Genomic DNA, 49,535 nt, shown 5'->3' on the forward strand with positions numbered 1-49,535 from the left:
GGTCGCGCAGTTCCCCGCGCCCCTGAAAAGCCGGGGCTGCGCCCCGTGCTTTCAGGCCCGCAGGGCCTGAATCTTTAGGGGCGCGGGGAACTGCGCGACCAGCCACGACGTGCCCGCACCCGCCGTGTGACCCAGCCCGCCGTCTCAGATAGTAGGAAGTCCGACTAACTGTAGAGACAGACGCGCCGCGCTCACTTAGCTTTGTAGGAGCCGAACGTCTCGCTCGATCCAGCGAATGGCGGTCGTGAGCCGGAGCCCGAGGCAGGCAACCCCTGCGGCCCCGCTCCCCGCCCCACCCGGCGTCTCGTACCCCTCCCGTTTCCGTACTCCCGGATTGCCTCGAAGGAGTCGATTCCCCATGGCCGAGACGACCGTCCGCCGCCGAGTCCGTCACGTTTCCCGGACGACCGAGTCCGACCGCAAGAACGCCGCCGCCGCCCTCCAGCGCGCCCTCGACCGCAGGGACAACGGCGGTTCCACCGGGCACTGAGCGCCCCCACCAGCCGGGAGCCGCACGTTCGAGGTTCGGCGCGGCCGTAGGTGGACGCCTACGGCCGCGCCGTACCCCGGAGTGGACTCACGCGCCGCGCCGCACCTCGAAGTGGTCGATGCGCTCGCCGTCCTGCGCCAGTGCCGACACCTTCAGGGCCGGTCGCGCGCCGCTCTCCGCCTCCACCGAGAGCAGCGAGAAGCCCCGGTAGCGCACCCGTGACCACTCCACCGTCTCCGTCTTCGACCTGCGCGACTTGGTCCACTCGAAGGTCTCCACGGCGTCGTGGCGGGTGACGTGCCCCTCGTAGCTCTCCTTCACGCCGGACGGGAAGCCGTACAGATCGCGCCCGCCGCCGCCCGCCGTGACGTACACGATCCCGTCCCGGGTCGGGTCGGTCGACGCGCCGATGGGGACCGCCCTGCCGACCTTGCCGTTCTTGACGGCGTCGGTCCGCTCGTAGACGTGGTTGTGGCCGTTGATCACCAGGTCCACCTCGTGCTTCGTGAACAGCGGCAGCCACGCGTCGCGGATACCGCCGTCGGAGGCGTGCGCGGACGTCGAGTAGGCGCAGTGGTGGAAGAAGACGACGATGAAGTCGACGCCCTTCGCCGCCCGCAGTTCACCCAGCTTCTTGTCCAGCCACTTGGTCTGCCGGCCCCCGGAGTAGCCGAAGTTGGCGGGGATCTCGTACGACACGTCGTTCGCGTCCAGCGCGACGAAGCCGACGTTGCCGTAGGTGAACGCGTACACGCCCGGGGACGAGCGAGGGTCGAAGCCGTTGTCCGGGAGGGACCAGCGGGCGACCTGGCCGCCGTAGCCGTCCGGCGAGTACCAGGCCTCCATGTCGTGGTTGCCGGTCGTCACCATCCACGGCACGGATCTGGCCACCGACTCGTTCTGCTTGAGGAACAGGTCCCAGAACGCGGGGTCGTAGCCGTCCGACTCCACCCCCTTGCCGTTGCCGTTGGCGTAGCAGATGTCGCCGGCGTGGAGATGGAAGGCGGGCTTCTGGCGGACGATCAGATTGTCGTTGGCGGCCGCAGCCTTGCCGACGCCCTGGTCGCCGAACGCGGTGAACACGAACTTCTCGGGGGCGGCGGGCGCCGTGCGGAACGTGCCGATCGTCGAGCGGTGGGCCGGGGAGGCGGGGTCGAAGCCCTCGTGGCCGACGCCGTAGTAGTACGTCGTGCCGGGGCGCAGCCCGTCCAGGGCCGCGTGCAGGTAGTACTGCTCCAGCTCCAGACGTACGCCCTCGACACCCGGGGTGTGCAGGTCGCGGACCTCGGCGTCGATCCTGCGGCTCAGCTCCTCGGGCTTCAGGCCCACGCGCAGATACGGCTTCTTCACCGCGAGCGGCACCTGCCAGGAGACCCGCATCTGCGTCTTCGGGTCGGCGCCGAAGGCGAGATGGCGGCCGAAGGGGGTGACGGAGGAACCGGGGAGCTTGGAGGTGGCGGGCGACGGGGACGAGGACGACGAGGCCGTCGAGCGCGGCGAGGCCGACGATCCGGAGCCGCCGCAGCCGGTCAGCAGCCCGCCCGCCGCGAGCGAGCCCGCCGTCACCAGCGTGCGGCGCCGCGTCAGCTTCGTACGCAGGTACTCGTGCTGCTCGGCCATGCTCATCCGGCGCGCGAGCTGCGGCGGGATGCCGAAGTCGGGTATATCCATGTCGACGAAGTTCCCAGCGAATCCCAACACCCGCCCCCCGTACGGGTGAACGCGTGGTGACGTGTGGGCACCGTCACCTCTCCGCCACCCCTTCGCCAGCCCTCCGCAGAGTCCTCCCCGCGTCCGTATCGCGGACACCCCATGTCATCCCCTGGGACAAGGAGTACGGTGCCGTCATGTCTCGCAGCCTCAATCTCGCAGTGATCCCCGGTGACGGCATCGGTCAGGAAGTCGTGGCCCAGGGGCTCAAGCTCCTCTCCGCCGTCCTTCCGCAGGATGTGAAGCTGGAGACCAAGGAGTACGACTTCGGCGCCAAGCGTTACCACGCCACCGGTGAGACCCTCACCGACGCCGACCTCGACGCGCTGAAGAAGCACGACGCGATCCTGCTGGGCGCGATCGGCGACCCCAGCGTCCCCTCCGGGGTCCTGGAGCGCGGCTTCCTGCTCAAGCTCCGCTTCGCCTTCGACCACCATGTGAACCTGCGTCCGTCGAAGCTGCTCCCGGGTGTCGCCACCCCGCTCGCCGGCCAGCCCGAGATCGACTTCGTCGTGGTCCGCGAGGGCACCGAGGGCCCCTACACGGGCAACGGCGGCACGATCCGCAAGGGCACCGAGCACGAGGTCGCCACCGAGGTCTCCGTGAACACGGCCTTCGGTGTCGAGCGCGTGGTCCGCGACGCGTTCGCCCGCGCCCAGGCCCGCCCGCGCAAGAAGCTCACCCTCGTCCACAAGAACAACGTGCTGACCTTCGCCGGTCACCTGTGGACGAACATCTTCAACAAGGTGGCCGAGGAGTTCCCCGAGGTCACCACCGACTACATCCACGTCGACGCGGCCACGATCTACCTGGTCACCGACCCGGCCCGGTTCGACGTGATCGTCACCGACAACCTCTTCGGCGACATCATCACCGACCTCGCCGCGGCCGTCTCCGGCGGCATCGGCGTCGCGGCCTCCGGCAACATCAACCCGTCCGGAGAGTTCCCGTCCATGTTCGAGCCCGTGCACGGCTCGGCCCCGGACATCGCCGGCCAGGGCAAGGCCGACCCCTCCGCCACGGTCCTGTCCGTCGCCCTGCTCCTGCGCCACCTCGGCTACGAGGCCGAGGCCGCGCGCATCGAGGACGCCGTCTCCGCCGACCTCGCGGAGCGCGTCGGCAAGCCCGCACGCTCGACGGACGAGATCGGCGACGCCCTCGCCGTACGAGTAGCCGGCTGACCCCGCCGCCACTCGAAACACTTCGAAGCCGCCGGGTCGCACCAGCACTCGGCGGCTTCCGCATGTTCCCGCCGGGTGTCACCATCATCCCTGGGCAGCGTTCACGCCGTTTTCTTCCGCCCGCCCCGCTTGCGATAATCGAACGCGGAGCCGCCGAATGAGGCAATGCTCGGACGTCCTAGCACTCGCCACTGGCAGTACGGATGTGAGCGCGGCCCGTCACACACAACCGGTGAAGGACAACCACTCATGACGCCCACGATCGAGCTCAAGCCCTCCGCCAGCCCGCTCTCCGACGCCGAGCGCGACGCGGTCCTGGCAAACCCCGGCTTCGGCCGCCACTTCACCGACCACATGGTCGTCATCAAGTGGACCGAGGGCCGTGGCTGGCACGACGGCCAGCTCGTTCCGTACGCGCCGCTCTCCCTCGACCCCGCCACCATGGTCCTGCACTACGCGCAGGAGATCTTCGAGGGCCTGAAGGCCTACCGGCAGCCCGACGGGTCCGTCGCCACCTTCCGCCCGGAGAAGAACGCGGCCCGCTTCCAGGCCTCCGCCCGCCGGCTCGGCATGCCGGAGCTGCCGGTCGAGACGTTCATCGAGGCCTGTGACGCGCTGGTCCGGCAGGACCAGGCCTGGGTCCCGGCCCACGGCGGCGAGGAATCCCTCTACCTGCGCCCCTTCATGATCGCCACCGAGGTCGGGCTGGGCGTCAAGCCGGCCAACGAGTACCTCTTCCTGGTGATCGCCTCCCCGGCCGGCGCCTACTTCCCCGGGGGAGTGAAGCCCGTCTCCATCTGGGTCTCCGAGGACCACGTCCGCGCCGTCCCCGGCGGCATGGGCGACGCCAAGACCGGCGGCAACTACGCGGCCTCCCTGCTCGCCCAGGCCGAGGCCGCCGCCGAGGGCTGCGCCCAGGTCTGCTACCTCGACGCGGTCGAGCGCAAGTGGGTCGAGGAGCTGGGCGGCATGAACCTGTACTTCGTGTACGGCGACCGCATCGTCACCCCCTCCCTCACCGGCTCCATCCTGGAGGGCGTCACCCGTGACTCCCTGCTGACGGTCGCCGCCGACCTCGGCTACACGGCCGAGGAGGGCCGGATCTCCATCGACCAGTGGCAGGCCGACTCCGAGAGCGGCGCCCTCACCGAGGTCTTCGCCTGCGGTACGGCCGCCGTCATCACCCCCGTCGGCACGGTCAAGCGCACCGGCGCCGCCTGGCAGCAGTCCGCCGGCGAGCCCGGCCCCGTCACCCTCAAGCTCCGCGAGGCGCTGCTGAACATCCAGCGCGGCACGGTCGAGGACAAGCACGGCTGGATGCACGAGCTGGGCTGACCCCGGCCGCTCACCCGTAGGAGCCGCGCGGCCGACCCGAGGCCCGGGTCGACCGCGCGGCCGTGTGCCCCGCTCGACGGTTTCTCGCTCCTCGCGCGATCAGCGCCGACGGCCGGCACGTCGCCTACACGATCGGCAACCGCCGCGGGGACCAGTTCGCCCGTGTGCTGTACGTCCGCGACCTGCCACGGGCCCGCTGGGCCGGGTCTACCTCAGGGACCGGCGGACGGGCACGACCCAGCGGGTGGACCCCGACCCGGCCGCAGGCTCCACCCTCGCCCAGCTCTCCGACGACGGCCGCCGGGTCCCCCTCACGACGACACCGGCCACCTCGTCCGGCCCGGGCACACCCCGGCCGTACGTCCACGACCGGCGCACCGGGCGCACCGAACCGGTGGGGCCCGAGGGCAGTACGGCGGTCGCCGGGGACGCCACCGGACGCCACGTCTGCTGAGCCGGGACGGCGCACTGACGCTCCTCGATCTGCGCACCGGCGCGCACCGGCCCGTGACCACGGCCGGTACCGCGCTCCCGGGCGCGGTCGCCCGTCACGGCCGCGCCGTCGTCTTCACCTCCACGGCTGACGACCTGGTCGCGGACGACACCAACGGGGTCGCGGACGTGTTCCTCCGGCGGGGCCGCTGAACGGGCCGACCACACACCACAGTTCATCGGATGCACAGGGGGAACAGATCTTGTACGCCGGCACACGCACCACGCTCGCCGCAGCGCTCGTCGCGGCCACGGTGGCTCTGACCGGGCTCTCGGCGAGCGCCGCACCCACCGCTCCACGCACCGAACCGATCAGCGTCACACCCGGCGGGAAGGCGGGCAACGGCGACTCCGGGCACGTGGTGCTCAGCCGCGACGGCCGCTTCGTGGCCTTCTCCTCGACCGCCACGGACCTCGTACCCGGCAAGCCCGGCGGTGTCTTCGTCCGTGACCTGCGCACCGGGAAGCTGGAACGCGTGGCGGCCGGCCTCGCCCCGTCGATCAGCGCCGACGGCCGCTACGTCGCCGTCGGCAGCACCTTCAAGCTCCACGACCGGCGCACCGGCCGCACCGAACGCCTCGACACCGGCCTGCCGAAGGGCTTCACGCCTTCCGGCGAGATCTCCCTGAGCGCCGACGCCCGCCACGCCGTCTTCGTCGCGTCCAGCGAGGAGGAGGGCTACGTCGTCTTCCTGCGCGACCGCGCCAAGGGCACCACCGAACGGATCAGCCACCCGAAGCCGACCTGGGAGACCCGCAACGCCTTCGCCCCGACCGTCAGCGACGACGGCAACCGGATCGTCTACCAGTACACGTACGCCAATGGGCCGCGCGGCGACGACTGGGGGGACATCTGGATGCTGGACCGCGCCAAGGGCAAGCGCACCCAGATCGACCGCTCCCACGACGGCTCCACCACGGAGCGGGAGTCCCTGGAACCGTCGATCAGCGGCGACGGACGCACGGTCGTCTTCGAGTCCCGGGACACCCGTCTGATCCCGGACGACAACGACGGCAGCTGGAACGTGTTCGTGCACACCGTCGCCACCGGCAAGAACCGGCGGCTGCACGCCACCCACGGAGGACCGCACACCGCCTACACCCGCAACCCGGCGGTCAGCGCCGACGGCCGCTTCGTCACCTTCACCTCACGGGTGGAGGAGGCGGGCAGCCAGGACGGCTCGGAGTACCCGGTACACCTGCGGGACCTGAAGACGGGCACCACGACCCTGCTCACCCCGGACACCACCGGCGGCACGGCCACGGCGTACGTCGAGCCGGGCATGATCGCGGACGGCGGCGTCCGGATCGCCTTCGAGTCCCCGGACCCGGCCCTGATCCCGGCCGGTGACACCAACGACGCCCGGGACGTCTTCGTACGCCACACCCGGTGACCGTGGGGTGATCGGCCCGCACGGCGACCGTGGGGTGATCAGCGCGCTGTTCGCATCCTGAGACGGACGGTGAGCACGGGGACGGTCTGTGCCAGACTGCCCCCGTGCTCTCGTTCGCCATGATTATTGGCAGCAGGCGCGCCGGTCCGCAGTGACCGCCACGTACGACCAGGTACGGGCGGCCATCGTCGTCTTCGACCCGCGCGCAGACCTCTCGCACCCGCGAGGGGTTTTTCGCTTTTCTGGCCCACCCGCAGCCGGAGAAGGAGCGCGAGGGATCATTGGAGGACGGTGGAGCCGGTCATTCCGGTACAGACCGAGATCGACATCCTCAGGAGCCTTGAGATCATGACGGAAACCAGCGAACTCGACGACTCGTTCCACGTCTTCGACACCACCCTGCGCGACGGCGCCCAGCGCGAGGGCATCAACCTCACGGTCGCGGACAAGCTGGCCATCGCTCGGCACCTGGACGACTTCGGCGTCGGCTTCATCGAGGGCGGCTGGCCCGGCGCGAACCCGAGGGACACCGAGTTCTTCGCCCGCGCGCACAAGGAGATCGACTTCAAGCACGCGCAGCTGGTCGCCTTCGGCGCCACCCGCCGCGCGGGCGGCAAGGCGAGCGAGGACCCGCAGGTCAAGGCCCTGCTCGACTCCGGCTCCCAGGTCATCACCCTGGTCGCGAAGTCCCACGACCGGCATGTGGAACTCGCCCTGCGCACCACCCTGGACGAGAACCTGGAGATGGTCCGCGACACCGTCTCCTACCTCCGCTCCCAGGGCCGCCGGGTCTTCGTCGACTGCGAGCACTTCTTCGACGGCTACCGCGCCAACCCCGAGTACGCCAAAGCCGTCGTACGCGCCGCCTCCGAGGCCGGCGCCGACGTGGTGATCCTCTGCGACACCAACGGCGGCATGCTCCCCGCCCAGGTGCAGGCCGTCGTGTCGACGGTGCTCGCCGACACTGGCGCCCGGCTCGGCATGCACGCCCAGGACGACACCGGCTGCGCGGTCGCCAACACCCTGGCCGCCGTCGACGCGGGCGCGACCCACGTCCAGTGCACCGCCAACGGCTACGGCGAGCGCGTCGGCAACTCCAACCTCTTTCCTGTCGTCGCCGCCCTGGAACTGAAGTACGGCAAGAAGGTCCTCCCCGAGGGCGCCCTGCGCGAGATGACCCGCATCTCCCACGCCATCGCCGAGGTCGTCAACCTCACCCCCTCCACCCACCAGCCGTACGTCGGTGTCTCCGCCTTCGCCCACAAGGCCGGCCTGCACGCCTCCGCGATCAAGGTCGACCCGGACCTGTACCAGCACATCGACCCCGAGCAGGTCGGCAACACCATGCGGATGCTGGTCTCCGACATGGCGGGCCGCGCCTCCATCGAGCTCAAGGGCAAGGAGCTGGGCGTCGACCTCGGCGGCGACCGCGAGCTGGTCGGCCGGGTCGTCGAGCGCGTCAAGGAGCGCGAGCTGCGGGGCTACACCTACGAGGCCGCCGACGCGAGCTTCGAGATCCTGCTGCGCGACGAGGTCGCGGGCAAGCCGCAGCGGTACTTCCGCACGGAGTCCTGGCGTGCCATCGTCGAGGACCGCCCCGACGGCAGCCACGCCAACGAGGCCACGGTCAAGCTGTGGTCCAAGAGCGAGCGCATCGTCGCCACGGCCGAGGGCAACGGCCCGGTCAACGCGCTCGACCGCGCCCTCCGCGTCGCCCTGGAGAAGATCTACCCCCAGCTCGCCAAGCTGGAGCTGGTCGACTACAAGGTTCGCATCCTGGAGGGCAAGCACGGCACCAACTCCACCACCCGGGTGCTCATCTCCACGACGGACGGCACGGGCGAGTGGTCCACGGTCGGCGTCGCCGACAACGTGATCGCCGCGTCCTGGCAGGCCCTGGAGGACGCCTACACGTACGGGCTGCTCCGCGCGGGCGTGGAACCGGCGGAGTGACCCACTGAGAGCGCGGGTGGTGGGGGGCGCGGGCCGCACAGTTCCCCGCGCCCCTGAAAAGCATGGGCTACGCCCCATGCTTTTCAGGCCCCCAGGGGCCTGATCTTTTAGGGGCGCGGGGAACTGCGCGAGAAGCCCCACCGGACCCGCACCCGACAGCGCACCCGACAGCGCACCCCACCCACCCGAGCCCCCTCTCCCGGCTCCCCTCACTCGAATCGTCCGTTTTGGCGCCGATCGAGGTAGCTTCGAAGTATGAAAGGCGTACAAGGTCGACGTCGTCTCCTCCTCCGCCTCCTGATCGCCCCGCTCGCCGCGATCGCCCTGGCGGCCTTGGCCGTGCTGTCGGCCGGCGCGCCCGGCGCCCACGCCGCCACCGACCTGACAACCGTGGCCGAGGCCCTGCGCGAGAGCCCCGTCTACGTCGACCCGGCCGCCTCCGACCAGCTCTCCTCGGCCGACGCGGAAGCCCTCGCCGACAAGATCGAGGACGCCGACGAGCCGATCTTCGTGGCGGTCCTCCCGGCCGACCAGCCCACCGCGAACCTCTTCCAGAACCTCCGCACGGAGACGGGCGTCACCGGCCTCTACGCCATCCGCCTCGGCGACCGCTTCGACGCCCGAGCCGACAGCAGCGTCCTGAGCCAACAGGCCGTGTCGAACCTGGTCTCGGCCGTCCAGGGCGCCGGAGACCCGAAGGCCCAGCTCAACGACTTCGTGGACGACGCCCTGCGCAGCAACCCCGGCGGCACGGCACCGTCGAGCTGGAGCGACGGCGGCGGCGACACGGGCGTGGACGCGGGCGCCCTGGCGGCGGCCGGCGCGGTGGTGGCGGCAGGCGGCGTGGGCGCGTACGCGCTGGTCCGCCGCAACCGTCGCCGGAAGGAGGAGGAACGCCGCGAGGCGCTGGCCAAGCTCGCGGTGGTGGTGGACGAGGACATCACGGCCTTCGGCGAGGAACTGGACCGGCTGGACTTCCACCCCGCCGAGGCGGGCGCCGACGACGTGATGCGCGCCGACTACGAACGGGCCCTGGACGCCTACGAGAAGGCCAAGTCCCTCATGGCGGCGGCCACCCGCCCCGAGGAGGTCCGCTCGGTCACCCAGACCCTGGAGGACGGCCGCTTCTCCCTCACCCAGCTCGCCGCCCGCAGACAGGGCCTCCCCCTCCCCGAACGCCGCGCCCCCTGCTTCTTCGACCCGCGCCACGGCCCCTCCGTCGCGGACGTCCTGTGGACCCCGGGCGTCGGCACCGAACGCGAGGTCCCGGTCTGCGCGGCGGACCGGGCACGGCTCGCGGACGGCCGGGACCCCATGATCCGCGAGGTGGACACGGTGTCCGGCGGGCGCCGCCCCTACTGGGACGCGGGCCCCGCCTACGGCCCCTGGGCGGGCGGCTACTACGGCGGCGCACTCCTCCCCGGCCTCCTCGTCGGCACCATGCTCGGCAGCATGATGGCCACCCCGTCGTACGCGGCCATGTACGGCTCCGGTTACGGCGACTTCGGCGCGGCTTCCGGCTACGGGGGCGGCGACGTCTCGGGCGGCGACTTCAACTCGGACGACTTCAGCGGCGGCTTCGGCGGCGGCGACTACGGCGGCGGAGGCGGCTTCGGGGGCGGCGGGGACTTCAGCGGCGGCTTCTGAACACGCGCCCCGCAACGGACATGGGCACAGGCACGGACATGGGCACGGGCACAGGCCCGGCGCTGAGCGGCGCCGGGCCCGTGGACGTCGTACGGGATGCTGCGGGGACCTCGCTCAGAGCGTGGCCGCCCCCGCGGCGATCTGGGACGCGAAGGTGGACACCTCGGTGTAGACACCGGGCGCGTTGGGCCGGGCGCAGCCTATGCCCCAGCTGACGATGCCGACCTGGACCCACTCATTGGCGTTGTCCCGACGGAACATCGGGCCGCCGGAGTCGCCCTGGCAGGTGTCGACACCACCCGCGGTGAGCCCGGCGCAGATCTCCTCGTTGGCGATGAGCCCGCTGTAGCCGCTGTACGAACGGCAGGTCGCGTCGCTCACGAACGGCACGGTCGCCTTGAGCAGGTACCGCTGCTGCGCGCCGCCCTCGGTGGCCGCGCCCCAGCCGGCGACCGTGAAGGTGCCGGTGTTGTACGCCGTGGTCGTGGCGATCTTCAGCGTCGGGAGGTTGATGGGCGAGGCCAGCTTGATGAGCGCCCAGTCCTTGCCGTCGCCGTTGTAGCCGGGGGCCCGGTACACCTTGGTCGAGCGGACCTGGACCCGGCCACTGGTGTTCTGGAGGTCCACGACGCCGGCCGTGGCCGTGATGCTGGTGTTGTTGCCGGTCGCGCCCACACAGTGTGCGGCCGTGAGCACGATCTGCTGCGTGTACAGCGCGCCGCCACAGCCCATCGACAACCGGACCATGAACGGGAACTCGCCCTGCGCGGCCCGCGTTCCGCCGACCACCGGTGCCGGCGCGGCCTCCGCCGCCGACACGGGCTGCAGACTGGCGATCGCGAGCGCCGCGGCACCGACAGCCGCACATCTCTTCAGGGCGGTGATGAGTCGCTTCAACGTGATGCCTTCCGTGGGGGGTTGACATGCGATGACTTGTGCAGCCGAACAACAGATATGACGCGTCCATGCCAATCGAAGTGCCAGGGGATCGCTCTACTGGCATGCCCAGGTCAATTTCTGTTGCAGGATTATGAGAACGCCGAAAGCCCCCACACAAGAGGCGCGAACCAGCCAGCCTCACTTCAGCCCCACTCGCCCGTCCCGCGAAGAGCCCGTGAAGAGCCCGCGAAAAGGGCGTGCGACGGCGCCGCGGCGTCGCGCACACTGACCCGGTGATCGACATCGACGCCGACCTCGTACGCGCCCTGATCGCGGCCCAGTTCCCCGACTGGAGCGATCTGCCCGTCAGACCCGTCGACCGGCAGGGCTGGGACAACCGCACCTTCCGGCTCGGTGACGCGCTGTCGGTCCGGCTGCCGAGCGCGGAGGGCTATGCGGCAGCCGTGGCGAAGGAGGACAGTTGTCTGCCCGAGCTGGCCGGGCAGGTGCCGCTGCCCGTGCCGGAGCCGGTCGCCGTCGGGGCGCCCGGGGCGGGCTACCCGTTCTCGTGGTCGGTGCGCCGGTGGCTTCCGGGGGAGACGGTCGAGGTCGCGACGGATGTCGACCGGACACGGCTGGCCCGCGATCTCGGCGACTTCCTGACCCGGCTGCGCGAGGCGCCGGTCGGACGGGGACCGGCCGCCGGGCGGCACTCGTACTTCCGCGGCTGCCACCCCAGTGTCTACGGCGACCAGGTCGAGCAGGCCCTGGACCGGCTGAGGGACGTCGTCGACGTCACCGCCTGCCGGGCCGTCTGGGCGGACGCGCTGACCTCCGCCTGGCCGTCGCCGCCGACATGGTTCCACGGCGACGTGGCCGTCGGGAACCTCCTCACCACGGACGGCGTCCTCTCCGCCGTCATCGACTTCGGCTCCTCCGGTGTCGGCGACCCCGCCTGCGACCTCGTCATGGCCTGGACCTACTTCACCGGCGAGGAACGGAAGGTCTTCCACGAAGCGGTCGGCCTCCCGGACGACACCTGGCGGCGGGCGCGCGGCTGGGCGCTGTGGAAGGCCCTGGCGACCACGGCCGGCCTGTCCGGCCCCGACCCGGACGGACAGCAGCGCAGGACCCTCGACCGGGTGCTGGAGGACCCGGTCGTCCCGGAGCCCCGCTGACCGCGCCCGAACTCCACCTTGTCCGGCGCCTGCAAGGCCTTGTCCCTGTCCCTGTCTCTTGGCCCCGACCCTGTCCTTGGTCCTGTTCTTCGTGCGGAGGGATCGCTCATAGCGGACAGGAACCGGCCTAATTCCTCCCTACCCTGCGAAGCATGACCCCTCCCGAAGACTCCGGCCCCCGCGCGTTCCCCGACGCCGACCACCTCGACGCCTGGCTGACCGCCCACCCCGCCCCGCCCGGCGGCGGCCTCTGGGTCAAGGTCGCCAAGAAGGGGAGCGGTGTCCGTTCCGTCGACGCCGGTGAGGTCAATGACGTGGCCCTCTGCCACGGCTGGATCACGGGCAGCAGGCGGCGCCTCGACGAGGCGTACTTCCTGCAGCGGATCACCCCGCGCCGACCGGGCAGCGACTGGTCGATGGTGAACGTACGCCGGGTGGGGGAGCTGAGCGCCGCCGGGCGTATGCGGGCCGGTGGCCTGGCGGAGGTGGCCGCAGCGCGGGCGGACGGGCGCTGGGCGGCGGCGTACGAGTCGCAGAAGAACGCGGCCGTTCCCGAGGAACTCACGGCCGCGCTGGAGGCGAACCCCCGTGCGAAGGCCGCCTTCGACGGGCTCGGCAGGACGGAGCGGTATCTCGCCATGCTCGGGGTGCTGCGGGCCCGTACCCCCCGGAGCCGGGCGGCTCAGGTGGCGGCGGCGGTCGCCAGGCTGGAAGAGGGCGTCCGCTCGTCCGAAACCGGCCCACCGTCCGATCACCTGAACCCATGAACCCATGAACCCATGAACACGCATGAACGCGTGAACCGGATCGCGTCCGGACACACCGAGAACGCCGAGCACCCGCCCTTCCGACCGGGGAAGTCGGAGGGCGGGTGTGCTCAGCGGGATCGGGGTGTCGGAACGGCTCGGTGCCGTCGCCGAGGGATCACGCGTTCCGGATCGCCGAGATGTCGAAGCTCAGCTTGATCTTGTCCGAGACCAGGACGCCGCCCGTCTCCAGCGCCGCGTTCCAGGTGAGGCCCCACTCGGAGCGCAGGATCTCCGCCTTGCCCTCGAAGCCGACGCGCTCGTTGCCGAAGGGGTCCTTGGCCGAGCCGTTGAACTCCAGGTCGATGGTGAGCGGCCTGGTCGTACCGAGGATGGAGAGGTCACCGGTGATCCGGTAGTCGTCGCCGCCGAGGGCCTCGGCCTTGGTGGAGCGGAAGGTCATCGTCGGGAACTCGTCCGTCCTGAAGAAGTCCGCGCTCTTGAGGTGGCCGTCACGGTCGGCGTTGCCGGTGTCGATGCTGTCCATCGTGACGTCGAGGGAGGCGGTGGACCGGGACGGGTCCGTGCCGTCCAGGTGCAGGCTGCCGGAGAAGTCGAGGAAGCCGCCCTTGACGTTGGTGACCATGGCGTGGCGTGCGACGAACCCGATGGTGGTGTGGGACGCGTCGATCGTGTAGTCACCGGTCAGCGCCGCCAGCTCGGGGTTCACCGCGGAGACGGTGGCGGTGGCGTTCTCGGTGGTCGTGCTGCTGCGGCCGAAGATGCCCATGACGTGCTCCTTGAGAGGTATTGTTCAACGTTCAACGAACTGAACACTGCCTACCGTAGACCTATTCCGTTCAAGTTTCAACCTTATCGTTACGGTGATCGTCGCGTCACGCACTGTTGATCCCGTGGCGGCGAGGTGATACACGGCATGGGCATGACCCCCACCCGCCGCACCGTCCTGCTCCTCGCCGCGACCCTGGCGGCCACGGCCACCACCCCCACCGCGTACCCCGCAGCCGCGGCGGCAGACGACGAGTACGACACCCTCCGCCGCCGCTGGCTGACCCTCGCACTCGGCACCGGCTACGACCCCGCCGCCGAGCCCTACGCCACCCGGCTGCGAGAGACCGGCGACCTCGCCCACGCGTTCCGCGCGGCCATGGCCCCCACCGCCGGCTCCCTCTGGCCGGGCCACCCCTTCGACCCGCCCGCCGGGATCACCCAGAGCTACAGCCGCCTGTGGGCCATGGCCCGGGCCTACGCGCAACCCGGCACCGGCTCGACCGGCGACACCGCCCTCCTCGCGGACATCCTGCGCGGCCTCGACCACCTCACCGCGACCGTCTACCACCCCTCCACCACCCGCTACGGCAACTGGTGGGAGTGGCAGATCGGCAGCCCCCGCCTCCTGCTGGACATCGTCGCCGCCCTGTACGACGAACTGACGCCCGCCAGAAGGGCCGACGCCTGCGCGGCCGTCGACCACTTCGTCCCCGACTCGGCGCTCCGCGAGTACACCGGCACCTCCACCGGCGCCAACCGCGTCGACCTCTGCCGCTCCGTGGCCCTGCGCGGCATCCTCGGCCGCGCGCCCGAGAAGATCGCCCTCGCCCGGGACGCCCTCTCGCCCGTCTTCCCGTACGTCACCCGGGGGGACGGGCTGTACGCCGACGGCTCGTTCGTGCAGCACACCTGGGTCGCCTACTCGGGAACGTACGGGCAGGTCATGCTCGACGGCCTGGGGCGGCTCTTCGCGCTGCTGGCCGGGTCGACCTGGGAGGTGACCGACCCGAACCGGCAGATCGTCCTCGACAGCGTCGAACGGGCGTACGCGCCACTCCTCCTTGACGGGCTGATGATGGACAGCGTCAACGGCCGTGCCATCAGCCGGGGTCACCTCAAGGGCGACGACCGGCACATCCTGCGGAGCGACCACTTCCACGGCCAGGGCGTCATCGCCGCGATCGCGCTGCTAGCGCTCGGCGCCACCGCCGCCGAGCGCGAGCGGTGGCACGGCCGGATCAAGGGGTGGATCGAACGCGACACGGTGACACCGATCCTCACGGCGAGACAGTTCGGCGTCGCGGACCTGGCCCGCCTGCACGCCGTCGCCGCCTCCCCGGTCGCCGCCGCGCCCGAACCCGTCGGCCACCGTCTCTTCCCGGCCATGGACCGGGCCGTCCACCGCCGCCCCGGCTTCACGGTGAACATCGCCATGGCCTCCGACCGCATCGCCCACTACGAGTGCGGCAACGGCGAGAACCCGCGCGGCTGGCACACCGGCGCCGGGATGACCCTGTGGTGGGCCGACGGGCACGGCGACCAGTACACGAACTGGTTCTGGCCCACCGTCGACTGGTACCGCCTCCCCGGCACGACCGTCTCCACCCGGCGCCTCGCCGACCGGGAGGGCGGCGAATGGGGCGCGCCGAAGCCGGACGTCCGCTGGGTCGGCGGCACCACGGACGGCGAGTTCGCGGCGATCGGCCAGCACCTCGAAGGGCTCGGCTCCACGCTCCAGGCCCGCAAGTCATGGTTCTGCGTCGCGGACGCCGTCGTCTGCCTGGGGGCGGGCATCAGCTGCGCGGACGGCGTGCCCGTGGAGACGGTGGTCGACAGCCGCAACCTGGGGGAGCCCGGCACCGGAGCACCGCGGCCCCTCGTACGGGGCAGGCGCTGGGCCCACCTGGAAGGCCACGGCGGCTGGGTCTTCCCGGCCGACCCTCCGGGCGACGCGCTGCGCACCCTCCGGGAGGACCGCACCGGCGCCTGGTCCGACATCAACACCACCAGCACGACCGAACGCCGCACCCGACGCCGGCAGACCCTCTGGCTGGACCACGGCACCGATCCGGTGAACGCCGATTACGCCTATCTCCTCATGCCCGGGGCGTCCCGCCACGCCGTGCGGGCCCGTGCCGCCGACCGGCGCTGGTTGTCGATCTACGCCAACGACAGCGCCTGCCAGGCCGTCCACATCCCCTCGCTCGGCCTCACGGCCGCCAACTTCTGGCAGGCCGGTACGGTGGGGCCGCTGACCGCCTCCGCCGGGGCGAGTGTGCTGGTACGCCGCCGGGGGAGGACCGCTACTCTCTGCGTGAGCGAACCGCCGCGTACGGGCGAGCCCGTGGAGATCGGGTGGCGTGGCCCGGTCCGCGCGGTGGCCCGGGCGGACGACTCCGTCGAGGTGCTGGAGGCAGGGGCCGGTCTGCTACGGATCCGGGTGGCCGCCGGGACGGCCTGCGCCACCCATGTGTGTGAGGTGATCCTCAGCTGAGCGTTTGTGTGACCCCTACAAGCCCGACACCCCCTGAGCAGTCGATTCGGCTGCATGCCGACGAGGTTCTGTTCAGGGGTACCAGGAAAACACGCCGGAGACTGTACGGAGTCGACGGACCGCTTTCCTCGCTCGGCTTCGTAAGGTCACTACATGACCGTTTTGGATGAGGCACCGGGTGAGCCGACGGACGCGCGCGGGCGAGTGGCCGAGCTGCACGAGATTCGTGCCCAGGCGTTGGCCGGCCCGAGCGAGAAGGCGACCGAGGCGCAGCATGCCAAGGGCAAGCTGACCTCCCGGGAGCGCATCGAGCTGCTGCTGGACCCGGGCTCGTTCAACGAGGTCGAGCAGCTGCGCCGGCACCGGGCCACCGGATTCGGTCTGGAGTCCAAGAAGCCGTACACCGACGGTGTCGTCACCGGCTGGGGCACGGTGGAGGGCCGTACGGTCTTCGTCTACGCCCATGACTTCCGCATCTTCGGCGGCGCGCTGGGCGAGGCCCACGCCACCAAGATCCACAAGATCATGGACATGGCCATCGCGGCCGGGGCCCCGCTGGTCTCGCTCAACGACGGCGCGGGCGCCCGTATCCAGGAGGGCGTCTCCGCGCTCGCCGGGTACGGCGGCATCTTCCAGCGCAACACCCGGGCGTCCGGTGTCATCCCGCAGATCAGCGTGATGCTCGGCCCGTGCGCGGGCGGCGCGGCCTACAGCCCCGCCCTCACGGACTTCGTCTTCATGGTCCGCGAGACGTCCCAGATGTTCATCACCGGACCGGACGTCGTCAAGGCGGTCACCGGCGAGGAGATCACGCAGAACGGCCTCGGCGGCGCGGACGTGCACGCCGAGACGAGCGGCGTCGCCCACTTCGCGTACGACGACGAGGAGACCTGCATCGCCGAGGTGCGCTACCTCCTGTCGATGCTCCCGCAGAACAACCGCGAGAACCCGCCGCGGGTGGAGGCCTCCGACGAGGCGGACCGCCGCAGCGACGTCCTCCTCGACCTGGTCCCGGCCGACGGCAACCGCCCGTACGACATGACCAAGGTCATCGAGGAGATCGTCGACGACGGCGACTACCTGGAGGTCCACGAGCGCTGGGCCCGCAACATCATCTGCGCCCTCGGCCGTCTCGACGGCCAGGTCGTCGGCATCGTCGCCAACCAGCCGCAGAGCCTCGCGGGCGTCCTGGACATCGAGGCCTCGGAAAAAGCTGCACGCTTTGTCCAGATGTGCGACGCTTTTAACATCCCGATCATCACGCTGCTGGATGTCCCCGGCTTCCTGCCGGGCGTCGACCAGGAGCACGGCGGAATCATCCGCCACGGCGCGAAGCTGTTGTACGCGTACTGCAACGCCACCGTGCCCCGGATCTCCCTGATCCTGCGCAAGGCCTACGGAGGTGCCTACATCGTCATGGACAGCCAGTCCATCGGCGCCGACCTCACCTACGCCTGGCCGACCAACGAGATCGCCGTCATGGGCGCCGAAGGCGCCGCCAACGTCATCTTCCGTCGGCAGATCGCCGACGCCGAGGACCCCGAGGCCATGCGGGTCCGCATGGTCAAGGAGTACAAGGCCGAGCTGATGCACCCGTACTACGCGGCCGAGCGCGGCCTCGTCGACGACGTGATCGACCCCGCGGACACCCGAGCGGTCCTCATCCGCTCCCTCGCGATGCTCCACACCAAGCACGCGGACCTGCCGTCCCGCAAGCACGGCAACCCGCCGCAGTAACCCGACGGTTCCTTCGCGGTCCCTCTGCGGAAACCTCTCTCACGGAGACTGACATCCATGAAGCTGCCTGATATTCGCGTCGAGAAGGGCCATGCCGAGCCCGAGGAAGTGGCCGCGATCACCGCGCTGCTCCTGGCCCGCGCCGCCGCCCAGCCCGTCGAGGCCCCGGCCCACCGCACCCGCCCCCGCGCGGGGTGGCGCCGCCTGGAGCGCGAGCCGGGGTTCCGGGCGCCGCACAGCTGGCGCTGAGCCTTGGCTTGAAAGGGCCCCTTCCGGATGGAGGGGGCCCTTCGCGTTGTGTGTCGGCCGCGGGCCCGGTGGGGCTTCTCGCGCAGTTCCCCGCGCCCCTCAAGATTCAGGCCCCTGCGGGCCTGCAAGACCACGACCCCGCCGGCCTGAAAAGCGACGGGGCTGCGGGATGAAAAGCATGGGGCGCAGCCCCTGCTTTTCAGGGGCGCGGGGAACTGCGCGGCCAGCCCCCACCGAACCCGCAGGCGACGCACAACGAAGGGGACCCCTCCCGGAACAACAGGAAGGGGTCCCCTTTCGTACTCGGCTGAGCGCCGCAGGCCTACCGCAGCCGTGCCATCAGCGCGTGCTCGACCAAGGTGATGAGCGCGCTCTTCGCGTCCGACCGATGCCGCGCGTCCGTCGTGATGATCGGGGTGTCGGGCCCGATCTGCAGCGCCTCCCGGACCTCGTCCGGGTTGTACGGCTGCTGGCCGTCGAAGCCGTTCAGCGCGATGACGAAGGGGAGTCCGCTGTTCTCGAAGTAGTCGACGGCGGGGAAGCAGTCGGCGAGGCGGCGGGTGTCCACGAGCACGATGGCGCCGATGGCGCCGCGTACGAGGTCGTCCCACATGAACCAGAAGCGGTCCTGGCCGGGGGTGCCGAACAGGTACAGGATCAGGTCCTGGTCCAGGGTGATGCGGCCGAAGTCCATGGCCACCGTGGTGGTGGTCTTGTCCCCGGTGTGGGTGAGGTCGTCGATGCCCGCGGAAGCGGACGTCATGACGGCCTCGGTACGCAGCGGGTTGATCTCCGAGACGGCCCCGACGAACGTGGTCTTGCCCACGCCGAAGCCTCCCGCCACCACGATCTTCGCTGAGGTGGTGGAGCGGGAAGGACCGCCGCTAGAGCTTGCGAAGTCCACTGAGCACCCTTTCGAGCAGTGTCACGTCTGGCTGGCCGCCGGCGCTCTCGTCGCCGCCGGGCTGATGGATGGCGACCAGGCCCGCCTCCGCCAAGTCGGCGACGAGGATCCTGGCCACGCCGAGAGGGATCGTCAGGAGGGCCGAGATCTCGGCCACCGACTTGATTTCCCGGCAGAGGTTGCAGATCCGCTGATGCTCGGGCAACTGGCCCTGCATCTGGTGCGGCTGCGCGGTGGTGTGCACCAGCGCCTCGATGGCGAGCTGGTAACGCGGCCTGGTGCGGCCGCCCGTCATGGCGTACGGGCGCACCAGGGGGTTGTGTGCCGCCCCGGCGGGCGACGGCTCAGGGGTACGGCGCTGCGGCTGCACGGGCTGGATGCGCGGCGCCGGCGGCTGGTCGTACGGCGAAGGGCCGGGGCCCTGCGGTGCGTACGGCTGCTGGCGGCTCGGTGCGGAGGGGAAGTTGTACCGATTCTGGTCACCCTGGCCCGGCCCCTGGCCAGGGTAGGACCAGTTGCCCGACGATGAACCGCCTGGGGGTGTTGCCACGTTCTCTCCTCCTCCGACTGTGCTGGCATCCATGGCTCATTGGAAGCCGCGTCCCGAAACCTTACGGCCCCGGGACGCCAAAACGCACCGTCTGACTGTTAGTTGAGCAGGCTGCCCTGGAGCTCCGCACGAAGATCGGGCGTCAGGACCGTACCGGCACGGTCCACCAGAAGTGCCATCTCGTACCCGATGAGACCGATGTCGGCTTCCGGATGTGCGAGAACGGCGAGCGAGGAACCATCGGAAACGGACATGATGAAGAGGAATCCCCGCTCCATCTCCACAACCGTCTGATTGACGCTGCCACCTTCGAAGATGCGGGAGGCACCCGCGGTCAGAGAGGTCAGACCCGACGCGACGGCCGCCAGCTGGTCGGCACGGTCGCGGGGAAACCCTTCGGACATCGCCAGAAGGAGTCCGTCGGCGGAGACCACCACCGTGTGCGACACCCCGGGGGTGTTGTCCACGAAATTGGTGATCAACCAGTTCAGGTTCTGTGCCGCCTGGCTCATCGGGCTCACACTAACGCTCCTGGTTGTAGGTGCTGTCAGGACCGAAGCCCTGGCCGTTCGTTTCACTGCTTGCGTTGCGTCCCCGCTGGACCCCTCGGCGCAGGTTGCTCAGCCTGCCCCGGACGTCCTCGGGAGCGCGGGAGATCTGTGGACCTCCCTGCGGGGTCGTCGTGGCGGCACCCTCGACCAGGTTGGCCTTGGGCACCCGCCGCGGCAGGCCGGAGGAGGTGACCCCGCCCGCCTTGGGCTTCTTCAGCTGGGAGGCCTGCTGCCAGCGCGCGTCGTTGGCCGAGCGCCAGTCGCCGTTCGGTCCCCCGGCCGTCGGCTGGTCCTGGGCCACTTCCTGCCGTCCGTTCACGGCGCCCGCGCTCGTGCCGCCCGCGCTCGCGGTGGATCCGCGGCGGGGCAGGCCGGCGTCGGTCAGCGCGTGGCCGGCGGAGGGGGTGGGTCCCGGACGGTCGAAGCCTACGCGGTCCGGCTCCTTCACGTCAGCGGCCTGCGCAGATTCCGGTTCCGGAGCGTACTCGGAGCGGTAGGAACTCTGGTAGTCCTGCTGCTGCGGCCAGTCGTCCTGATAGGACGACTCCTCGAAGCCCGAGTAGGTCTCCGGGGCGTTCGCGGCGGCCGGCGCGTGGTCCTCCTGGACGGGCTCCGCATAGGAGGGCTCAGGGTAACCGCCGGTAGCGGTGAACGTGTCGTTCCCGCTCGGCAGATGCCCGTTGCCGTTCGCCGTACCGTTGGCGCTCTGGCCGAAGTACGTCTCGTCGTACGACGGCTGCTGCGGCTCCTCGTACGCCGTCTGCTGGTCGAACGACCGCTGCGGGTCCGCGTACCCCGTCGCGCCGTTGTCGTAGGACGGCTCGGACGACTGGAAGTCGTCGCCGTAGCGCGGCGTCTGGCCCGCGGGCAGCTGCGGGCTCTGGTGCGCCTGGGACTCCAGGGCCGCGCGGCGCTCCTCGCGCATCAGGGACCGGCCCACGGGGTCCAGGTCGCGGATGTCGTCCGGCACCTCGTAGCGGCTGTCGTCGAAGCCCAGCTCGGCGGCGGTCCGCATCGGGGCCACGGCCGGCTGCTGGAACGCGTGCTGCTGCTCCGGGATGATCTGCGAGACCGTGAACTGGTCGGCCCCCGGCTGCTGCTGCTCGCCACCGCCACCGTGGGTGATGACGTCCGGGAGCATGACCAGCGAGGTCGTACCGGCCTGCTCGCCCGAGGGGCGGAGCTGGACGCGGATGCCGTGCCGGTCGGACAGCCGGCCGACCACGAAGAGGCCCATGCGCTGGGAGATCGCGGCGTCCACGGTCGGCGGGTTGGCCAGCTTGTGGTTGATGTCCGCGAAGTCCTCGGCGGTGAGGCCGATGCCCTTGTCGTGGATCTCGATCATCACGCGACCGTCGGGGAGACGGGTCGCGGTGACGCGGACCTTGGTCTGCGGGGAGGAGAACGTGGTGGCGTTCTCCAGGAGCTCGGCGAGCAGGTGCACGAGGTCGGTCACGGCGCGGCCGTGGATCTCGGCCTCCGGGACGCCGGAGAGCTCGATGCGCTCGTACTGCTCCACCTCGGAGGAGGCGGCGCGCAGCACGTCGATCAGCGGGACCGGCTGGTCCCAGCGGCGGCCGGGCTCCTCGCCGGCGAGGACCAGGAGGTTCTCGCCGTTGCGGCGCATACGGGTCGCCAGGTGGTCCAGCTTGAAGAGGTTCTCCAGCTGGTCCGGGTCGGCCTCGTTGTTCTCCAGGTCGGTGATCAGGGTCAGCTGGCCCTCGATCAGCGACTGGTTGCGGCGCGAGAGGTTGGTGAAGATCGCGTTGATGTTGCCCCGCAGCAGGGCCTGCTCGGCGGCGAGCCGGACGGCCTCGCGGTGGACCTGGTCGAAGGCGCGGGCGACCTCGCCGATCTCGTCCGTGGAGGTGATCGGGATCGGTGCCACCCGGGTGTCGACCCGGCCGGGGTCGGTGCGCGAGAGCTGGTCGACCAGCATCGGCAGCCGCTGCTCGGCGATGCCGAAGGCGGCGTTGCGCAGCTGGCGCATCGCACGGCTCATCTGGCGGGCCATGATCCCGGCGATGATGAACGCGGCGAGCAGGGCGACGATGACGATGGCGCCGTTGATGTAGGCGTCGCGCTGGGCGTCGGAGGCGATCTGGCCGGCCTCGGCCACCGCGCGGTTGATCAGCTCGGTCTCGACCTCGCTGTACCCCTCGAACTTCAGGGTGGAGGCGGCCATCCAGTTCTGGTAGGTGACGCCCTTGGCCGCGAGCTCGTCCTTGGAGGCGCCGCTGCCTATCAGCTGGATCATCTGCAGCATGGTGTCCGGCGGCGCCTTGTAGTCGGCGTCGCCGGCAGCGGCCTTGGCGGCCTGCTTCTTGCCCTCTTCGGTCTTCTGCGCCATGACCGACTCCAGGCGCGCGGCGTCGGCCTCGGTGCCACCGGAGACGTACTCCTGTACGGCGATGTTCTCCAGGTAGGCGTATGAGGTGAACGCGGTGACCTGCTGACGGAAGACCCTCTCGTCCTCACTGGGGCGGACCAGCAGGTGGGTGCCGATCGAACGCTGAAGCGAGGCGGCACCCTTGGCGAGCGTGACCGCGTAGACCGTACGGCCGTACGCGGTGATGTTGCCGGTACCGAGGCCGAGCTCGTTGGAGAACTCCGCCAGGAGGTGCTCGACGGTGACGTAGCCCTCTTCGGTCTGTACCGGGTCGGCGGCCCGGGTGAAGGCGGTCTGCCGGAGTTTCTCCAGTGACGGCTCGGCCTCCTCCACCAGACGCAGACGGCGCTCCAGGCCCTGCCCGGTGGGCATCCCGACGACCTCCGCGTGGAAGGCGTCCGCCTTCTCGTCGGTGAAGGCGCGGGCGTCCTTGACGACCTCGCTGTCGCGCTGGCCGTTCAGCAGCGGCTCGGCGGTGAGGTCACGCTCGTTGAGCAGCGCCTCCGCGTAGACACCGGCGGCGGCCACGATCTTGGCCACCTTCTCGGCGTCCCGCGCCTCCTGCCAGGTGTCGATCGAGCCCTTCACCTGGAAGCCGCCCATGATCAGGCCGACCAGCACGGGTATGAGGAGAATCGCGTTCAGGCGAGTGGGTACACGCCAGTTGCGGGGGGACAGACGACTGCCGCTGGGCGCGGGCTCTGCCGTCGGCTCCGGTCCGGTCACTTGTGCGGGTGCCGCTCCGCGCGGCGGCGGGGTGAAGTTGCCCCGCGCCGACGACGGCTCGGGACCTTTCTTGCTTCGCCTCACTCGACCAACAACCTCTCGGCGCCGGCACCTACGTCGTGCCGCGGGTGACTCCACGCCCTAGTACGTCTTTGACTAATGGGCAGTTCAGGCATTCCAGCACGTCACGCTGAGGACTTCCAAACACTGGGAGGCAACGATTCCGCGTGATGTAAGTCCCAGATAAAACGGTCATAAAGAGCGAGCCCCGGCAAAAAGCGGGGGCATTGTGAGCGCAGCGGCACCGATCGACCGCGACGCGTGGTCGTACCACCCTATTTCTCTGTCGAAACGTTATGAACACCGAGGCCGACCGTGTCAAAGGACACAGCCGGCATCGGTGTAGCTACGACAACTGCCGTATGAGGTTGTGGACTTGGGTCCTGTTTTGGGCCCAGGTGTGGTAGTTCGGTCCCTCTGCCTACCGCAGCCGGGCCATGAGCGCGTGCTCGACCAGGGTGATGAGGGCCGACTTGGCGTCCGCGCGGTGGCGGGCGTCCGTCGTGATGATCGGGGTGTCGGGCCCGATCTGCAGGGCCTCGCGGACCTCGTCGGGCGTGTAGGGCTGGTGCCCCTCGAAGCCGTTGAGGGCGATGACGAAGGGGAGTCCGCTGTTCTCGAAGTAGTCGACGGCGGGGAAGCAGTCGGCGAGGCGGCGGGTGTCGACGAGGACGATGGCGCCGATGGCGCCGCGTACGAGGTCGTCCCACATGAACCAGAAGCGGTCCTGGCCGGGGGTGCCGAACAGGTACAGGATCAGGTCCTGGTCCAGGGTGATGCGGCCGAAGTCCATGGCCACCGTGGTGGTGGTCTTGTCCCCGGTGTGGGTGAGGTCGTCGATGCCCGCGGAAGCGGACGTCATGACGGCCTCGGTACGCAGCGGGTTGATCTCCGAGACGGCCCCGACGAACGTGGTCTTGCCCACGCCGAAGCCTCCCGCCACCACGATCTTCGCCGAGGTGGTGGCCCGCCCCGCTTCAGAGCTTCCGAAGTCCACTGAGCACCCTTTCGAGCAGAGTCACGTCCGGGGCGCCACCGGCGTTCTCGTCGCCACCGGGCTGGTGGATCGCGACGAGTCCGGCCTCGGCGAGGTCCGCGACAAGGATCCGTGCCACACCGAGCGGCATGGACAACAGGGCCGACACCTCGGCCACCGACTTCACCTCGCGGCACAGGTGGCAGATCCGCTGGTGCTCGGGGAGCAGCCCCATCAGATGCGCGGGGTCTGCCGTCGTGCTGATCAGCGCCTCGAGGGCGAGCTGGTAACGCGGCCGCGTCCGGCCACCGGTCATGGCGTACGGCCGAACCAGAGGCTGGTCGCCCTCGTCTCCGTACGGCTCTGCGTACGGATCGTGAGGAGCGGTGGGCGGGGTCATTGATCCTCCGAGCGGGACAGCAAGTCGGTCAGTCGTGCCGTCTGACGGGGGCCGGTGGGGGGACTGTGGCGGCCGGACGGTGATTTGGTGAGTTCTGTGGATCCGCAGGCGTCAGTGGAGCAGACTGCCTTGGAGTTCGGCGCGCAGGTCGGGCGTGAGCACAGCGCCCGCGCGGTCGACCAGCAGCGCCATCTCGTAACCGACCAGGCCGATGTCGCACTCGGGGTGGGCGAGCACGGCCAGGGACGATCCGTCGGAGACGGACATCAGGAAGAGAAAACCGCGCTCCATCTCGACCACGGTCTGGGCCACGTCCCCGCCCTCGAAGATCCGGGACGCCCCGGCCGTGAGTGAGGTGAGCCCGGAGGCGACGGCCGCGAGCTGATCGGCACGGTCGCGCGGAAAGCCTTCCGACATCGCCAGAAGAAGACCGTCGGCGGACACGACGACGGTGTGGGACACCCCGGGGGTGTTGTCCACGAAGTTGGTGATCAACCAGTTGAGGTTCTGTGCCGCTTGGCTCATCTGGCTCAACTAACGCTCCTGCTGGTGAGTGGGGCTCGGGAAGCTTCCGGTCTGGCCGCTGCCGGCCTGTCGACCCTGAGCGATGCCCCGACGGAGATTGGTCAGCCGGCCGCGTACGTCGTCAGGCGAACGCGAGACCTGCGGACCGGTTTGGTGCTGTTGCTGCTGAGCCGTGCCCGGCACGAGGTTCGCGCGCGGGACCCGGCGCGGCAGGCCGGAGGTGGTGACCCCGCCCGCCGAAGGCTGACGGGCTCGTTCGGCCTGGCGGACCAGGTCGTCGTTGGGTGTGCTGCGCCAGGTGGGGGAAGCGGGCGCGGCGGGGGTCGCCGGACGCTGAGGAGCGGCCGGAGTCTGGGGGGCGGGCGTGGGGGCGGCCGACTGCTGCGGCACGGAACCGTTGCCCTGCTGCTGGTCGTCCTGGCCGCCGGCCTGACCGTGGAACCAGTTGGTCTCCAGCGTGTCGTACAGCGGAGTACGGCCGTCCATCGGACCGGTCGCCGGGGGCAGCGCCTCCGGCTCCTGCGGGCGCGCGGGGCGCTGCGGGGGCATCGGGGGACGCTGTGGCGGCACCGGCGGCCGGGGCGCGGCGAAGTTCTCGCCGTTGACCTGCGGCCGCTCGAACTGCCCGGTGTCCTGGGAGTTCGGCCGGCCCAGTGCGTCGAACTGCCCGGTGCCCTGGCCGTTGTGCCGGCCGGGCGCACCGAACTGGCCGGTGTCCTGCGGGCTCTGTCGGCCCGGGGCCCCGAACTGACCGGTGTTGTCCTGCGGGTTCCGCGGGTTCGGCCGGCCCGGAGCCGGGAACTGGCCCGTGCCGGAGCCGTCGTTGCCCGGCATGGAGAACTGGCCGGTGGACGACGGGTTCTGCGGGGCGCCCCGGGACGGACCGGTGGGCGCCGGCGGAGCACCGGCCCCGCCGAACACGTCGGAGCGTACGTAGTTCCCCGTGCCGTTCTGCGGGGTGCCCGCGCCGGGGTGCCGGCTGTCGTAGTCGCCCTGCGGGGAGTGCGGGAAGTCCGTGGGCGAGCCCGGAGCCCGGTTGGGGTCGACGCGGGGCATCGGCGCGGTGACGTCCGGCTGCTCCTCGTGGCCGCGCGGGGCGTCCAGCGAGGCGCGCGGCACCGGCGGCTGCGCGTTGTCGTCGCTCCAGCTCGGCGTCCGCGACGAGGAGTTGCCACCGGGCAGCTCGGCGCGCGGGCCACCGCGGCCGGGCAGCTGCGGACGACGCCTGCCGGAACGTTCCTTGCCCTGCTTCGGAGGCACGGCACCGGGACCGCCGTCGGTCCCGCCCGGCCTGCCCGCACCGGTGTCACCGGGACCGCCGGCCGGGCGCAGGCCCGAGCCGCCGCCCGGGAAGCCGCCCTGGCGTCCACTGTCGTCGAAGCTCTCGAAGCCGCCCGGGCCACCGGTTCCGGCGGCCTGCAGGCCCTGCGGGGCACCGGGCGCCTGACCGCCGCCGAACGCACCGCCGCCGCCGAACCCACCGGCACCGGCACCGGCCGGAGGCCGGCCGCCCTGCGGGGGCGCCGGCGGACCGCCCTGCGGCCCACGCGGACCACCGGGGTTGCCGAGCCCGCCCGGACCACTGGGGTTGCCGGGCAGCGCGGCCCGCGGACCCTGGCCCGCGCCGACCTGCCCACGCTGCGGCGGGGCACCGAGCAGACCGCCACCGGCGGAGGGGCCGCCGTTCGGCGGGCCCGACTGGTTGCCGGCCTGGCGGCGCGCGGCGGCGGCACCGGCCGCGGCCTGTGCGGCGGCCGGACCACCGGTCGAGGGGGCGCCCTGGCCGGGCTTGCCCGGGGTGGGCTTCTTGTTGCCCTGCGCCACGTCCACGGGAAGCATGACCAGCGCGGTCGTGCCACCCGAGTCGGAGGGGCGCAGCTGGATACGGATGCCGTGGCGCTGCGACAGCCGGCCGACCACGAACAGACCCATGCGGCGGGAGACCGACACGTCCACGGTGGGCGGCGACGCGAGCCGCTCGTTGATCGCGGCGAGGTCCTCGGGGGAGAGGCCGATGCCGGTGTCGTGGATCTCGATCAGGACGCGGCCGTCGGGCAGCGCGTGACCGGTGACCTTGACCTTGGTCTGCGGGGAGGAGAACGAGGTGGCGTTCTCCAGCAGCTCGGCGAGCAGGTGCACGAGGTCGTTGACCACACGGCCGGCGACCTCGGTCGTCGGCACCGACGAGAGCTCGATGCGCTCGTACTGCTCCACCTCGGAGGCGGCGGCGCGGAGCACGTCGACCAGCGGGACCGGACGGGTCCAGCGACGGCCGGGCTCCTCACCGGCGAGAACGAGGAGGTTCTCACCGTTACGGCGCATGCGGGTCGCGAGGTGGTCGAGCTTGAAGAGGGAGGACAGCTGGTCCGGGTCGGCCTCGCGGGACTCCAGTTCGGAGATGAGCGACAGCTGACGCTGGATGAGGCCCTGGGAGCGACGCGAGAGGTTGGTGAACATCGCGTTGACGTTGCCCCGCAGGAGGGCCTGCTCGGCGGCGAGGCGGACGGCCTCACGGTGCACGTCGTCGAAGGCCGCGGCCACCTGGCCGATCTCGTCCCGGGAGTGCACACCGACCGACTCGACGGAGGTGTCGACGTCCTGCGGGTCCGACTCCGACAGCTGCTTGACCAGCTCGGGCAGCCGGTCCTGGGCGACCTTGGTGGCCGTGTCCTGGAGCCGGCGCAGCGAGCGGATCATGGACCGGGCCACGACGAACGCGCCGACCAGGGAGACACCGAGGACGAGCAGGATCAGCGCACCGGAGATGATCGCCTCTTGCTCCGCGTCCGCGCGGAGGTTACGGGCGGTCTGTTCCATCTCCTCGAGGAGCGAGCCCTCGATCTTCTTCATGCGCTCGATCTTGGCCCCGGAGTCGTCGACCCAGTCCTTGTACGAACGCTTGTCCTGTCCGCCCAGACCGCCCTCGCTGGCGAGCACCCGGTCCGCGTAGACGTCGGACGCCTCCACGGTGGGGCTCGCGTCGTCGATCGGCTTGGTCACGTTCTCGGCGCCGGTGCCGTAGATGTCCGAGAAGGTGCTGCGGTCGGACTCCTCGTTGGCCAGCGCCGAGTTGGCGTACAGCCGGTCGTTCTCGGAGAGGTCGCCGGCCTTGGTGTCGGTCTCGGGGAGGGCCGCCGCGATGACCGCGCGCTGGACGGAGGCGTACTCCTTGGCGGAGGAGAACGCCGCCAGGGCACGGGTCCGCTTGATCATGTCCGGGTTGCTGGTGGCCTCGGCCATGTCCGTGGACAGGTCCAGCAGCTGGTCGATCAGCCGGTGGTAGGCCTCGACCGTCTGCGTGGAGTTCTCGGGGTCCGCGTAGGCGTTCTTGCGGATGCTGCTGAGGTTGTAGAGCTCGCGCACGACCCGGACGAGGCTGTCGCGGACACCGGGCATCTTCGCCGTGGTGTCCGCGGTCTCGGCGGCCTGGGTCGCGTCGGTGAACTGGACGCGGGCCTGGTCCGTCTTGTCGCGGACGCCCTTGACCGTGTAGTCGCTGGCGTTCACACCGTGCGCGAGGGGGCCGGCGGACTCGTCGCGCTCGTTCTGCAGCGCGGTGGCGAGCTCGGTCGCCTGCTTGGTCATGTCGGTGAGCAGCCGCATGTTGTCGAGCTGCTGGATGTCGTCCACGTTGTCGCCGATGCGCAGGGCACCGAGCGAGGTCGCCGCCACCACGGGGAGCGCGAGCAGCGAGACCAGACGGGTCGAGATGCGCCAGTTGCGCAGGGCTATTCGAGAGCCGGCGCCTCCGGCGCCGGTGTTGGTGCCGCCCTTGGGCTTCCCGGACGGCGTGGGAGCAAGTGACGCGCCGGGGCGCTTGGAGCGCTCCCCGCCGTCGCCGATCTCCGCCGGACCCGGGTTCTGGGCGTGCTGGGGGGAGGAACCGTTGCCGGCTCCGTTGTGTGGCTCCGGCTCCGCCGAAGCGCTGCCATCCCTCTTGAAACGTCCCTGCACTAGCGTCGCAACCTCTGGACCAGGCGCCCCACCGTGTGAACGGCGAGGCGGTGTCGGCGTCTTCGGGGGCGCCCTGAATACGTCCCCATGGAGTGGTCGTGAGTGACCGGCGCTGGCTCCCCCTCACCACCGCCGCCAGGCGCTGTTGTTCTGCGCCTCTGCGCGCCGGCACGATCCTGCGGCGGTCCGTGGAATTCCAGCACAGTGCCGGATCTCCAACAAGGCCAATGGGTAACGGTCTGTTCACAGTGACAGCATGTGAGGGCCGCGTCACCAGGTGTGGAAGGTGTTTCCCCTTATTACGGACATACCCGTGCGATCCAGGGGGGTGAAGGGGGTGTCCCAGTCGCCATGATCAGGAGCGGAATGGGGGCTTCAGGTAACTGATGTCCGTTTCGTGGGGGCGCGCTGATGGCCTGGATTGCCCGTTTTACCCATGACTGAGTGAGCAAACTCACACGCCGATCATGCCTTCTTCACGTCTTGACCCGGGAATCGGATGTTTAGCCTGACGCTTTACAGGGATGGCGAATCCGACAACCCGCGCTTGTGGGACGGCCCTTGCGGCCCGCCCGGCGCCCGTACACGACGAGGTCCAGGACAACAGTGAAGACGACGACGATGTTCCGCACGATAGCCAACCCCCGGCGTACGACGCTGGCCCACCTCGCCGACGCCGAGGACCTGCGCACGCCGGAACAGGAGCACTCCGTCGACCTCCCCTCCGTGACCGCCAACCCCCGCCGGACGGTCCTGATGACGGTCCCGGCCCAGTCGGCGGAGTGACGACCGAGTAGTTGCACGCTCAAGTACGCGCGGAATCGGGCGGCTGCTCAAGCCGGTTCCTGTGAAGAGTCGGCGGATTTCTGTGAGGACTCCGCGAAAGGGCGCCCGGCACGAGCCGGGCGCCCTTCCGCGACCGCGCTCCGCGCCGCGGCAGCCCGCGTTCCGCGACAAATGCGCGAGGCGGGCCCCCCGCCCCGCGTTAGCCTGGACCGTCAGACTCCAGCCAGCTCAGTTAAGGGGCGCAAGCATCCCGTGCGCATCGCCAGGTTCTCCATCGACGGGAACGTAGCCTTCGGCGCGGTCGAGGGCGACAAGCCGGACGAGCTCGTCCTCGACATCATCAAGGGCATTCCGTTCGCGGACCACGAGCTCTCCGGTACGAAGGTCCCGCTCAACAAGGTCAGGCTGCTGCCGCCGGTGCTCCCCAACAAGGTCGTGGCCTTCGGCCGCAACTACGCCGAACACGCGCGAGAACTGGGCAACGAGGTCCCCGACGCCCCGTTCGCCTTCTTCAAGCCGGCCACCTCGGTGATCGGCTCCGGCGACGAGATCCAGTACCCGTCCTTCTCCGAGGACCTCCACCACGAGGCCGAACTGGCCGTCGTCATCGGCCGTATGTGCCGCGAGGTCCCGCGCGAACGCGTCAAGGACGTGATCTTCGGCTACACCTGCGCCAACGACGTCACCGCCCGTGACGTCCAGAAGCGCGAGAAGCAGTGGGCCCGGGCCAAGGGCTTCGACACCGCCTGCCCGCTGGGCCCCTGGGTGGAGACCGACCTCGACCCGAGCGACCTGACGATCCAGCTCACCGTCAACGGCGCGCAACGCCAGCTGGGCCGGACGAGCGAAATGGTCCACTCCATCGAGGACCTGATCGTCAACATCACCGAGGCCATGACGCTGCTCCCCGGCGACGTGATCCTCACGGGCACCCCGGCAGGGGTCGGCCCCCTCAACGTCGGCGACGAGGTCGCCGTCACCATCGAAGGCATCGGCACTCTCACCAACAAGGTGATCAAGCGTGGCTAACGGCTCCGTCCGCGTACGTTTCTGTCCGTCCCCGACCGGCAACCCCCATGTGGGCCTGGTCCGCACGGCCCTGTTCAACTGGGCGTTCGCCCGCCACGCCGGCGGCACGTTCGTCTTCCGCATCGAGGACACCGACGCGGCCCGCGACTCCGAGGAGTCCTACGGGCAGCTCCTGGACTCCCTGCGCTGGCTGGGCTTCACCTGGGACGAGGGCCCCGAGATCGGCGGCCCGCACGCGCCGTACCGCCAGTCGCAGCGCATGGAGACGTACAAGGAGGTGGCCGAGAAGCTCAAGGACGCCGGCCACGCCTACTCCTGCTACTGCACCGCCTCCGAGCTGGAGGAGCGCCGCGACGCCGCCCGCGCCGCCGGAAGGCCCTCCGGGTACGACGGCAAGTGCCGCGAGGTCACGCCCGAGCAGAAGGCCCAGTACGAGGCCGAGGGCCGCGAGCCGATCGTCCGCTTCCGGATGCCCGACGAGACGATCACCTTCACGGACCTGGTCCGCGGCGAGCTGACCTTCACCCCGGAGAACGTGCCGGACTACGGCATCGTCCGCGCCAACGGCGCCCCGCTCTACACGCTCGTCAACCCCGTCGACGACGCCCTGATGGAGATCACCCACGTTCTGCGCGGCGAGGACCTGCTCTCCTCCACGCCCCGCCAGATCGCCCTCTACAAGGCGCTGATCGAGCTGGGCATCGCCAAGGAGATCCCCTCCTTCGGCCATCTGCCGTACGTGATGGGCGAGGGCAACAAGAAGCTCTCCAAGCGCGACCCGGAGTCGTCGCTCAACCTCTACCGGGAGCGCGGCTTCCTCCCCGAGGGCCTGCTCAACTACCTCTCGCTGCTGGGCTGGTCCCTCTCCGCCGACCAGGACATCTTCACGATCGAGGAGATGGTCGCCGCCTTCGACGTCGCCGACGTGAACCCCAACCCGGCCCGCTTCGACCTGAAGAAGGCCGAGGCGATCAACGCCGACCACATCCGGCTGCTGGATGTGAAGGACTTCACCGAGCGCTGCGCCCCGTGGCTGAAGGCCCCGTTCGCCCCCTGGGCGCCGGAGGACTTCGACGTGGCGAAGTGGGAGGCCATCGCCCCGCACGCGCAGACCCGCCTCAAGGTCCTCTCGGAGATCACGGACAACGTCGACTTCCTGTTCCTGCCGGAGCCGGTCGCGGACGAGGCCTCCTGGACGAAGGCCATGAAGGAGGGCTCCGACGCGCTCCTGCGCACGGCGAAGGAGAAGCTGGAGGCGGCCGACTGGACCTCGGCCGAGTCCCTGAAGGAGGCCGTCCTGGCCGCCGGCGAGGCCCACGGCCTCAAGCTCGGCAAGGCCCAGGCCCCCGTCCGCGTGGCCGTCACCGGCCGCACGGTCGGCCTGCCCCTCTTCGAGTCCCTGGAGATCCTGGGCAAGGAGAAGACCCTGACGAGGATCGACGCGGCCCTGGCGAAGCTGACCGCGTAACGCCCGTACGACAGGGGCGGCACCCGAAGTTCCGGGCGCCGCCCCTTCGTCGTCCTCCGGTGCCGTCCTGCGGACAGGACAACTCATCCTCCGGACAGGACGGCCGGCCTCGGGCTACCGTCGGATCATGAACATCAAGGCCGTGCTCTGGGACGTCGACGACACCCTTTTCGACTACACCGCGGCCGACCGGGCCGGAATGCGGGACCACCTCGCCGCCGAGGGCCTGCTGCTGGGATACGACTCCGTCGAAGAGGCCCTCGACCGCTGGCGCGAACTGACCAGCGTGCACTGGCGGCGGTACGCGGCGGGCGAGGGGGACTGGGAGGCCACGCGCCGCGACCGGGTGCGGGACTTCCATGGTCAGCCCCTGAGTGACGCGGAGGCGGACGCCTGGTTCGAGCGTTACGTCGCTCACTACGAGCGGGCCTGGTCGCTCTTCCCGGACGTCCTGCCCGTCCTGGACGCGCTCGCCGCCAGCCACCGGCACGCGGTGCTCTCCAACTCCAGCCTCCCCGTCCAGGAGCGCAAGCTGCGCGCCCTCGGGGTGTGGGACCGCTTCGAGACGGTGCTGTGCGCCGAGCAGCTGGGCGTCCACAAACCGGCCGCCGAGGCGTTCCATGTGGCCTGCGAGGCCCTGGAGCTGCCGCCGCACGAGGTCGTGTACGTCGGCGACCATCCGGAGATCGACGGCCGGGGCGCCGCCGACGCCGGTCTGCTGTCGGTCTGGATCGACCGCGGCGGCGTCTACGCGACCGTCGACCCGCCCGTCGGGCCCCACCGCATCGCCACCCTCGCCGAACTCCCCGCGATCCTCGGCTCGGATACCCGTTTTGGAGCGCCGTCCACCTTCGGGTAATGTTCTTTCTGCGCCGCCGGGGAGCGGGCCGAAAGGCCGGAACCGACGGGGCAAGCTAGAACAAGATCCCCTCAGGGGCTTGCGTTCCAGTGGCCTATGGTGTAATTGGCAGCACGACTGATTCTGGTTCAGTTAGTCTTGGTTCGAGTCCAGGTAGGCCAGCTCGCAGATGCGTTGATCAAACAGTGCGTCTGCGCGAGCGGAGATCAGATCCGCAAAGCCCCCGTTGTGTAGCGGCCTAGCACGCTGCCCTCTCAAGGCAGTAGCGCCGGTTCGAATCCGGTCGGGGGTACAGATCCTTCCCGCGAGGAGAGTTCGGGTAGCTCCCCCTCATCTCGACGCAGGATCGCTAGGGCCCCCGTTGTGTAGCGGCCTAGCACGCCGCCCTCTCAAGGCGGTAGCGCCGGTTCGAATCCGGTCGGGGGTACGAAAAGGTCTAAACCTTATTGGTCTATGGTGTAATTGGCAACACTACGGTTTCTGGTACCGTCATTCTTGGTTCGAGTCCAGGTAGACCAGCTCCGACCTGCGGAAACGCAGGATCGCTAGGGCCCCCGTTGTGTAGCGGCCTAGCACGCCGCCCTCTCAAGGCGGTAGCGCCGGTTCGAATCCGGTCGGGGGTACGTTCCATGAAGGCCCTCCACTTCGGTGGGGGGCCTTCATCATGCGCTCCGGCCGCTCGGTCTACTCGATGCCGTACCGCCGCGCCGACTCCTCCTCCTGGGCCAGCCGGTGCAGCGAGCGCAGCACCGGCTCGAAGAGCACCGCAGCCGAGAGCGCCTGCTCGACCCTCTCCGTGTCGGACTCATAGGTCTCGATGTGATCCAGGTCCCGCACGGCTGCCTGGTGCATCAACTCGGCGTACGGGGCCATGAGTTCGGCGTCGCACGGATAACCGAGCCGCAGCAGCGTGGCCACCAGCGCCACCAGCGAACGATGCACGGGGGAGAGAGAACCGATCTCCCTCGCCGCGTCCCAGCCCAGCCTCCGCAGCAGCCGGTCCACCTCCGCCGTCGCGGCGGCCGTGGCCGGGTCCTCCTCGTCCGGGTCGGGAGCCTGGGGCAGCGCCCACAGGGCCGCGCCGAGCCGGATCGTACGGCCCAGCGACTCGTCGTCCGCGTGCCTCAGCACCTCCCGGGCGTTCGCCACCGGCACCTTGCCCACCTGGATCAACGCCCGCACCAGTCGCAGCCGGCGCAGATGCTCCTCGTCGTACTCCGCCGTCGTCGCGTTGATCTGGCGGCCCGGCGCCAACAGCCCTTCACGCAGGTAGTACTTGATCGTCGCCGTGGACACCCCGCTGCGCTCACTCAGCTCCGCCAGCCGCATCTCTCTTGCGCCTCTCCTTGGGAAGTGTCACTATCCAAGCACGGGAGTTCGGATAGTGCCGCTCACCAACAACGGGGAGAGCTCATGTTCGGAAAGCGGATCAACGCGGGCCGTACCACCGCCGCCGCCGAGGGCGAGGTGGTGGTCCTGCTCATCGGTGTACGGATCAACCACTTCTGGGCCGTGCACCACTGGGGGCCCGTGCTCACGGCGATGCCCCGGATGCTGCGGGAACTGCGCGAGGACCCGGGGCGGGGGCTGCTGAACGCCGTCCTGCTGACGGCCTCACCGCGGACGTATTACGTCGTCCAGTACTGGGAGTCCAAGGAGAAGCTGTACGCGTACGCGCACGCGCCCGACGCGTTCCATCGGGTGGCCTGGGCGGCGCTCAACCGCAAGGAGCGGAAGGGGAAGGGGCGGCAGCATGTGGGGCTCTGGCACGAGACGTACGTGGTGCCGGAGGGGGCGTACGAGTCGATCTACGCCGACATGCCCGCGTTCGGTCTCGCGGCGGCCACGGGGGTGTTGCCGCTGGAGAAGCGGGGGAAGTCGGCGAAGGAGCGGTTCGCCCACCGGCGGGGGGTGAGTGGGGTGAGTGCCTAGTCGCCGTGGGGAGCTGTGGTCTGGCGGCTGCTGGTCGAGTGTGGTTGCTCGCGCGGTTCCCCGCGCCCCTGAAAGATCGGGGGCGCCCCCGAGATCGGAGGCGCCCCCGTCTCCGTGCCATGAGAAAAGGCCTGCCGCGGCGTTGAGGCAGGCCTTTTTCGTGGTGGGGCGGGGGTGTGAGGGTCAGCTGGTGCGGCGCAGGGCCTCGGACAGGCGGCCCGCGGCGTCGATGACCGCCTGGGCGTGCATACGGCCGGGGTGGCGGGTCAGGCGCTCGATGGGGCCGGAGACGGAGACGGCGGCCACCACGCGGTTCGACGGGCCACGCACCGGGGCGGAGACCGAGGCGACGCCCGGCTCGCGCTCGCCGATCGACTGGGCCCAGCCCCGGCGCCGTACGCCCGAGAGGGCGGTGGCCGTGAAGCGGGCGCCCTGGAGACCGCGGTGCAGCCGCTCGGGCTCCTCCCAGGCCATGAGGATCTGGGCCGAGGAGCCCGCTTTCATCGTGAGCGTCGAACCGACCGGGACCGTGTCCCGGAGTCCGGACAGCCGCTCGGCCGCGGCGACACAGATACGCATGTCGCCCTGACGGCGATAGAGCTGCGCGCTCTCGCCCGTGATGTCGCGGAGGTGCGTGAGCACCGGGCCCGCGGTGGCGAGGAGGCGGTCCTCGCCGGCGGCCGCGGCCAGCTCGGCCAGCCGGGGGCCGAGGATGAAACGGCCCTGCATGTCGCGTGCCACCATGCGGTGGTGTTCCAGAGCCACGGCCAGGCGGTGGGCCGTGGGTCGTGCGAGTCCCGTGGCGCCGACCAGACCCGCGAGGGTGGCCGGACCGGACTCCAGAGCGCTCAGGACCAGGGCCGCCTTGTCCAGAACGCCGACGCCGCTACTGTTGTCCATGCAACGATACTCGCGTCTCACTCTGTGAAACGCAAGTTCAATTTCGCGTGGACCTTGCCACTCTGGAAGCAGAACAACGAACGGCTCGCGGACCAACGAGCCCGGCGGCCGGCGCTCATACGAGGGGTACGTGCGCCCGCCACCTCCGATATCTCTAGTTGGGCCGGCGCTCGGACAAGCCGGCCGGAGGGAAAGCGATGGGTAGGACACTCGCGGAGAAGGTCTGGGACGACCATGTCGTCCGGCGCGCCGAGGGCGAGCCCGACCTCCTCTTCATCGATCTGCACCTGCTGCACGAGGTGACCAGCCCCCAGGCCTTCGACGGTCTCCGCAAGAGCGGGCGGAAGGTTCGCCGGCTCGACCTGACCATCGCGACCGAGGACCACAACACCCCCACCCTCGACATCGACAAGCCCATCGCGGACCCGGTCTCCCGCGTCCAGCTGGAGACGCTGCGCGCCAACGCCGCCGAGTTCGGGGTGCGCCTGCACCCGCTGGGCGACGTCGAGCAGGGTGTCGTGCACGTCGTCGGCCCGCAGCTGGGTCTGACCCAGCCCGGTATGACCGTCGTCTGTGGCGACTCCCACACCTCCACGCACGGCGCCTTCGGCGGTCTGGCGTTCGGTATCGGCACCTCCCAGGTGGAGCATGTGCTGGCCACCCAGACGCTGCCGCTGGTCCGTCCGAAGACCATGGCCATCACCGTCGAGGGCGAGCTGGCCGACGGAGTCACCGCCAAGGACCTGATCCTGGCGATCATCGCCAGGATCGGTACGGGCGGCGGCCAGGGCTATGTCCTGGAGTACCGGGGCCCCGCCATCGAGAAGCTCTCGATGGAGGCCCGCATGACCATCTGCAACATGTCGATCGAGGCCGGTGCCCGCGCGGGCATGATCGCCCCCGACGAGACCACCTTCGAGTACCTCAAGGGCCGCCCGCACGCCCCCGAGGGCGAGGACTGGGACGCGGCCGTCGCGTACTGGAAGACGCTGCGGACGGACGAGGACGCCGAGTTCGACGCCGAGGTGATCATCGACGGCACCACCCTGGCACCGTTCGTCACCTGGGGCACCAACCCCGGCCAGGGCGCGCCGCTTTCGGCGTCCGTCCCCGACCCGGCTTCGTACGAGGACGCTTCGGAGCGCCTCGCCGCCGAAAAGGCCCTGGAGTACATGGGGTTGGAGGCCGGCCAGCCACTGAAGTCCATCAACGTGGACACCGTCTTCGTAGGTTCGTGCACCAACGGCCGCATCGAGGACCTGCGCGCCGCCGCCGAGCTGATCAAGGGCCGCAAAGTCGCCGACGGCGTACGGATGCTGGTCGTCCCCGGCTCCGCGCGGGTCGGTCTGCAGGCCGTCTCCGAGGGTCTGGACATCGTCTTCAAGGAGGCCGGCGCCGAGTGGCGGCACGCGGGCTGCTCGATGTGTCTGGGCATGAACCCCGACCAGCTGGCTCCCGGTGAGCGCTCCGCGTCCACCTCCAACCGCAACTTCGAGGGCAGGCAGGGCAAGGGCGGCCGCACCCACCTGGTCTCGCCGCAGGTCGCCGCCGCGACGGCCGTCCTGGGCCACCTGGCGTCCCCCGCCGACCTGACCGATGTCGACACCCCCGCGCCCGCTGGAGTCTGAACAGCCATGGAAGCATTCACCACGCACACCGGCCGGGGCGTCCCGCTGCGCCGCAGCAACGTCGACACCGACCAGATCATCCCCGCCCACTGGCTCAAGAAGGTGACCAGGGACGGCTTCGAGGACGGACTGTTCGAGGCCTGGCGCAAGGACGAGAACTTCATCCTCAACCGTCCCGAGCGCAAGGGTGCCACCGTCCTGGTCGCCGGCCCCGACTTCGGCACCGGCTCCTCCCGTGAGCACGCCGTGTGGGCGCTGCAGAACTACGGCTTCAAGGCCGTCATCTCCTCCCGCTTCGCCGACATCTTCCGCGGCAACTCGCTCAAGAACGGCCTGCTCACGGTCGTTCTGGACCAGAAGATCGTGGACGCGCTGCAGGAGCTCACCGAGAAGGACCCCGAGGCCGAGATCACGGTCGACCTGGAGGCCCGCGAGGTGCGCGCCGAGGGCATCACCGCCTCCTTCGAGCTGGACGAGAACTCCCGCTGGCGGCTGCTGAACGGGCTGGACGACATCTCCATCACCCTCCAGAACGAGGCCGACATCTCCGCCTACGAGGCCAAGCGCCCCTCGCACAAGCCGAGGACGCTGACGATCTGACCCAAGGGCGCGGGCCGGCCTCCGGAGCGGCCCGCGCAAGGCGGATTCCAGCCACCGCGACACCCCCAGGTACCCCCAATCGTGCACGGTTGGGGGTACCGGCATGTTCGGGTTCGGAGACCTTCGAAGTCATGTGCAGAAAGGTTTCAACTCCCCTAGTTGCAAAGGTGATTGCCGGGGTACGCGCATCATGGTGCGGCATGGTCCGGGGGTGCTCCCAAGGCCCCCGGGAGACGGCAGTTGCCCCCTGCGCAGGCGACAACTCGCCCCAGATGGCACAATCTGTGCATGGAACACGACGGCCAACTCGAGCTCTATACGGCGGTCGCGGGCCAACTCAAGGAAGCGCACGCAAGAGTGCGCGCACTGCAAGTCCCGGAGGGCGTACGCATGGCGCTGACCCGGAAGCTGCTGGTCATTACGGCCGTGGCCAAGCACGATCTCGCCGACGCGGCAAGGCGTCTGGAGAGCTTCATGACGGACCTCGACGAAGGGCGAATGCCCGTAGAGGAACGCTGAAGGAACTCCATGACTGCCGAGTTCGTTGCGGCACAAGGGTGATAAGCCCGTTTCGTGTTTGATTTGCGGTATATATCTGCCTAACGTGCGAAAAAGCTTGAACACTTTCGTTCTGGCGATGTCTCCGAAGGGGAAGACGTGAACAAGGCGCAGCTCGTAGAAGCGATTGCGGACAAGGTCGGCGGGCGTCAGCAGGCCGCCGACGCGGTCGACGCCGTTCTGGACGCCATCGTCCGCGCGGTCGTCGGCGGGGACCGGGTGTCGGTCACCGGCTTCGGTTCCTTCGAGAAGGTCGACCGTCCGGCCCGTTACGCCCGCAACCCGCAGACGGGTGAGCGGGTTCGGGTCAAGAAGACCTCCGTGCCGCGTTTCCGCGCGGGCCAGGGGTTCAAGGACCTGGTGAGCGGCTCGAAGAAGCTTCCCCGTGGTGGCGAGGTCGCGGTCAAGAAGGCGCCCAAGGGCAGCCTGAGCGGTGGGGCTTCGGCGACGGTCAAGAAGGCCGCGGCGAAGAAGACCACCGCCAAGAAGGTGACCGCCCGCAAGACCACGGCCGCCGCCAAGAAGACGACGGCCGCCGCGAAGAAGACCACGGCGAAGAAGACGACCGCGAAGAAGGCCACCACCAAGACGGCGGCGGCGAAGAAGACGACCGCCAAGAAGACCACGGCGGCGGCGAAGAAGACCGCGGCGAAGAAGGCGCCGGCCAAGAAGGCCACCGCGAAGAAGGCGCCGGCCAAGAAGTCGACGGCTCGCAAGACGACCGCGAAGAAGACTGCCGCTCGTCAGGCGTAGGGCGCCTGGTACTCACACGCGCCGGGCCGGGCTCCTGTTACTTGGAGCCCGGCCCGCGGCGTGTTCTCGGTGGATTTTGGGTGCCTGCTCGCCGTGGGGGACTTGTTCGTGGGCGGGTGCGGGCTGTGGGTGGCTGGTCGCGCAGTTCCCCGCGCCCCTTTGGGGCGCGGCCCTGGTGAGCGCTTCTTTGGAAGTGCCGCAAGGAGATCAGAACGTCTGCAAGGTGATCAGGGTGATGCGCAGGGCCTTGCCCTCGCCCTCCGTTTCGATTCTGACCCGCTGGCCCGGGCGGAGGAGGCGCAGGGCGCCCGCGTCGAAGGCCGGGGCGTCGAAGGGGAGCGGGGTGCCGTCGTCCAGGAGGACCTGGCCGGTGCGGGTGGCGGCGTCGTAGGTGTACGCGGTGGCCTGCATGGGCGCAGCCTACTGGCCGGGGATCAGCAGGCGCGCGGCCGCGGCGGCCGTACGGGGGCCGACGCCCAGGCCGAGGGCGGCGCGGAGGTCGTCGCCGGTGTCGACGTCCTGGCGTACGGAGTCGACGGCGGCGGGGGAGAGTTCCACGGCGCCGGAGCGGCGGTGGCGCAGTCGGGAGTCGGGGCCGAAGACGGGGGAGAGGTCGTGGCCGGGGATCGCGGCGAGCAGGGTGGTGCCGGTGCCGGCGGCGTCCGGGAGGAAGGAGCGGGGGAATTCCTCGGCCGCGTTCAGGACGCGGGTCAATTCCACGGGGCGCAGGGCGGGCAGATCGGCGTTCAGGGCCGCCACGGGGCTTTGCGGGCGTATATCGCGTGCGACGGCCGTTCCGTGGCGCAGAGCGGCGTTCAGGCCGTCCCGGGCGTCGGCGCGGGGATCCTCCGGGACGGTGCGGGCGCCCAGGGCCGCCAGCTCGCGCGCGGCGAGGGGGTCGTCCGTGACCACCACCACATCGCGCACCGCCGTGGCGGCCAGGGCCGCGGCCACGGTGTCCTGGGCGAAGGCGAGGGCCAGGCCGGGGCGCACCGCGTCGGTGGCGGTGTCCGAGAGCCTGCTCTTGGCCCGCGCCAGGGGCTTCAGGGGTACGACCAGGGTCCACTGCACGGATGTTCCGTCCCTCTCTTGTCGTCGCCATTGTCACCTGGGCGCAATGGACGGCCGCAGGGCGGGGCGTACGGTGTTCTCGACAGACCGGCGGCCCGGGGCGACACTTGTGCGGCTCCGGGCCCCGGAACAGGCCCTGGGAAGTCCTAGAGGAAGGTGTCCGCGTGCGCCGCCGGAGAATCGGCTTCTGGTACCGCCTCGCCGCGGTGATCGCCAAACCACCACTGGTGGTGCTGATCAAGCGGGACTGGCGCGGAATGGAGAACATTCCGGCCGAGGGTGGATTTATCACCGCCGTGAACCACAATTCGCATGTCGATCCCTTTGCGTACGCCCATTATCAGTACAACAGCGGCCGGGTTCCGCGATTTCTCGCGAAGAGCGGTCTCTTCGGCAAGGGATTCATCGGCGCCGTGATGCGCGGCACCGGACAGATCCCCGTCTATCGCGAGAGCACCGACGCGCTGAGCGCCTTCCGGGCCGCGATCGACGCCGTGGAGCGCGGCGAGTGCGTCGCCTTCTACCCCGAGGGCACCCTCACCCGCGACCCGGACGGCTGGCCCATGACCGGCAAGACCGGCGCCGCGCGGGTCGCCCTCCAGACCCGGTGCCCGGTGATCCCGGTCGCGCAGTGGGGCGCCAACGAACTGCTGCCGCCGTACGCCAAGAAGCCCAACCTCCTTCCGCGCAAGACCCACCATGTGCTCGCCGGCCCGCCCGTGGACCTCTCGCGCTTCTACGGCCGGGAGATGAGCCCCGACCTGCTGAAGGACGCGACGGAGGTCATCATGGCCGCCGTCACCCACCAGCTGGAGCTGATCCGCGGCGAGAAGGCGCCCGCGACGCCGTACGACCCGAAGCGGGAGCGGATCGAGCAGCGGCGCAGGACCGCCCGGGCGGTCGAGCACCGGCGGCCCGAGCAGCACAATGGAGCACTGCGGGAACAGCAACGTCAGGAAGAGGGGCAGGGCAAGTGAGCAAGCCGGTCAAGGCGGCAGTGTTCGGCACCGGTTCGTGGGGCACGGCCTTCGGCATGGTGCTCGCCGACGCGGGCTGCGACACCGTTCTGTGGGGGCGGCGTCCGGACCTCGCGGACGCGGTCAACTCCACCCGGACCAACCCGGACTACCTGCCCGGGGTGGAACTCCCGGAGAACCTGCGGGCCACCGCCGACGCCGCCGAGGCCGCCGCCGACGCCGACTTCACCGTCCTCGCCGTCCCCTCCCAGACGCTGCGCGCCAACCTCGCCGACTGGACGGGCCTGCTGGCCCCCGACACCGTCCTCGTCTCCCTCATGAAAGGCGTCGAACTCGGTTCCGCCATGCGGATGAGCGAGGTCATCGAGGACGTCGCCAAGGTCGGGCAGGACCGTATCGCCGTCGTCACCGGGCCCAACCTGGCGCGGGAGATCGCCTCCCGGATGCCGGCCGCCTCGGTGGTCGCCTGTACCGACGAGGCCGTCGCCCAGCGGCTCCAGGCCGCCTGCCACACGCCGTACTTCCGCCCCTACACCAACACCGACGTCGTCGGCTGCGAGCTGGGCGGCGCGGTGAAGAACGTCATCGGTCTCGCCGTCGGCATCGCGGACGGCATGGGCCTCGGCGACAACGCCAAGGGTTCGCTCATCACGCGCGGGCTCGCCGAGACGACCCGCCTCGGCCTCGCGATGGGCGCCGACCCGCTCACCTTCTCCGGACTCGCGGGCCTCGGCGACCTGGTGGCGACCTGTTCCTCGCCGCTCTCCCGCAACCACACCTTCGGCACCAACCTCGGCAAGGGCATGACCCTCCAGGAGACCATCGCGGTCACCAAGCAGACCGCCGAGGGCGTCAAGTCCTGTGAGTCCGTACTGGACTTGGGGCGTCGGCACGGTGTCGACATGCCCATCACGGAGACGGTCGTCGACATCGTCCACGAAGGCAAGCCGCCCGTGGTCGCGCTCAAGGAGATGATGTCGCGCAGCGCCAAGCCGGAGCGACGCTGAGCGAAAGCGACCGTTCGGGCACTGACTGGCGCACTACCAACGGGTACTCTCAACCCGATATGAGCACCGAGAACCTTCCCCAGAGCCCTGAGCAGCCGTCCCGCAAGCCGCGCGTGGCCGTCGTCTTCGGCGGCCGCAGCTCGGAACACGGGATCTCCGTGGTCACGGCAGGCGCCGTCCTGCGGGCCATCGACCGGACGAAGTACGACGTCCTGCCGATCGGCATCAGCAGGGAAGGCCGCTGGTTCCTCACCGCCGACGAACCGGAGCGCATGGCGATCACCGACCGCCGTACGCCGAGCGTCGAGGAACTCGCCGAGTCGCGGGAGGGCGGCGTGGTGCTCCCCGTCGACCCCGCCAACCGCGAAGTCGTCTACAGCGAACCCGGTTCGGTGCCCAAGGCGCTCGGCGAGGTCGACGTCGTCTTCCCCGTCCTGCACGGCCCGTACGGCGAGGACGGCACCCTCCAGGGCATGCTGGAGCTGTCGGGTGTCCCGTACGTCGGCTCGGGCGTCCTCGCCTCGGCCGTCGGGCAGGACAAGGAGTACATGAAGCGGGTGTTCACCTCCTTCGGGCTCAAGGTCGGCCCGTACGTGGTGATCCGGCCGCGCGAGTGGCAGCTCGACGAGTCCGCCGCCCGCAAGAAGATCATCGACTTCGCCGGTGACCACGGCTGGCCCCTCTTCGTGAAGCCGGCCCGTGCGGGCTCCTCCATCGGCATCACCAAGGTCGACGACCTCGCCGGTCTCGACGAGGCGATCGCCGAGGCCCAGCGACACGACCCGAAGATCCTCGTCGAGGCGGCCCTGCGCGGCCGGGAGATCGAATGCGGCGTCCTGGAGTTCGAGGACGGCCCCCGCGCCTCCGTCCCCGCCGAGATCCCGCCGCCGGAGGCCCACGCCTACTACGACTTCGACGCCAAGTACATCGACTCGACCCCCGGCATCGTCCCGGCCCCGCTGACCCCGGAGGAGACGGCCGAGGTCCAGCGGCTCGCCGTCGACGCCTTCGACGCGGCGTCCTGCGAGGGCCTGGTCCGCGCGGACTTCTTCCTCACGGAGGACGGCGACTTCGTCATCAACGAGATCAACACGCTCCCCGGCTTCACCCCGATCTCGATGTACCCGGCGATGTGGAAGGCGAGCGGGGTGGAGTACCAGGAGCTGGTGGACCGCCTGATCCAGGCGGCACTGCACAGGCCGACGGGCCTGCGCTGAGGCACGCCCGAAGAAGGGGGCGGAGCCGCCTTTCTTCGAGGGCGCGGGGAACTGCGCGACCAGCCACAACCGGCCCGCAGCCTCTCGACGGCCTCCCGAGGCACCCCCTCAGGAGGCCACTCCCTCAGGAACCGCCTTCTTGATCGCGGGCGCCAGCCCCACCAGGATCGGCGAGGTGTCCTCGGCGGCCCGCTCCGCCGCCACCGTCACCTCCACATACGCGGAGCGATTGGCGGTGGTGAAGCGGTAGGCGCCGCCGTCCCGCTTCTCCATCAGCCAGTCCACCCCGTCCACGGCCCCGGCCACCGCATCGTCGTCCCGCCCTTCGGCCACCCCGGGGTCGACCATCTTGGGCGGCTGGGGCACACCACAGCGCAGTATGATCACCGCGTCACCCCAGCCCGCCGTCAGCGCGGACGCCGGCTGCGGATCCTGGCGGCCGAGACCGTCCACCTCGCGCGGCAACACCTCGTCCAGGTTCCGGCACAGTTTCACGGCGGCAGCCCCCGCGCTGGGAACCGCCGCCGAGCCGCCGTCGTCTGCTGAGGAGCAGCCCGCGACGGCGATCAACGACGCGGCCAGGACGGGCAGCCCGAGGCGAGTGGGGCGCCGGTGACGGTACGAGTTCACCGGCCAAGGGTAGACGGGGGCTACAGGTGCACGACCGGGCAGGTCAGGGTGCGGGTGATCCCGTCCACTTGCTGGACCTTCGCGACCACCAGCCGGCCGAGGTCGTCGACGGTGTCGGCCTGGGCGCGCACGATGACGTCGTACGGACCCGTCACGTCCTCGGCCTGGATGACACCGGGGAGCTTGCTGATCGTGTCGGCGACGGTCGACGCCTTGCCGACCTCGGTCTGGATCAGGATGTACGCCTGTACCACGGAACCTCCAGGGCGGCCACGAGGATCATGTGGATCATGTCGGGAAAAGGAACGCCACGGTATCGCGTCGCCGAGCACCAGGGGGAGACCCGTGGAGGCCGCGCCGCACGGACCGGGGTGCGGGAACGACGGAAGTTGACGGTCCACTCGACCGTACCGAGGACGAGAACGGCCCGCGACCGGGCGCCTGTGACACTGGAAGCGGCACAAGAAGGGGCGATACGACGATGAAGGGCACCGTGGGAGAGCTGGGGGAGTTCGGGCTCATCAGGGAGCTCACCTCCCGGCTCACCACCACCCCGGCGGTCCGCGTCGGCCCCGGCGACGACGCCGCCGTGGTGGCGGCGCCGGACCGCAGGGTCGTGGCGAGCACCGACATCCTCCTGGAGGGGCGGCACTTCCGGCGCGACTGGTCCACGGCGTACGACGTCGGACGCAAGGCCGCCGCGCAGAACCTCGCGGACATCGCCGCCATGGGTGCCGTGCCCACCGCGCTGCTCCTCGGGCTGGTCGCGCCCGTCGAACTCCCGGTGACCTGGGCCACCGAACTGATGGACGGCCTGCGCGACGAGTGCCAGGTCGCCGGCGCGGCCGTGGTGGGCGGTGACGTCGTCCGCGGCGACACCATCATGATCTCGATCACCGCGCTCGGTGATCTGCGCAACCACGAGCCCGTGACCAGGGGCGGCGCCCAGCCCGGCGATGTCGTGGCCGTCACCGGCTGGCTCGGCTGGTCCGCCGCCGGGCACGCGGTGCTCTCCCGTGGTTTCCGCTCGCCCCGCGCCTTCGTGGAGGCCCACCGGCGCCCCGAGCCGCCGTACCACGCGGGCCCGGCCGCCGCCTCCCTCGGCGCGACCGCGATGTGCGATGTGAGCGACGGGCTGATCGCGGACCTGGGGCACATCGCGGAGGCGAGCAAGTGCCGGATCGACATCCGCTCCGGCGCGATCGACATCCCCACCCAGATGCACGACATCGGGCAGGCCGTCGGCGTCGACCCCATCCAGTGGGTGCTGACCGGCGGCGAGGACCACGCGATCGTGGCGACCTTCCCGCCGGACGTGAAGCTGCCCGCGCGCTGGAAGGTGATCGGCGAGGTCCTCAACCCGTCGGCGCTGCCCCAGGTGACCGTGGACGGGGCGCCCTGGACCAGCAAGGGCGGCTGGGACCACTTCGGGGACATCGAGTCATGAGCCTGCCCGGTCCTCCCAGGGTCCTGACCGTCGCGGGCTCCGACTCCGGTGGCGGGGCCGGTGTCCAGGCCGACCTGAAGACGATGCTCGCGCTCGGGGTGCACGGCATGAGCGTCGTCACGGCCGTCACCGCGCAGAACTCCCTCGGTGTGCAGGGCGCTTGGGAGCTTCCGGTCGAGGCCGTACGCGCCCAGTACCGCAGTGTCGTCGACGACATCGGCGTCCAGGCGGTCAAGACCGGCATGCTCTCCTCCGCCGAACTCGTCGAGACCGTCGCCGAGTTGCTCGCCGCCACCGACGCGCCCGTCGTCGTCGACCCGGTCGGCGTCTCCAAGCACGGCGACCCCCTCCTCGCCGCCTCCGCCCTGGACTCCGTACGGACGCGACTGCTGCCGACGGCCACCGTCGCGACCCCGAACCTCGACGAGGTCGCCCAACTCACCGGTGTACGGGTCGAGTCGGAGGCCGGGATGCGCGAGGCGGCCGAGGCCGTGCTGGCGTACGGGCCGCGCTGGGCGCTGATCAAGGGCGGGCATCTCTCCGGGGACGCGGTCGATCTGCTGACCGACGGCTCCGAGGAGCACTGGCTGCGGGCCCCCCGCTATGACAACCGGCACACGCACGGCACGGGCTGCACCCTCGCCTCCGCGATCGCGTCGCAGCTCGCGCGCGGGCGGACCGTGCCGGAGGCGGTGGCGGCGGCCAAGGAGTACGTGACCGGGGCGATCGCCGCCGGGTTCGCGCTCGGCGCCGGGATCGGGCCCGTGGACCACGGCTGGGCCCTCACCCGGGGTACTCCGGCAGCTTGATGTCCGTCCCCGCCGTCTCGGTGAGCCGCTTGAACAAACAAGGCCGCCATCGGGCGGGAGGCCGGCAGCCGGTGCATACGGTCCCGGATCCGGCTCTCGTACGGGTGCGCGGCGAGCAGCGCGCGCACCTCGGGGACGAGTTCGGGGCCGCCGGGGTCGGGCGGGCACGGCAAAAAGCCGGCCCACCTTACGGTGGACCGGCTCTGAGCAGCGAACCAGCAGTGGCCGCGCGCTGGCTGAGCGTCAGCGCGAGACCTTGCCGGCCTTGATGCACGAGGTGCAGGCGTTCACGCGCTTCGGCGTCCCACTGACCACGGTACGGACGCGCTGGATGTTCGGGTTCCAGCGACGGGACGTACGGCGGTGCGAGTGCGAGATGTTGTTGCCGAAGCCCGGCCCCTTGCCGCAGACGTCGCAGTTGGCAGCCACGGGTCACTCCAAAGACTTCAGATGCACTTACGGTTGATCCCGGCATGCCGGAATCACGATCCCAAGGACTGGGATCTGAGTGGCGGTGCCAGGGGGAGAGTCCTCTTTGGATCAGCGATCCGAATCGGACAACCGGAGCAGCATACAACGACTGCGTCCGTACAACGAAACTACCATGGCTGGTCCGGACCTCGTCCCGGCCCCCTTACCGGCGGTCACCGCCACGGGTCTACGCTGCGTGCGACGTGCGGCGTCCCCTCTGGCCCCACGTCCAGCAGCAGCAAGCAGCTCAAGGAGGCGCAGGTGCCGCAGGTGCCGCAGACATTCTTCGATGCTCTCGCGGTGCGCACCTGGTGCGGGCTCGCGCTGGCGGCGCTGGGACGCGCGCGCGAGGAGATCGACGCCATCAACGTGTACCCGGTGGCCGACGGCGACACCGGCACGAACCTCTATCTGACGATGGAGTCGGCGGTGGCGGCCGTGGAGGCGGTGTTCGCGGGCCACGAGACGGGCGGCCCGGCCGCGAGCGAGGGCAGGCCCACGCTCGCGGAGGCCGCGCGCGCGATGGCGCACGGCGCGCTGATCGGGGCCCGGGGGAACTCCGGGACGATCCTCGCCCAGCTCCTGCGGGGCATGGCCCAGGTCCTCGCCGACGACGGTCACGCCGCCCATACCGACGGGCAGGGGCTGCGGCTCGCCCTCCGGCACGCCGCCGACTCCGCTCGCGACGCCGTCGCCCACCCCGTCGAGGGCACCGTCCTCACGGTCGCCTCCGCCGCCGCCGACGCGGCCGGCGGCGCCGAGGGCGACTGCGGCACGGTCGCCCGCGCCGCCTACGAGGGCGCCGGTACGGCTCTGGCGGCGACCCCCGCCCAACTGGCCGCCCTGGCACGCGCCGGCGTCGTGGACGCGGGCGGACGGGGCCTGGTGGCGGTGCTGGCGGCGCTGGTGGAGACGTTCACGGGGGAGGCGCCGAGGGCGGTGGCCGTTCCGGGCGCGCACGCGCGCGTGGCCGTCGCCGAAGCCGTGGTGGACGGGTGCGACGGGGACGACCGGCCGGAGTCCGGCGGGCCCGCCTTCGAGGTGATCTACCTCCTGGAGGCGGAGGACGCGGCCGTGGCCCGCCTGCGGCGACGGCTGGACGGGCTCGGCGACTCGCTCGTGGTGGTCGGCGGGGACGGCCTGTGGAACGTCCATGTGCACGTCGACGACGCCGGGGCCGCCGTGGAGGCCGGCGTCGAGGCCGGGCGGCCGTACCGGATCCGGATCACGCACTTCGGGGCCGAGGACGCCCATGTGACCGGTGACGCCGGGCGGCAGCCGCGCGAGCGCGCCCAGCGGGCCGTCGTGGCCGTCGTACCGGGGGAGGGGCTGGCCGGGCTGTACGCCGAGGCCGGCGCGACCACGGTCCTGGCCCGGCCCGGGGAGCCGCCCGCCAGCGGGGAGCTGGTGGAGGCCGTACGGCGGGCCCACGCGCGCGAGGTGGTGCTGCTGCCCAACGACGCGGACCTCCGCCACACGGCCGCCGCCGCGGCCGAGCAGGCCCGCGCCGAGGGCGTCCGGGTCGCCCTCATCCCCACCCGCTCGGCCGTCCAGGGCATCGCCGCCCTCGCCGTCCACGAGCCCGACCGGCGCTTCGACGAGGACGTCGTCTCCATGACCTCCGCCGCCGGCGCCACCCGCTACGCCGAGGTCGTCGTCGCCGAGCGCCAGTCCTGGACTATGGCCGGCATCTGCCAGGCCGGTGACGTCCTCGGCCTCATCGACGGCGACGTCGCCGTCATCGGCTCCGACATCACGCTCACGGCCGCCGCCGTCGTCGACCGGATGCTCGCCGCCGGCGGCGAGATGGTCACCCTGGTCCTGGGCGACGAAGCTCCCGTCGGGGTCGTGGACCATGTGGAGACGAGGGTGCGTGAGGGGCACCTGGCGGTGGACACGGTGGTGTATCAGGGCGGGCGACAGGGGGCGTTGCTGCTGATCGGCGTGGAGTAGGGATATTTCGCCCCCGCCGCCCCTACCCGTCCCATCCTCAAGGGGCTGCGCCCCTTCGACCCCCAACGCGCGGGTGGGTGGGGCTTCTCGCGCAGTTCCCCGCGCCCCTTTTGGGGCGGGCGGGGGAC

At 70.6% G+C, this 49,535-nt stretch carries 46 protein-coding genes and 5 tRNA genes; 33 read left to right on the forward strand and 18 right to left on the reverse strand.

The window, feature by feature from the left end; all coding sequences use genetic code 11:
• Positions 1-358 precede the first annotated feature (358 nt).
• Positions 359-490: a hypothetical protein gene (locus tag ABT147_RS41230; RefSeq protein ID WP_005479955.1), complete on the forward strand. Its 132-nt coding sequence runs from the start codon at positions 359-361 to the stop codon at positions 488-490.
• A gap of 87 nt (positions 491-577) precedes the next feature.
• On the opposite strand, the gene ABT147_RS41235 is transcribed toward ABT147_RS41230, so the two are convergent.
• The gene (locus ABT147_RS41235; RefSeq protein WP_351416347.1) at positions 578-2,161 is read right to left on the reverse strand and encodes a purple acid phosphatase family protein; all 1,584 of its coding nucleotides are present in this window, start codon (positions 2,159-2,161) and stop codon (positions 578-580) included.
• A gap of 176 nt (positions 2,162-2,337) precedes the next feature.
• On the opposite strand from ABT147_RS41235, the gene ABT147_RS41240 reads away from it, so the two are divergent.
• The 7 genes from ABT147_RS41240 to ABT147_RS41270 all read left to right on the forward strand — a co-directional run bounded on the left by ABT147_RS41240 (position 2,338) and on the right by ABT147_RS41270 (position 10,202).
• Complete coding sequence (locus ABT147_RS41240; protein ID WP_351416349.1) at positions 2,338-3,381, forward strand: 3-isopropylmalate dehydrogenase; 1,044 nt, start codon at positions 2,338-2,340, stop codon at positions 3,379-3,381.
• Positions 3,382-3,630: 249 nt separating this feature from the next.
• Entirely contained in the window at positions 3,631-4,716 is a 1,086-nt protein-coding gene (locus ABT147_RS41245) for a branched-chain amino acid aminotransferase (RefSeq protein WP_351416351.1), read from the forward strand.
• Positions 4,717-4,960: 244 nt separating this feature from the next.
• Positions 4,961-5,170 carry a hypothetical protein gene (locus ABT147_RS41250; RefSeq protein WP_351416354.1) on the forward strand — a complete coding sequence of 70 codons (210 nt, stop codon included), beginning with the start codon at positions 4,961-4,963 and terminating at the stop codon, positions 5,168-5,170.
• Positions 5,171-5,223: 53 nt separating this feature from the next.
• The gene (locus ABT147_RS41255; RefSeq protein WP_351416356.1) at positions 5,224-5,361 is read left to right on the forward strand and encodes a hypothetical protein; all 138 of its coding nucleotides are present in this window, start codon (positions 5,224-5,226) and stop codon (positions 5,359-5,361) included.
• Positions 5,362-5,411: 50 nt separating this feature from the next.
• Positions 5,412-6,602 (forward strand): TolB family protein, encoded by a 1,191-nt coding sequence (locus ABT147_RS41260; RefSeq protein WP_351416358.1) that lies wholly within the window; start codon positions 5,412-5,414, stop codon positions 6,600-6,602.
• Between the two features lie 348 nt (positions 6,603-6,950).
• Positions 6,951-8,555: a citramalate synthase gene (gene cimA / locus ABT147_RS41265; protein WP_351416360.1), complete on the forward strand. Its 1,605-nt coding sequence runs from the start codon at positions 6,951-6,953 to the stop codon at positions 8,553-8,555.
• Between the two features lie 255 nt (positions 8,556-8,810).
• Positions 8,811-10,202: a hypothetical protein gene (locus ABT147_RS41270; protein WP_351416363.1), complete on the forward strand. Its 1,392-nt coding sequence runs from the start codon at positions 8,811-8,813 to the stop codon at positions 10,200-10,202.
• A 114-nt stretch (positions 10,203-10,316) separates the two neighbouring features.
• Here ABT147_RS41270 and ABT147_RS41275 read toward each other — a convergent pair whose 3' ends face one another.
• Positions 10,317-11,099, reverse strand: coding sequence for a serine protease (locus ABT147_RS41275; RefSeq protein WP_351416365.1), 783 nt, complete (start codon positions 11,097-11,099; stop codon positions 10,317-10,319).
• 275 nt (positions 11,100-11,374) lie between these two features.
• Between ABT147_RS41275 and ABT147_RS41280 the strand changes: the two genes are divergently transcribed.
• The gene (locus ABT147_RS41280) at positions 11,375-12,259 is read left to right on the forward strand and encodes an aminoglycoside phosphotransferase family protein (protein ID WP_351416367.1); all 885 of its coding nucleotides are present in this window, start codon (positions 11,375-11,377) and stop codon (positions 12,257-12,259) included.
• A 152-nt stretch (positions 12,260-12,411) separates the two neighbouring features.
• On the forward strand, positions 12,412-13,026 hold the full coding sequence (locus ABT147_RS41285; RefSeq protein WP_351416369.1) for a YdeI/OmpD-associated family protein: 615 nt from the start codon (positions 12,412-12,414) through the stop codon (positions 13,024-13,026).
• 157 nt (positions 13,027-13,183) lie between these two features.
• On the opposite strand, the gene ABT147_RS41290 is transcribed toward ABT147_RS41285, so the two are convergent.
• The gene (locus ABT147_RS41290; protein WP_351416371.1) at positions 13,184-13,795 is read right to left on the reverse strand and encodes a YceI family protein; all 612 of its coding nucleotides are present in this window, start codon (positions 13,793-13,795) and stop codon (positions 13,184-13,186) included.
• Positions 13,796-13,942: 147 nt separating this feature from the next.
• On the opposite strand from ABT147_RS41290, the gene ABT147_RS41295 reads away from it, so the two are divergent.
• The 3 genes from ABT147_RS41295 to ABT147_RS41305 all read left to right on the forward strand — a co-directional run bounded on the left by ABT147_RS41295 (position 13,943) and on the right by ABT147_RS41305 (position 18,277).
• The gene (locus ABT147_RS41295; RefSeq protein WP_351416374.1) at positions 13,943-16,291 is read left to right on the forward strand and encodes a polysaccharide lyase 8 family protein; all 2,349 of its coding nucleotides are present in this window, start codon (positions 13,943-13,945) and stop codon (positions 16,289-16,291) included.
• Positions 16,292-16,444: 153 nt separating this feature from the next.
• Positions 16,445-18,028 (forward strand): acyl-CoA carboxylase subunit beta, encoded by a 1,584-nt coding sequence (locus ABT147_RS41300; RefSeq protein WP_351416375.1) that lies wholly within the window; start codon positions 16,445-16,447, stop codon positions 18,026-18,028.
• 57 nt (positions 18,029-18,085) lie between these two features.
• Positions 18,086-18,277 (forward strand): acyl-CoA carboxylase epsilon subunit, encoded by a 192-nt coding sequence (locus ABT147_RS41305; protein WP_319066654.1) that lies wholly within the window; start codon positions 18,086-18,088, stop codon positions 18,275-18,277.
• A 322-nt stretch (positions 18,278-18,599) separates the two neighbouring features.
• On the opposite strand, the gene ABT147_RS41310 is transcribed toward ABT147_RS41305, so the two are convergent.
• The 8 genes from ABT147_RS41310 to ABT147_RS41345 all read right to left on the reverse strand — a co-directional run bounded on the left by ABT147_RS41310 (position 18,600) and on the right by ABT147_RS41345 (position 29,312).
• Complete coding sequence (locus ABT147_RS41310) at positions 18,600-19,181, reverse strand: GTP-binding protein (RefSeq protein WP_013000463.1); 582 nt, start codon at positions 19,179-19,181, stop codon at positions 18,600-18,602.
• Positions 19,162-19,731: a DUF742 domain-containing protein gene (locus ABT147_RS41315; RefSeq protein WP_319236846.1), complete on the reverse strand. Its 570-nt coding sequence runs from the start codon at positions 19,729-19,731 to the stop codon at positions 19,162-19,164. Before ABT147_RS41315 ends, ABT147_RS41310 begins: the two co-directional genes overlap by 20 nt.
• Before the next feature lie 98 nt (positions 19,732-19,829).
• The gene (locus ABT147_RS41320) at positions 19,830-20,243 is read right to left on the reverse strand and encodes a roadblock/LC7 domain-containing protein (protein WP_005479603.1); all 414 of its coding nucleotides are present in this window, start codon (positions 20,241-20,243) and stop codon (positions 19,830-19,832) included.
• Positions 20,244-20,253: 10 nt separating this feature from the next.
• On the reverse strand, positions 20,254-23,481 hold the full coding sequence (locus ABT147_RS41325; protein ID WP_351416379.1) for a sensor histidine kinase: 3,228 nt from the start codon (positions 23,479-23,481) through the stop codon (positions 20,254-20,256).
• 397 nt (positions 23,482-23,878) lie between these two features.
• The gene (locus ABT147_RS41330) at positions 23,879-24,454 is read right to left on the reverse strand and encodes a GTP-binding protein (RefSeq protein ID WP_086754758.1); all 576 of its coding nucleotides are present in this window, start codon (positions 24,452-24,454) and stop codon (positions 23,879-23,881) included.
• A complete protein-coding gene (locus ABT147_RS41335) occupies positions 24,435-24,833 on the reverse strand; it encodes a DUF742 domain-containing protein (RefSeq protein ID WP_086754757.1) in 399 nt (132 codons plus the stop codon). Before ABT147_RS41335 ends, ABT147_RS41330 begins: the two co-directional genes overlap by 20 nt.
• Before the next feature lie 111 nt (positions 24,834-24,944).
• A complete protein-coding gene (locus tag ABT147_RS41340; RefSeq protein ID WP_005479910.1) occupies positions 24,945-25,358 on the reverse strand; it encodes a roadblock/LC7 domain-containing protein in 414 nt (137 codons plus the stop codon).
• Between the two features lie 9 nt (positions 25,359-25,367).
• Positions 25,368-29,312 (reverse strand): sensor histidine kinase, encoded by a 3,945-nt coding sequence (locus tag ABT147_RS41345; protein ID WP_351416382.1) that lies wholly within the window; start codon positions 29,310-29,312, stop codon positions 25,368-25,370.
• 606 nt (positions 29,313-29,918) lie between these two features.
• Here ABT147_RS41345 and ABT147_RS41350 point away from each other — a divergent pair.
• The 9 genes from ABT147_RS41350 to ABT147_RS41390 all read left to right on the forward strand — a co-directional run bounded on the left by ABT147_RS41350 (position 29,919) and on the right by ABT147_RS41390 (position 34,077).
• A complete protein-coding gene (locus ABT147_RS41350; RefSeq protein ID WP_351416385.1) occupies positions 29,919-30,098 on the forward strand; it encodes a hypothetical protein in 180 nt (59 codons plus the stop codon).
• A 252-nt stretch (positions 30,099-30,350) separates the two neighbouring features.
• Complete coding sequence (locus tag ABT147_RS41355; protein ID WP_351416387.1) at positions 30,351-31,127, forward strand: fumarylacetoacetate hydrolase family protein; 777 nt, start codon at positions 30,351-30,353, stop codon at positions 31,125-31,127.
• Complete coding sequence (gene gltX / locus ABT147_RS41360) at positions 31,120-32,595, forward strand: glutamate--tRNA ligase (RefSeq protein ID WP_351416390.1); 1,476 nt, start codon at positions 31,120-31,122, stop codon at positions 32,593-32,595. The genes ABT147_RS41355 and gltX overlap by 8 nt, the downstream gene beginning before the upstream one ends.
• Positions 32,596-32,722: 127 nt before the next feature.
• Entirely contained in the window at positions 32,723-33,454 is a 732-nt protein-coding gene (locus ABT147_RS41365; protein WP_351416392.1) for an HAD family hydrolase, read from the forward strand.
• A 90-nt stretch (positions 33,455-33,544) separates the two neighbouring features.
• Positions 33,545-33,616 (forward strand) — tRNA-Gln (locus tag ABT147_RS41370).
• 57 nt (positions 33,617-33,673) lie between these two features.
• Positions 33,674-33,746 (forward strand) — tRNA-Glu (locus ABT147_RS41375).
• Between the two features lie 62 nt (positions 33,747-33,808).
• Positions 33,809-33,881, forward strand: a tRNA-Glu gene (locus tag ABT147_RS41380).
• Positions 33,882-33,901: 20 nt separating this feature from the next.
• Positions 33,902-33,973: transfer RNA gene (locus ABT147_RS41385), tRNA-Gln, on the forward strand.
• A 31-nt stretch (positions 33,974-34,004) separates the two neighbouring features.
• Positions 34,005-34,077, forward strand: a tRNA-Glu gene (locus ABT147_RS41390).
• A gap of 61 nt (positions 34,078-34,138) precedes the next feature.
• Here ABT147_RS41390 and ABT147_RS41395 read toward each other — a convergent pair.
• Entirely contained in the window at positions 34,139-34,783 is a 645-nt protein-coding gene (locus ABT147_RS41395; RefSeq protein WP_351416394.1) for a MerR family transcriptional regulator, read from the reverse strand.
• Positions 34,784-34,867: 84 nt separating this feature from the next.
• Between ABT147_RS41395 and ABT147_RS41400 the strand changes: the two genes are divergently transcribed.
• A complete protein-coding gene (locus ABT147_RS41400) occupies positions 34,868-35,386 on the forward strand; it encodes a DUF4188 domain-containing protein (protein ID WP_351416397.1) in 519 nt (172 codons plus the stop codon).
• Between the two features lie 183 nt (positions 35,387-35,569).
• Here ABT147_RS41400 and ndgR read toward each other — a convergent pair whose 3' ends face one another.
• Positions 35,570-36,286 carry an IclR family transcriptional regulator NdgR gene (gene ndgR, locus ABT147_RS41405; RefSeq protein WP_351416399.1) on the reverse strand — a complete coding sequence of 239 codons (717 nt, stop codon included), beginning with the start codon at positions 36,284-36,286 and terminating at the stop codon, positions 35,570-35,572.
• Positions 36,287-36,483: 197 nt separating this feature from the next.
• On the opposite strand from ndgR, the gene leuC reads away from it, so the two are divergent.
• The 4 genes from leuC (at position 36,484) to ABT147_RS41425 (ending at position 39,825) form a co-directional block, all read left to right on the forward strand.
• A complete protein-coding gene (gene leuC, locus ABT147_RS41410; RefSeq protein ID WP_351416401.1) occupies positions 36,484-37,914 on the forward strand; it encodes a 3-isopropylmalate dehydratase large subunit in 1,431 nt (476 codons plus the stop codon).
• A 6-nt stretch (positions 37,915-37,920) separates the two neighbouring features.
• Positions 37,921-38,514: a 3-isopropylmalate dehydratase small subunit gene (gene leuD / locus ABT147_RS41415; protein ID WP_351416403.1), complete on the forward strand. Its 594-nt coding sequence runs from the start codon at positions 37,921-37,923 to the stop codon at positions 38,512-38,514.
• A gap of 288 nt (positions 38,515-38,802) precedes the next feature.
• The gene (locus ABT147_RS41420; RefSeq protein WP_351416405.1) at positions 38,803-39,033 is read left to right on the forward strand and encodes an SCO5555 family protein; all 231 of its coding nucleotides are present in this window, start codon (positions 38,803-38,805) and stop codon (positions 39,031-39,033) included.
• A gap of 138 nt (positions 39,034-39,171) precedes the next feature.
• Entirely contained in the window at positions 39,172-39,825 is a 654-nt protein-coding gene (locus ABT147_RS41425) for an HU family DNA-binding protein (protein WP_351416408.1), read from the forward strand.
• Positions 39,826-40,032: 207 nt separating this feature from the next.
• Here ABT147_RS41425 and ABT147_RS41430 read toward each other — a convergent pair whose 3' ends face one another.
• Together ABT147_RS41430 and cofC are read right to left on the reverse strand one after the other, a co-directional pair.
• Entirely contained in the window at positions 40,033-40,236 is a 204-nt protein-coding gene (locus tag ABT147_RS41430) for a hypothetical protein (protein WP_351416410.1), read from the reverse strand.
• Positions 40,237-40,245: 9 nt separating this feature from the next.
• A complete protein-coding gene (cofC, locus tag ABT147_RS41435; RefSeq protein ID WP_351416412.1) occupies positions 40,246-40,896 on the reverse strand; it encodes a 2-phospho-L-lactate guanylyltransferase in 651 nt (216 codons plus the stop codon).
• Between the two features lie 164 nt (positions 40,897-41,060).
• Here cofC and ABT147_RS41440 point away from each other — a divergent pair, with 164 nt between their 5' ends.
• From ABT147_RS41440 to ABT147_RS41450, 3 genes are read left to right on the forward strand one after another with little or no spacing between them, the layout of a single operon-like run.
• Positions 41,061-41,873: a lysophospholipid acyltransferase family protein gene (locus ABT147_RS41440; protein WP_351416414.1), complete on the forward strand. Its 813-nt coding sequence runs from the start codon at positions 41,061-41,063 to the stop codon at positions 41,871-41,873.
• On the forward strand, positions 41,870-42,880 hold the full coding sequence (locus ABT147_RS41445) for an NAD(P)H-dependent glycerol-3-phosphate dehydrogenase (protein ID WP_351416416.1): 1,011 nt from the start codon (positions 41,870-41,872) through the stop codon (positions 42,878-42,880). The genes ABT147_RS41440 and ABT147_RS41445 overlap by 4 nt, the downstream gene beginning before the upstream one ends.
• A gap of 59 nt (positions 42,881-42,939) precedes the next feature.
• On the forward strand, positions 42,940-44,097 hold the full coding sequence (locus tag ABT147_RS41450) for a D-alanine--D-alanine ligase family protein (protein ID WP_351416419.1): 1,158 nt from the start codon (positions 42,940-42,942) through the stop codon (positions 44,095-44,097).
• 108 nt (positions 44,098-44,205) lie between these two features.
• Here the strand turns inward: ABT147_RS41450 and ABT147_RS41455 are convergent, their stop codons facing one another.
• Both ABT147_RS41455 and ABT147_RS41460 read right to left on the reverse strand, forming a co-directional pair.
• Positions 44,206-44,727 carry a DUF3515 family protein gene (locus tag ABT147_RS41455; protein ID WP_351416421.1) on the reverse strand — a complete coding sequence of 174 codons (522 nt, stop codon included), beginning with the start codon at positions 44,725-44,727 and terminating at the stop codon, positions 44,206-44,208.
• Positions 44,728-44,747: 20 nt separating this feature from the next.
• Positions 44,748-44,981 carry an Lrp/AsnC family transcriptional regulator gene (locus ABT147_RS41460; RefSeq protein ID WP_033526900.1) on the reverse strand — a complete coding sequence of 78 codons (234 nt, stop codon included), beginning with the start codon at positions 44,979-44,981 and terminating at the stop codon, positions 44,748-44,750.
• 227 nt (positions 44,982-45,208) lie between these two features.
• Between ABT147_RS41460 and ABT147_RS41465 the strand changes: the two genes are divergently transcribed.
• Together ABT147_RS41465 and thiD are read left to right on the forward strand one after the other, a co-directional pair.
• Positions 45,209-46,174: a thiamine-phosphate kinase gene (locus tag ABT147_RS41465; protein ID WP_351416423.1), complete on the forward strand. Its 966-nt coding sequence runs from the start codon at positions 45,209-45,211 to the stop codon at positions 46,172-46,174.
• The gene (gene thiD, locus ABT147_RS41470; RefSeq protein ID WP_351416425.1) at positions 46,171-46,983 is read left to right on the forward strand and encodes a bifunctional hydroxymethylpyrimidine kinase/phosphomethylpyrimidine kinase; all 813 of its coding nucleotides are present in this window, start codon (positions 46,171-46,173) and stop codon (positions 46,981-46,983) included. Before ABT147_RS41465 ends, thiD begins: the two co-directional genes overlap by 4 nt.
• Before the next feature lie 243 nt (positions 46,984-47,226).
• On the opposite strand, the gene rpmB is transcribed toward thiD, so the two are convergent.
• Positions 47,227-47,412, reverse strand: a complete 186-nt coding sequence (gene rpmB / locus ABT147_RS41475) for a 50S ribosomal protein L28 (protein WP_003973430.1) — start codon at positions 47,410-47,412, stop codon at positions 47,227-47,229.
• A gap of 303 nt (positions 47,413-47,715) precedes the next feature.
• Here rpmB and ABT147_RS41480 point away from each other — a divergent pair, with 303 nt between their 5' ends.
• Complete coding sequence (locus tag ABT147_RS41480; RefSeq protein ID WP_351416428.1) at positions 47,716-49,407, forward strand: DAK2 domain-containing protein; 1,692 nt, start codon at positions 47,716-47,718, stop codon at positions 49,405-49,407.
• Positions 49,408-49,535: the final 128 nt, after the last annotated feature.

The sequence above is a fragment of the Streptomyces sp. NPDC001868 genome, assembly GCF_040297125.1.
In the GTDB taxonomy this organism is placed as follows: domain Bacteria; phylum Actinomycetota; class Actinomycetes; order Streptomycetales; family Streptomycetaceae; genus Streptomyces.

Bases quoted from the DNA above. Each gene is read 5' to 3' on its own strand.
- ABT147_RS41230 (WP_005479955.1), top strand. From the start codon at position 359: ATGGCCGAGACGACCGTCCGCCGCCGAGTCCGTCACGTTTCCCGGACG.
- ABT147_RS41235 (WP_351416347.1), bottom strand. From the start codon at position 2,161: ATGGATATACCCGACTTCGGCATCCCGCCGCAGCTCGCGCGCCGGATG.
- ABT147_RS41240 (WP_351416349.1), top strand. From the start codon at position 2,338: ATGTCTCGCAGCCTCAATCTCGCAGTGATCCCCGGTGACGGCATCGGT.
- ABT147_RS41245 (WP_351416351.1), top strand. From the start codon at position 3,631: ATGACGCCCACGATCGAGCTCAAGCCCTCCGCCAGCCCGCTCTCCGAC.
- cimA (WP_351416360.1), top strand. From the start codon at position 6,951: ATGACGGAAACCAGCGAACTCGACGACTCGTTCCACGTCTTCGACACC.
- ABT147_RS41270 (WP_351416363.1), top strand. From the start codon at position 8,811: ATGAAAGGCGTACAAGGTCGACGTCGTCTCCTCCTCCGCCTCCTGATC.
- ABT147_RS41285 (WP_351416369.1), top strand. From the start codon at position 12,412: ATGACCCCTCCCGAAGACTCCGGCCCCCGCGCGTTCCCCGACGCCGAC.
- ABT147_RS41290 (WP_351416371.1), bottom strand. From the start codon at position 13,795: ATGGGCATCTTCGGCCGCAGCAGCACGACCACCGAGAACGCCACCGCC.
- ABT147_RS41295 (WP_351416374.1), top strand. From the start codon at position 13,943: ATGGGCATGACCCCCACCCGCCGCACCGTCCTGCTCCTCGCCGCGACC.
- ABT147_RS41300 (WP_351416375.1), top strand. From the start codon at position 16,445: ATGACCGTTTTGGATGAGGCACCGGGTGAGCCGACGGACGCGCGCGGG.
- ABT147_RS41305 (WP_319066654.1), top strand. From the start codon at position 18,086: ATGAAGCTGCCTGATATTCGCGTCGAGAAGGGCCATGCCGAGCCCGAG.
- ABT147_RS41320 (WP_005479603.1), bottom strand. From the start codon at position 20,243: ATGAGCCAGGCGGCACAGAACCTGAACTGGTTGATCACCAATTTCGTG.
- ABT147_RS41335 (WP_086754757.1), bottom strand. From the start codon at position 24,833: ATGACCCCGCCCACCGCTCCTCACGATCCGTACGCAGAGCCGTACGGA.
- ABT147_RS41340 (WP_005479910.1), bottom strand. From the start codon at position 25,358: ATGAGCCAAGCGGCACAGAACCTCAACTGGTTGATCACCAACTTCGTG.
- ABT147_RS41365 (WP_351416392.1), top strand. From the start codon at position 32,723: ATGAACATCAAGGCCGTGCTCTGGGACGTCGACGACACCCTTTTCGAC.
- ABT147_RS41395 (WP_351416394.1), bottom strand. From the start codon at position 34,783: ATGCGGCTGGCGGAGCTGAGTGAGCGCAGCGGGGTGTCCACGGCGACG.
- ABT147_RS41400 (WP_351416397.1), top strand. From the start codon at position 34,868: ATGTTCGGAAAGCGGATCAACGCGGGCCGTACCACCGCCGCCGCCGAG.
- ndgR (WP_351416399.1), bottom strand. From the start codon at position 36,286: ATGGACAACAGTAGCGGCGTCGGCGTTCTGGACAAGGCGGCCCTGGTC.
- leuC (WP_351416401.1), top strand. From the start codon at position 36,484: ATGGGTAGGACACTCGCGGAGAAGGTCTGGGACGACCATGTCGTCCGG.
- leuD (WP_351416403.1), top strand. From the start codon at position 37,921: ATGGAAGCATTCACCACGCACACCGGCCGGGGCGTCCCGCTGCGCCGC.
- ABT147_RS41420 (WP_351416405.1), top strand. From the start codon at position 38,803: ATGGAACACGACGGCCAACTCGAGCTCTATACGGCGGTCGCGGGCCAA.
- ABT147_RS41430 (WP_351416410.1), bottom strand. From the start codon at position 40,236: ATGCAGGCCACCGCGTACACCTACGACGCCGCCACCCGCACCGGCCAG.
- ABT147_RS41450 (WP_351416419.1), top strand. From the start codon at position 42,940: ATGAGCACCGAGAACCTTCCCCAGAGCCCTGAGCAGCCGTCCCGCAAG.
- ABT147_RS41465 (WP_351416423.1), top strand. From the start codon at position 45,209: ATGAAGGGCACCGTGGGAGAGCTGGGGGAGTTCGGGCTCATCAGGGAG.
- thiD (WP_351416425.1), top strand. From the start codon at position 46,171: ATGAGCCTGCCCGGTCCTCCCAGGGTCCTGACCGTCGCGGGCTCCGAC.